The following is a 57,671-nucleotide window of genomic DNA, read 5'->3' on the forward strand; positions in this document are numbered from 1 at the left end:
CGACAGCTGACACCGGCGCCGGATTCCGACGGAATCACGGTGGCCGAGGTTCGGACGCCGAGGCGTTCCCCGGTTGCCAACAGCGGGCCGCACCCTCATCGGGTGCGGCCCGCTTCGTGCGTTTCAGGCCCGTTCGAGGAGATACGCCAGGCACATATACGGCAGATCCACTGTGCCGGACACAGGATGCTCGACACTGAAGTACTCGCGCAGGTTCGCTTCGACTCGGGCTCGTGTCCTCTCGTTCGAGCGCAGCCAATACGACCGTGTGCGAGCGAGGTCGACGATTCCGTCGACGGCGAGCTCCGTGGTGAATTCGACGAGCCTGTGGTCGGTGAGAGCCAGACCGTTGCCGGGCTGAGGTCGGTACTGCGGTCGATAGACGTCGCCCGCGTGCATGATCCGGCTCAGGCGCAGCACCCAGTCGACGCGGACATCGAGTTGGTTGATGAGGATGAGCAGCCGGCCTCCCGGGCGAAGGATGCGCGCCATTTCGGCGGCTGCTTGCGCTTCGTCGAACCAATGCCAGGCCTGCGCGACAGTGACGAGGTCGAGGCTCTCTGCTTTCAGGCCGGTGTCCTCAGCGGTGCCGATCTTCGTGGGGGCAGGATTGCGTTCGAGTGCGGCTGTGTCGGGATCGACGGCGATGAGATCAGCACCGTGTGCGAGCAGCCGGCGGCTGAGGATTCCTGTTCCCGCACCGAGGTCGCATACGCGCAGACCGGACCATTGCGGCTCCCAACCGGTCAGCGCGAGGTCGAGGGCGGAGTCGGGATATCCGGGCCGCACCTCGTCATAGACTCCGGCCTGGGTGCCGAAACTGCGTCCGTGGGCGGCCTGCGCACGTGGTCGCACCATCTGAGTCTGCCTTTCATCGAATTGCCTGCGGTCGTCCGGGTCACCGCTGCAGACCACTCTAGCGCCGTCGACATTCGCCGAGTCGATAGGATGGAGTCAACGGCCCGTTCCCAGCCCTAAGGAGCCAGCATGTCCGCACCGTCCGACCTCTCGTCCAAACTGGACGAAGCCTCCGCCGCATACGAGGAATTCGCCTCGCGCGGTCTCGCGCTCGATATCACACGGGGCAAGCCGGCCCCGGAGCAGCTCGACCTCGCTGCCGATCTGCTCACTGCGGTCAGCGGCGACGACTTCCGCACTCCCGGTGGTGTCGATACCCGCAACTACGGCGGACTCGACGGACTCATCGAACTGCGGGAGATCTTCGCTCCGCTGCTCAAGGTTCCGGCCGATCAGCTGCTGGCCGGCGGCAATGCCTCGCTGACTTTCATGACCCAGGCGCTGACCTTCGCCCTCATGCACGGCACGGTCGTCGATGATCGCCCGTGGGGGCAGGGTCCGCATAAGCTGCTGTGTCCCGTGCCCGGTTACGACCGCCATTTCACCCTGGCCGAATCCCTCGGGTTCGAGCTGTTGACCATCCCGATGGATGACGAGGGCCCGATCATCTCCGAGGCGCAGCGTCTGGCCGAAGATCCGGCGGTCAAGGGCATGTGGCTGGTGCCGATGTATTCCAACCCGACCGGAATCACGGTCACCGAAGCGCGGGCACGGGAGCTGGCTGCCATGCCGACGGCGGCGCCCGACTTCACTCTGCTGTGGGACAACGCCTACGGGGTGCACCATCTGCGAGAGGACCATCCGGACAATCTCGACATCCTCTCCCTCTGCGCAGAGGCGGGTCATCCCGAACGCGCATGGGTCTTCGCCTCGACGTCGAAGATCACTCATGCCGGGGCCGGTGTGTCGTTCTTCGCCGGAGGCCCGGCCACGGTCGATTGGATGCGAGCGAACCTCGGGAAGGTCGCGATCGGCCCTGACAAGATCAACCAGCTGCGCCATGTCCGGTTCTTCTCCGACCCGGCCGGGGTCGAAGCACATATGCGCAAGCATGCCGAGATCGTCGCACCGAAGTTCGACGCGGTGCTCAAGGCGCTCGAGGACGGACTCGGAGCGGAAGAGCTGGCGCAGTGGACCTCCCCGGACGGCGGGTACTTCATCACTCTGACGACGATGGAGGGCATCGCCGATCGCGTCGTCAAACTCGCAGGGGAAGCCGGAGTGAAGCTGACTCCTGCCGGTGCCACACACCCGTACGGTCTCGACCCTGACAACAACATCATCCGCATCGCGCCGACGATGCCGACCCTCGATGAGGTCGAACTCGCCGCTCAGGGTCTCGTGGCGTGTGTGCGCCTGGCCAGCTATGAGAAGCTGCTCGCCGGCTGACACCCGAACGCTGCCTGCAGACAAAGACAGGTCCGCCCCGAACCGAAGGGTTCGGGGCGGACCTGTCTGTACCGGAGCGTCAGATCAGTATTCGTAGAATCCGCGTCCGGACTTCACACCGAGCAGGCCGGCATCGACCATGCGCGACAGCAGGATCGGAGGCTTGTTCGCCGGGTCACCGGTCTCCTCATACATGCTCTCTGCTGCATAGAGACAGGTGTCGAGACCGACGAGGTCGGCCAGCTTGATCGGTCCCATCGGATGGGCGCAGCCGCCGACCATTCCCGCGTCGATGTCCTCCTTCGTCGCGTGTCCGGCCTCGAGCATCCGGACCGCACTGAGCAGGTACGGGATGAGCAGGGCGTTGACGATGAAACCGGGGCGGTCATCGGCCTGGATCGGATTCTTCCCGAGCACATCGGCGACGAAGGACGTCACGGTGCTGCGGACATCCTCGGTGGTGAGCACCGAGGACACGATCTCGACGAGCGGCTGGACCGGTGCGGGGTTGAAGAAATGCACACCCAGCACGCGTTCGGGGCGCGAGGTCGCCTGCGCGAATCGGATGATCGGCATCGACGAGGTGTTCGAGGCCAGGATCGCTTCCGGGTCGGTGACGACCTGGTCGAGCTCGGCGAAGATCGACTTCTTGATGTCCTCGTTCTCACTGGCCGCCTCGATGACGAGCTGACGATCGGCGAGATCGCTGATATCGGTGGTGAACCGCAGTCGGCCGAGCGCCTCGTCACGGGCAGCGGCATCGAGTTTGCCCTTGTCCACTGCGCGAGCCAGGGACTTCTCGATGCGGGCACGACCGGCGGCCGAGGCCTCCTCGTTGATCTCGCGGACGATGACGTCGAGACCGGACTTTGCCAGCACCTCGGCGATTCCGGCTCCCATGAGTCCGCTGCCGATGACGGCGGTGCGCTGGATGCTCATAAACTTCTCCTTCTTGGTCTATATGGTCGGTCGGGTGCGAATGACTCGGCTCAGGGCATTCGGGCGAGGAACCAACCGGCCGAGCGGATGGCTTTCATGGCCTCCCGCCGGCGTTCCCCGGGCAGAGTCTGGATGTAGACCTGCCCGTCGAGGTGCCCCACCTCGTGTTGGAGCATCTGGGCGAAGACTTCCGTGCCTTCGATCTCGATCGGCTGATTCTTCGCATCCACCCCGCGTACCCGAGCGAATTCGTAGCGTGGGGTGGGGAAGAACAGCCCGGGAACGGAGAGGCAGCCTTCTTCGATATCTCGCAGCTGCCCGCCGAGCTCGACGATCTCCGGGTTGATGACATATCCCGTGCGACCGTCGAGGTCGTAGCCGAAGGCTCGCAGTCCGACCCCGATCTGCGGAGCGGCGACGGCCGCACGGCCCTCGGGCCGTGCGGTGTCGACGAGGTCGGCTGCCAGAGCTTCGACGTGATCATCGAAGACCATCACCGGTTCGCACTTGCTGCGGAGCACGGGGTCTCCCCACAGTCGGATCTCACGTTCAGGCATCGATCACCACGACGAGGTCTCCGCCTTCGAGCTGCTGGACATCGGCGATGGCCACACGGGAGACGGTTCCGGCCGTCTGCGTGGTGATCGTCGCTTCCATCTTCATCGCCTCGATGGTGGCCACGGTGTCGCCGACGGAGACCTTGTCGCCCTCGTGGACCTGCATGGTCACAACACCGGCGAACGGGCTGCCGACGTGTCCGCTGTTATTCGGATCGGCCTTCTCCGCAGTCTTGACTTCGCTTTCGACGGACCGGTCACGCACCTGCAGCGGACGCAGCTGCCCGTTGAGGGTGAACATGACCGAACGCATCCCGCGCTCGTCAGTGCCGCCGATGGCCTGGACGCCGATGAGCAGGTTCTTGCCCTTCGCCAGCTCGACGGCATGCTCTTCCCCACTGGTGAGGCCGTAGAGGTACTCGGAGGTCTCTACGACGGAGAGGTCGCCGTAGTTCGAGCGCATCGACTGGAATTCCTTCGTCGGCCCGGGGAACAGCAGCTCGTTGAGCTTGTCCTTCCGGTCCCGGCCCGGCGTCTGCAGTGCTTCGGCATCCGCCGGTTCGAGATGCTCGGTGAGCGGCTTGGCGGAACGGCCGGCGAGGGCCTTCGTGCGGAACGGCTCGGGCCATCCGCCCGGAGGGTCACCGAGGTCACCGTTGAGGAAGCCGATCACCGAATCGGGAATGTCGAACTTGTCGGGGTTCTCCGCGAACTCCTCCGGCGCAACTCCGGCGCCGACGAGATGGAGCGCCAGATCGCCGACGACCTTCGAGGACGGGGTGACCTTGACGAGGTGGCCGAGAATCGAATCGGCGGCCGCATACATGTGCTCGATGTCCTCGAACCGCTCCCCCAGGCCCAGTGCGACGGCCTGCTGGCGCAGGTTCGACAGCTGTCCGCCGGGGATCTCGTGACGGTAGACGCGGCCGGTCGGTCCGGCGAGCCCGGACTCGAAGGGTGCGTAGAGTTTGCGCACCGATTCCCAGTAGGGTTCGAGGTCGCTGACGGCGTCGAGGCTGATGCCGGTGTCGCGCTCGGTGTTCTCGAATGCGGCGACGAGCGCGGAGAGACTCGGCTGGCTGGTGGTTCCGGCCATGGCCGCCGAGGCGGCATCGACGGCATCGGCACCGGCGGCGGCAGCTGCATAGAGGGTGGCCAGCTGTCCGCCCGCGGTGTCGTGGGTGTGGACGTGGACGGGCAGGTCGAAGTTCTCCCGCAGAGCAGTCACGAGCTTGACCGTGGCGGCAGGGCGCAGCAGGCCGGCCATGTCCTTGATGGCGAGCACATGAGCTCCGGCGCCAACGATCTGTTCGGCCAAGCGCAGGTAGTAGTCGAGCGTGTAGAGCTCTTCCTTCGGATCGAGGATGTCCGAGGTGTAGCACAGGGCCACCTCGGCCAGTGCCGTGTTCGTTCCGCGCACGGCCTCGATCGCCGGACGCATCTGCTCGACGTCGTTGAGAGCGTCGAAGATGCGGAAGATGTCGATGCCCGTGCGGGCCGCCTCATCGACGAATGCGTCGGTAACCTCGGTCGGGTACGGGGTGTAGCCGACGGTGTTGCGTCCGCGCAGAAGCATCTGCAGGTTGATGTTGGGCACCGCGGTGCGCAGGGCTTCGAGACGTTCCCATGGATCCTCGCCGAGGAAGCGCAGCGCCACATCATAGGTCGCACCGCCCCAGGCCTCGATGCTCAGCAGCTCGGGTGTCATGCGGGAGACGTGCCCGGCCACGGCCAGCAGGTCTCGTGTGCGCACACGGGTGGCCAGCAGGGACTGGTGGGCGTCGCGGAATGTCGTATCCGTGACGGCCAGGGAGCTCTGCTCACGCAGGGCGCGGGCGAAGCCCTCCGGTCCGAGCTCGGCGAGACGGTCGCGGCTGCCCGCAGCGGGTGCTGCGGAGAGGTCGATGCTCGGGAGCTTGTCGCCCGGACGGATGCGCAGGCCCGGTTCGCCGTGGGGGCGGTTGACCGTGACATCGGCGAGGTAGTCGAGCAGCTTCGAGCCGCGGTCGGCGCTCACTCGAGCGTCGAAGAGCTGCGGGCGTTCTTCGATGAAGGACGTGGACAAGTCTCCGGCGACGAATGCGGGATCATCGAGGACGGCCTGCAGGAAGCCGATGTTCGACGATACGCCGCGGATGCGGAACTCAGCCAGGGCGCGTTTGGCACGGCCGACGGCCTGAGCGAAGTCGCGGCCGCGGCACGAGAGCTTCACGAGCATCGAGTCGAAGTGGGGGCTGACGGCAGCACCGGCGTGGACGGTTCCGCCGTCGAGGCGCACACCTGCACCACCGGCAGAGCGGTAGGCGGTGATCGTGCCGGTGTCGGGGCGGAACGAGTTCGCGGGATCCTCGGTGGTGATGCGGCACTGGAGTGCGGCGCCCTTGATCCGCATCTCGTCCTGGCGCAGGCCGATCTCTTCGAGGGTGGCCCCGGCGGCGATGCGCATCTGCGAGGCCACGATGTCGACGTCGGTGATCTCTTCAGTCACTGTGTGTTCGACCTGGACACGCGGGTTCATTTCGATGAACACGTGCTTGCCGGCGCGCGGCCCGTCGGTTTCGAGGAGGAATTCCACGGTGCCGGCGTTCTGGTAGCCCAGCGCCTTTGCGAACTTCAGGGCATCTGCGTGCAGGGCGGCCGCGATCTCGGGATCGAGGTTCGGGGCCGGAGCGATCTCCACGACCTTCTGGTGGCGGCGCTGCACGGAGCAGTCGCGTTCGAAGAGGTGGATGGCGTTCGAGTCGTTGTCGGCCAGCACCTGGACTTCGATGTGACGGGGGCGCTGCACCGCCTGCTCGATGAAGACCGTGGGATCGCCGAAGGCGCCTTCGGCTTCGCGCATCGCGGCCTTGAGAGCGTCTTCGAGGTCGGAGGCCTGAGCCACGCGACGCATTCCGCGACCACCGCCGCCGGCGACGGCCTTGACGAAGAGGGGGTATTCCATCGATTCGGCATCGGCGAGCAGCTGCGCGATATCGGCCGACGGACGTGTCGAGTCGAGGACGGGGATGCCCGCATTGCGTGCTGCCGCCAGCGCCTGGACCTTGTTTCCTGCCAGTTCGAGCACATCGGCCTTGGGGCCGATGAAAGTGATGCCCGCTTCGGCACAGGCTCGTGCCAGATCGGGGTTCTCAGAGAGGAAGCCGTATCCGGGGTAGATGGCGTCGGCGCCGCTCTCCTTCGCCACCCGCAGCATCTCTTCGACGCTGAGGTAGGCGCGGACGGGATGACCCTCCTCACCGATCATGTAGGCTTCGTCGGCCTTCATGCGATGTTCGGAGTTGCGGTCCTCATACGGGAAGACTGCGACGGTGGAGGCTCCGAGCTCATAGGCGGCACGGAACGCACGAACGGCGATCTCTCCGCGGTTGGCCACGAGGACTTTAGAGAACATAGGTGTCTCTCACTTCTGTATCGGCCGCACTGGGCGACTGGTCGACAAGCTGTCGGGAACATACTCTACAAGTGACCTGGAACACCTCTGCGCCCGGGGGTCGACTTTGGACTGAGACGTGAGTCTCGGCGTGGTCGGCACGGCTCGGCAGCCGCCGATACGTTAACGTAGGAGGGTGCTTGTCCTAAGTATCAGCAGCCTCAAAGGCGGAGTCGGTAAGACATCCGTGACGCTCGGTCTGGCCTCGGCGGCCTACAACAGGGGGATTCCCACCCTGGTCGTCGACATGGACCCGCAGGCGGACTCGTCGACCGGCCTCGATGTGCCGACCTCGACGCGTGTCGACATCGCCGATGTGCTCGCTGCTCCGAAGTCCCAGAAGATCCTGTCCGAGGCGATCATCCCCTCCGGGTGGGTCGGTGACAGGCTCGGCCACCTCGATGTGATCTCAGGATCTCCGCGTGCCGCGGAATTCGATCGGCCTTCGCTGTCCGAGCGCTATCTGCGCCGGCTGGAAGATGCCCTGACTCGCATCGCGAAAGGCTACCGACTCGTCCTCATCGACTGTCCGCCCAGCCTCAACGGTCTCACCCGTACGGCGTGGACAGCGAGCAACCGAGTCGCGGTCGTCACCGAGCCCAGCCTGTTCTCTGTTGCGGCTGCCGACCGTGCCCTGCGGGCGACGGACGAGCTGCGGCAGCGTGGTGCCTCCGATCTGCAGCCACTCGGCCTGGTCGTCAATCGGGTACGTGCCGGTTCGACCGAACATGACTATCGCATCCAGGAGATGCGTGAGATGTTCGGTCCTCTCGTCCTCAATCCGCCCTTGGCCGAACGGGCCGTCATGCAGCAGGCTCAGGGATCGGCGCGTCCGATCCACTCCTGGCCGGGCAAACCCGCCGAAGAAGTCGCTGGCTCGTTCGACGCTCTTCTCGAACGAGCACTGCGCTCGGAGAACATCCGCGGACGACGCGGTGCCGCCCCGGCGAAGAACGGCGCTCAGCACCCCGAGCAGAAGTGAACGACTAGCTGCCCCCGCTCCCCCACCAACACGTCGACTGCCGTCGCGAACTCAGGTTCGCGACGGCAGTTCTCTGTTCCCGGGCGCCTCGGACACATTCGAGGCGCCCGGCGCCTCACCTTTCCGTTCCATACGACGACCGAGGCGGTCCGCTCGAACTGAGCGGACCGCCTCGGTGGTGGTGTGAGTACTCTGTCGGCTGTCAGCCGGACTTGCGTGCGCGACGGGCGGCGAGCTCATCCATGGCTTCGAGGGCCGCGTCGTCTTCTGGGACTCGTTCGCTCGGGAACTCGGACAGCGAACCTTCGACTTCGTTCCAGACGCGGCCGACGGCGATGCCGAAGACGCCCTGCCCTCCCTGGAGGAGGTCGACGACCTCATCAGGTGAGGTGCATTCGAAGACGCTGGCGCCATCGGACATGAGGGTGATCTGTGAGAGATCGTCGACGCCGCGGGAACGCAGGTGCTCAACCGCGGTGCGGATCGACTGCAGTCCGACGCCGGTGTCGAGAAGTCGCTTGACGATCTTGAGGACGAGGATGTCACGGAAGCTGTAGAGCCGCTGGCTGCCGGATCCGGTCGCATTGCGGATCGACGGGGTCACCAGATCGGTGCGCGCCCAGTAATCGAGGCGACGGTAGCTGATGCCGACGACCTTGCAGACGGTGGGACCGCGGTAGCCGGCCTCTTCATCGAGTACGGGCAGATCATCATCGAACAGCAGCCCTTGGGCTGCTGACGGCATCGGCGTCATGTCGACGCTTTCATGACTTGAGCGGTTCACACCGACTCCTCCTTAAAGTCCCTGGGGGAAGCGAAGGTCGCTTGGAAGGACCGAGAACATAGTCATTCTAGCTCTCTTCCCAGCGAACCTACAGTGGGATTCAACAACTCCAAGTTATTCTGCCGTCCCCGCCAGGACAAACATCTCGAGGTAACAATTTCCGCGTGTCGCCGTTACCGCAGTATTCGAACATGTCACATGGATGTCATTCAGGCGACCCGGAGCGGAAGGAGCCGGGGCCGAAGGGCCTAGTTCGACGGGCTTTCGCCGTCTGATTTCGATTCATCCCGGTTCGGAGGATCCGTCTTCTTCGGCTTGGCGCTCGTCAGCAGCTTGGTTTTGACCGTCGACGCATAGCTGTCAACGTATTCCTGTCCGGACAGGCGCATGATCTCGTACATGATCTCGTCGGTGACCGACCGCAGCATGAAACGGTCGACAGGAAGACCCGAATACTTCGAGAAGTCCATCGGTGCGCCGAAGACGACTCCGACACGCCGGAGCTTGGGAACGAGGCGACCGGCAGGCTGCAGCTTGTCCGTGCCGATGATCGCCACTGGAACCACAGGCGCGCCGGACTCGAGGACGAGACGCGCAATGCCAGTGCGTCCGCGATAGAGCTTCCCGTCGGGCGAGCGAGTGCCTTCGGGATAGATGCCCAGCGAGTTTCCCTCACGGAGAACCTTCAGACCCGATTCGAGCGACGCCTGAGATCCCGATCCGCCGCCGCGGTCCATGGGCAGCTGATTGTTGAGCTTGAAGAACCACCGTGTCACCGCACCCTTGATTCCGCGACCGGTGAAGTAGTCCTTCTTCGCCAGATAGACGACGGGACGCGGAGCGAGCAGCGGAACGAAGATCGAGTCCATGAAGTGGTTGTGATTTCCTGCGATGATCGCCGGGCCCTCGGACGGCAGATTGTCCAGGCCCCGCACCCACGGACGGAAGAGGATCCGCAGGATGGGTCCGGCGAGGACTCGCTTGAGAAACCAGTAGAACACGCGCACCCTTCCGACTACGACTCTTTGTCGTCCTCGGCAATCATATATCGACACGAACGGTGAACAGCGAAGTCCGTCTCGGACTCATCCGTGCCATGCTGGGAGCATGGAGATCGATTTCACACTCGGAGCGGACCCGACGGCCGCCTATCGCAGCCTCGACAACGGTTCAGCCTCCGCGGTTCTCTTCCTGCACGGACTCACCGGTTCGCCCGTCGCCTGGGTCCCGATCGCCCGCGCGATCGCAGCGGAGGGCGTCGACGTCAGCGTCCCCCAGCTGCCCGGACACGGCACCTCATGGCAGGACATGGACTCCACTGGATGGTCCGACTGGCTCGGCGAGGCGCGCACCGAGCTGGGTCGGCTGCAGGCCGACCACGAGCGTGTCGTCGTCGCCGGCCTGTCGATGGGTGGAGCCCTTGCACTCGCCCTGGCGGCGGCAGCGGGTGCGCCCGACGAGATCGTCGTGGTCAATCCTGCCCTCTACATCGACTCTCCCTTCGCTCCCCTGCTGCCAGTGCTCAGGCACGTCGTGCGCACGATTCCGTCGATCGGCGGCGACATCGCCCACCCGGACCGCGACGAGTACGCCTACGAACGGACGCCGGTGGCTCCCCTGGCCACGTTCCATCGTGCGCTGCGAACCCTGCGCGACGATCTGTGGAAAGTCACCCGCCCCGTCACTGCCATGGTCTCCGGTGAGGACAACGTCGTGAGTCCGCGGACGCTGCGTGCGCTGCGATCGAACCTTCCGCACCCGCCGAGGATCGTCGCCCTGCGCCGATCTCGCCATGTGGCGACCCTCGACTTCGACGCGAACACCATCGCAGAGGCGGTCCTGCAGGCGGTCTCCACCGAAACGACCGTGCCACGGCAGTCCGAGACCGGGGAATAGCTGGGGCCACGGAATTGCTGAGTCAGGTATGAACGACGACGGCACCGCTTCGACTCCCGACGACGAGGGCCGGGAGGACTGGCGAGGGGAGGTTCCCGATCCGGAGCGGATCGGGCACGACCGATCGCGCATCAGTGACGAGGAATGGGACGACCTCGTCCGGCAGATCGCCGAACCCTCGGCGACGACGGGTGATATGCCCGCCGAGGATGTTCGCGACGCCCTCGAGGACACCGAGCATTGGGAGCGCGAACCGGCGGAGCCGATCGGGTGGCGCACCGCTTCGCCCACTCTCGTGCTGTCCTGGGCCGCGGCTCTCGGCGCGGTCGTGCTGCTGCTCATCGGCGTGATCTTCTTCCGACCGCTGCCCGGGTGGTACCTGCTCATCGGCCTGGCCGTCGGCATCGGCGGCGCGGTCGGTCTGTTCTTCCACCTGCCGAGCCATCGTTCCGCCGACGACGGCGACGGATCCTCGGTGTGAGCGATGCTGGCCGCTTCGTGTCAGCGACACCTGAGAGACTGGACATCATGACCGTCCCGTTCGACCGCGCGCCCAGCGCACTGCACAACACTCAGCTGTCATTCGACAGCCTCGGAACTCCCCTGTCCGACGTCACCTTCGTCATCGTCGACCTCGAAACGACGGGCACCCGAGCCGGGCAATCGGAGATCACCGAAATCGGCGCGGTCAAGACTCTCGGCGGCGAGGTCATCGGCGAGTTCCAGACCCTGGTCAAACCGGAACACTCCGTGATCAGCCCATTCGTCGCCCGGCTCACCGGCATCACTCATGCGATGGTCGATGACGCACCTCCGATCAGCTCGGTTCTGCCGAGCTTCCTGGAATTCTCCGTCGGTGCGGTGCTGGTCGCACACAATGCGCCCTTCGACATCGGATTCCTCCGCTCGGCCTGCGAACGTCTCGACTACCATTGGCCGGCGCCCACAGTCCTCGATACCGTCACGCTGGCCCGACGCGTCGTCGGCCGCGACGAAGTGCGCAACCACAAACTCTCGACGCTCGCCGCTCATTTCGGCACCCAGGTCGAGCCCGATCACCGTGCGCTCTCCGATGCGCGAGCGACCGGCGAGCTCCTCCACCATCTGTTCGAACGCTTCGGAGGCTACGGAGTGACGACGCTGGAGGAGCTGTCGACCGTCAGGCAGTCAGGGTGGGCGAAGCGTCAGGCCAAATCCCACCTGGCCAAGGGCGTTCCCGCGGAGCCCGGCGTCTACATGTTCCTCGACGGCACTCGCCGTGTGCTCTACATCGGCAAGTCCGGAAATATGGCCAGGCGAGTGCGCGGGTACTTCAACGCCTCGGAGAACCGTGGCCGCATGGCCGAGATGATCACTGCGGCACAAGAGGTCAGCTGCCTGCCCTGCGCCCATGCGCTGGAAGCCGAAGTCCGCGAGATCCGCCTCATCGGAGAGTTGGCGCCGCCTTACAACCGACGGTCGAAGAACCCGGAACGCAATTCCTGGATCGTCCTCAGCGATGAGCTCTTCCCCCGACTGTCGGTGGTCCGGGCGAACTCGGCTCTCGAACGCTCCCCCGCTCCACCGCTGGGACCGTTCCGTTCACGGAAGTCGGCACAGGCCGTCAAGGAACTCCTCGACACCCTCTACCCCGTCAAGAGGTGCACGGCAGCGATCACGCAGCGCAGCCTCGGCGAACATCGTCCCTGTGTGAGTGCACAGGTCGGTCAATGCGGCGGTCCCTGCGCTGGGATCACCGATGTCGATGACTACCAGAGCTCGATCCGCGAGCTCTTCGCTCTGCTCGATGGGGACCTGTCCTCACTGCAGCGCTTGGCCGCTGAACGCATGCAGCGACTGTCAGGAGAGGCCCGATTCGAAACGGCCGCCGAGGTCCGTGACTCAATGCGCTCGGCAGTGTCCATCGCGGCGCGAGCCGAACAGGTCACGGCATTACGGAGAGTTCCCGAACTGATTGCGGCGGCCCCCGGTTTCGACTCCGGCTGGGACCTGGCGATCATCCGCCACGGGAAACTCGCCGGCGCCGGCCATGTGTCGACCAGGCAAGCCATGGGAGATTCTCTGTCGGCCCTGAGTTCGACGGCCGAATGGGTCCCTGCCCCCGGAGCGCTGCCGCAGGAGACCGACTCGCTCCCGGAGGAGTCGCGTCTGCTGGCCGGCTGGCTGGAGACCGCCGAGCTCGTCTCTGTGACGCCCGCAGGCGATCATGGCTGGTCGCTGCCCCGTCAGGGAGCGACCAGCCATGTACAGAGCTCAGGAGCGGTTCGACTCAGCGACTCTGTGTGAGACGTCGATGAGCTGTTGGAGCTTGTCCGCGCCGCCCCCGTTGTCGATCGTCGCCACCGCAGTTTCGAGTTTGAGGGCCAAGCGCTCCGTGAAGGTGCCCACAGCCGACTCGTCGGCGGCGACGAGCGCCGCTGCGGCGTTGATGGCCACGATGTCGCGCACGGCCGATCGTTCACCGTCGAGGACCGCGCGCGTGATGGCCGCGTTCTCATTCGGGCCGCCGCCGCGCAGATCGTCCTTCGTCGCCCGCTCGATGCCGAGGTCGAGGGCGTCGAACGTCGTGTGTTCGATCTCGCCGTGACGGACTTCCCACACATCGTTGACGTCGGTGTTGCTCAGCTCGTCGAGACCGTCGCGTGACCGGAAGACCACGGCCTGGTGCCCGCGTTTGGCCAGCGTGCCGACGACGAGCGGGGCCATCTGGGCATCGGCGACGCCGATGGCCGTATGCCTGGCTCGAGCCGGGTTCGTCAGGGGGCCGAGGATGTTGAACGCGGTGGGAACGTTGATCTGGCGCCGCACTGCAGAGACGAACTGCATCGACGGATGGAACACGTTGGCGAAGCAGAAGGCCAGTCCGACCTCTTGGGCGATCTGACCGGTCTGTTCGGGTGTGATGTCGAACCGCACGCCGAGGGCTTCGAGCACATCGGCCGATCCCGACGCCGAGGATGTCGCGCGGTTTCCGTGCTTGACGACCCGCTGTCCGGTGGCGGAGATGATCATGGCCGCGGTCGAGGAGATGTTCGCCGTCTTCGCGCGGTCGCCTCCGGTGCCGACGATGTCGACGGAATCTTCCAGTCCTGGCAGGGGAACGGCATGATCCATCATGGCCGCCACGAGGCCGGCGATCTCCTCGACCGTCTCGCCCTTCGTATGGTGTGCGGCGAGAAATGCGGCCATTGTCACATCCGGAGTCTTGCCCGACATGATCTGATCCATCGCCCAAGCCGCCTGGTCTCCATCGAGGTCCTGCTGGTGCATGAGAGCCATGAGCAAGTCGGGCCAGTTCTCAGCGGCCGCCGGAACCGTGGTGCGGGCCCCGGAAGCCTGAGCTGCCGGGGTGGTCTTGGGCGTCGAATCGGTCATCCGTCTGAACTCTCACTAGGGGCTGCCGCCGCCCCGAAGCTCAGGGCGGACCTTACCTGCGGCATACTATCGCGACTTCGACACGCGGGCGGAAGCGGCATCCGAAACGAGATTTCGGCACCAGATCGCGGTTTTTGCTACGTCGTGTAGAAATTTCTTTCTCGAAACCTGGGTAAAAGATGAAAACTCACCCCGAGACGGGTAATAATGGGGTTGTGTCAACTGCCACTGCATCTCAAACAGCGCCAGCACATCCGGTTGTCAATCGTCCGAATGTGACCACGGTGGGCTTCATCGTGTTCCTCGCGAGCGACCTGATGTTCTTTGCCGCGCTCTTCGCCATGTACTTCACCGTCCGGTCCGTTGTTCCGGAGCTGTGGGAGGCGAGGACCCAGATCCTCGACATCCCCTACGCTCTCGGCAACACGTTGATCCTGGTGTCGTCTTCGTTCACCTGCCAGATCGGTGTGTTCGCTGCCGAGCGGTTCCGTCCCCGGCGGACCGGGTCGCTGTTCAACATCGCCAAATGGGGAATGGTCGAGTGGTTCTACCTCACCTTCGCCTTGGGCGCGATCTTCGTCTCCGGTCAGGTCATGGAGTACGCGACCCTCGTCAGCGAGGGCATCTCGATCAGCTCCGACGGCTACGGTTCCGTCTTCTACCTGACCACGGGCTTCCACGGCATTCACGTGACCATCGGACTCATCTGCTTCCTGCTCGTCATCGGACGCGCCTACGGAGCGAAGAAGTTCGGTCACCATGAAGCCACATTCGCAATCTGCGTGTCCTACTACTGGCACTTCGTCGATGTCGTCTGGATCGGTCTGTTCGGCGTCATCTACCTGCTCCAGTAGCCGGCCCGAGATGCTCGGCCCCCAGGACTCACAACACTTCAAGCAAAGGACGATCAAGTGAAGCTTCTAGCAGATCGCCGCAGACATCCCATGGCGCTGGTCGCGCTTCTTCTCGTGGGACTGCTGCTGACCGGCGGAGCCTATGCACTCTTCACGCAGACTTCGAGCGCCAAGGCGGACACAGCCAGCGCCTCTGATATCGAAGAAGGCAAGAAACTCTTCGCGGCAAACTGTGCCACCTGTCACGGCATGAACGCCGAAGGCTCGAAGGCCGGTCCCGGCCTCATCGGCGTCGGCGCCGCTGCAGTGGACTTCCAGGTCGGCACCGGACGCATGCCGCTGCAGGCCAACGGCCCGCAGGCTCGCGTCAAGGAACCGCAGTTCGACGAAGAGCAGACCGCTCAGCTCGCTGCCTACGTCGCTTCGCTCGGCCCCGGGCCGGCAGTTCCCGAAGACGAGTACCTCGATGCTTCGAAGGGTGATCCCGCTGCCGGCGGCGGTCTGTTCCGCACCAACTGCGCCATGTGCCACAACGTGGTCGGCTCCGGTGGTGCGCTGACCCGCGGCAAGTACGCACCGAACCTGTCCGAAGTCTCCGAGAAGCACCTCTACGAAGCGATGCAGACCGGCCCCCAGAACATGCCGATCTTCAACGACGCGAACCTGACTCCCGAAGACAAGCGCGATGTCATCGCCTACGTCAAGGAAGTCTCGGACAACCCCTCCCCCGGCGGCTTCAAGCTCGGTTCGCTGGGCCCAGTGGCAGAGGGCCTGTTCATCTGGTTCTTCGGACTTGCTGCCGTCATCGGTCTGACAGTGTGGCTGTCATCCAGGGCCAAGTGAGTCTGACAGTGTCGTTCACCATCAATTACGAGAATAGACGGGGAATTCAATGACCTCGAAAGAGCACTCCGGCGGCGGCAGCCAGCTCGAGGAGTTGAACGGGTTCACGAACCCAGGTCTGCCCGAGCACAAACCGCGCCTGGCCGACTCGGACCCACGCGCCGAGAAGGTCGCCGAACGACAGGTAGCCGCCTGGTTCATCCTCTCGATGATCGGAACCATCTGGTTCATCGTGGCGTACTTCCTGTTCACCCCGGGCGAATCGATGCAGAGCATCCGCCTTCACAACATGTTCGTCGGCCTCGGTGCCGCTGTCGCGATGTTCTCCATCGGCTTCGGTGCAGTGCTCTGGGCCAAGAACCTCATGAGCGATCACGAGGGCATCGACGAACGCCATGACATCGGCGGCAGCGAAGAGGATCAGGCGATTGCGCTCGAGATCCTCCACCAGGCCAAGGAAGAGTCGGGCATCGCCCGTCGTCCTCTGCTGCGCAATACGCTCATCGCCGCTCTGGCGATCGCCCCGCTGCCGGCAGTTCTCGTCTTCCGCGACCTCGGTCCGCTGCCGGGCGACAAGATGTTCAACACGCTCTGGCAGAAGGGCACTCGCCTCATCCGCGACGTCGGCGGAATCCCCTCGGTGGATTCCGAACGTCCGATCAAGGCCGACGAAGTCACCATCGGCTCGGCCTACCATGTCCTGCCTTCGGGCATCGGCGACGAGGAGGCCAGCGAGCACCCGCTGAACGAGAAGGCCAAGGCGGCCGTGCTTCTCATGCGCATCGATCCCAAGGAACTCAAAGAGGATCCGGATCGCAAGGACTGGTCGCACGACGGAATCGTCGCCTACTCGAAGATCTGCACCCACGTCGGCTGCCCCGTCGCACTGTACGAGCACCAGACACACCACCTGCTGTGCCCCTGCCACCAGTCGACCTTCGACGTGACGGAACACTGCAAGGTCATCTTCGGCCCGGCCAAACGACCGCTTCCTCAGCTACCCATCACCGTGGACAGCGAAGGCTACCTGGTTGCCCAGTCGGACTTCCCTGAGCCTGTCGGACCTACGTTCTGGGAGATCAACCACCCATGAGTACTACACAGCCAACCACCACCATCGGGAAGGCGGCGAACTTCGCCGAAACCCGCGTCGGGGCATCTGTCCTCGTGCGCGAGTTCGGTCGCAAGATCTTCCCCTCCCACTGGTCGTTCATGCTCGGCGAGGTTGCTCTCTACAGCTTCATCATCGTCGTTCTGTCCGGAACGTTCCTCACGTTCTTCTTCCAGCCGGCCATGGGCGAACTGCACTACGACGGACCCTGGCTGCCGCTGCGCGGCGTCGAGATCTCCGAAGCCTATGATTCGACACTCGCGATCTCCCTGGAGATCCGCGGCGGTCTGTTCATCCGACAGATGCACCACTGGGGCGCGCTGCTCTTCGTCGCCGCATTGAGCGTCCACATGCTCCGCGTGTTCTTCACCGGTGCCTTCCGCCGTCCGCGTGAGCTCAACTGGGTCGTCGGTGTTCTGCTCGTCATCATGGGCATGGCGGCCGGCTTCACCGGCTACTCGCTCCCCGATGATCTGCTCTCGGGCAACGGACTGCGAATCATCGACGGCATCCTGAAGTCGCTGCCGCTCGTCGGAACCTATATCTCGTTCTTCCTCTTCGGTGGAGAGTTCCCGGGCATCGACATCGTGGCCCGCCTCTACACCCTGCACATCATGATCGTGCCGGCTCTGCTCATCGCACTCATCGGCATCCACCTCATGTTCGTCGTCGTGCACAAGCACACCCAGTACCCTGGTGCCGGAAACACCGAGAAGAACGTCGTCGGAGAACCTGTTCTGCCGACCTTCGCAGCCAAGGGCGGAGGATTCTTCTTCCTCATCTTCGGTCTGCTCTCGCTCATCTCGGCGCTGTTCACGATCAACCCGATCTGGAACTACGGTCCGTATGACCCCTCCCCGGTCTCGGCCGGTACCCAGCCTGACTGGTACATCGGTTGGGCCGATGGGTTCCTCCGCATCGTCCCGGGCTGGTTCGAGTTCTACATCTTCGGATGGCCGATCTCGTTCAACATCAACAGCGCCGTGATCGTCATGGGCGGCGTGTTCGCTGTCATGTTCATCTACCCGTTCTTCGAGGCGTGGCTGCAGAAGGACCATCGTGAGCACCACATCCTCGATCGTCCGCGCAACAACCCGACTCGTACCGCCATCGGCGTTGCAGGAATCATCTTCTACTGCAACATGTGGGCGGCTGCATCGGGTGACATCATCGCAGTGTTCTTCCAGATGTCGCTCAACGACATGATCTACATCTTCCGATTCCTGTTCTTCTTCGGACCGATCATCGGTTACATCATCACCAAGCGCATGTGCCTCGCGCTTCAGCGCAAGGACCGTGAAATCGCTCTGCACGGACGGGAGACGGCCCATATCATCCGTCTGCCCCACGGTGAGTTCCTCGAACGTCACGAGGCTCTTCCCCCGCACAAGCTGTGGAAGATCACCGCGTTCGAGTCGCCGGCCTACGTACCGGCCGAGCCGAATGCCGAGGGCAAGATCACGGGGATGGAGAAGCTGCGTGCACGTCTGTCTCGCTTCTTCTTCGAAGATCGTGTGGCCCCGGTGACGAAGCAGGAGCTCGAAGCTTCGCACCACGACCATGACGCTGTCGAGGGTTCGAACAACAAGGAACTCGGACACTGACAGGTCCGACACACCTGATACGAGGGGCTCAGCAGTTCAACTGCTGAGCCCCTCGCTCCATTCACAGAAGAGGCGGTCACTCGTCACTCTCCGTCGCGTACTCCGTTCTCCGCCTCCTGATGTGGATATCTGCACCTGACCCTGTCGGTCTCAGCAACTGCTGGCCAGGGGCAGTACCACCTGGATTGAGCCGCTTCCGCCTCGATCGGAATAGTCCCGTGTCGGTCCGATCTGGTTCTCCGCGAATCGGAACACCCGCCGTAGGCTATGAGAGCCACGTCCTGCGTCTCAAAATGCTCTGGCCGAGCACGAGTTCGTCTGAGACTGCCGACGGGCCGCTGACGGGCCTGCAGCAAGCTTCTGAACGTACTGCTCCGTTCGCCTCGGGGAGGCCCGAGCACGAAGACGGGCGTTCGTTCAGCGGTGCCCAGACGTGGAATCTGCCTCTCCCCTGGCCCGTTGCCTTGCGCCTCATAGCTGCTCTCAAAGTCTCGACTGCCGATCGAGGCTCATCGGCCCCGAGATTGGCAGAAAGAGAATGAGCCGAACGATACAGTGACACACTGCCGCATCTTGGCCAGCGAAAGAGTGTCACCAGGGCTCTCTTCAGCCTCCAGTCGCCTCCGGCTGCGTCTGCGTCCGCCCTAGTGGACGCTCGCCGCGATCCGTGGTGGACCCGATGTCGATCTTGGCGATTGCGTCGGCACAACGCCTCCTTCATCGCGGTGTGCTCTGTCGAATTGGTACTGAATGTTCTCAAATGCTCACCGAACAAAGTGATGAGTTCAGAACAGCCTGGACCAAACCGCAGTCCGCCTTTAGCTCCGGAAGAGCAGTCCGCCGCTTGCTCCGACTGCGAACGGCAGAAGTGCGACCCTGCGGGTGTACGTATGGGCCGCAGGGGACCACGCAAGCGTCCATCAGCCACTCCGGCGCCGACAAGGGACCGGAGGACGTGCCCACGATGATTTCTGTCCACCTGTGTCGGGTTTGTCCGCTGCCGGTGAATAGCACTGTGGCCCGGACTCGACTTGAGTCCGGGCCACAGTGGCTGGGCGATCAGATCACTGAATCAGTGGGCGAAATCGCCGCGATCGTGTTCGTAGGTGAGACCGACCAGAGCAACGATGCCGAGCACGACACCGAACGGGAAGATCCACCAACCCATGGCGATTCCGTAGAATGCGACGGCGGCGGCTCCCGCGCTGACGATCGGCCACCAGCTCCACGGGCTGAACATACCGTAGTCGGCATCGGCGTCGGAGATCTCGGCGTCGTCGTTGTCCTGAGGCTGACGACCGACGCGTCGATCCGTCAGCCAGAGGTAGACGCCGATCATCAGGGCCATCAGTCCGACGAGGAGCAACGCCGGGAATCCGACGAGCTCGGTGAAGTCGGTGAAGAAGCCGTAGAAGATCCCGACTGCGATGAAGAACAGGCCGCAGAGGTTGAAGACGTAGATCGATGACTTCATTTGGCGTTGTCTCCTGTGAGCTGGGGTTCTGCCTGACCGTGACCGCTGTATTCAAGCAGCTCGGGGTGGTTGAGGTCGAAGGCAGGACGTTCGGAGCGGATCCGCGGCAGCGAGGTGAAGTTGTGACGCGGGGGCGGGCAGGAGGTAGCCCATTCGAGCGATCCTCCGTAGCCCCATGGGTCATCGACCGTCACCTTGGGTGCATTGCGGTGGGTGATCCACACGTTCCAGAAGAACGGAACCATGGACAGACCCAGCAGCAGCGAACCGACCGTCGACACCTGGTTCATCCAGGTGAAACCGTCCTGCGGCAGGTAGTCGGCGTAACGACGCGGCATTCCGTCGACACCCAGCCAGTGCTGGACGAGGAAGGTTCCGTGGAAGCCGATGAACAGCATCCAGAAGTGGATGTGTCCGAGCTTTTCGTTGAGCATCTTGCCCGTCCACTTCGGCCACCAGAAGTAGAATCCGGCGAACATCGCGAACACGACGGTGCCGAAGACGACGTAGTGGAAGTGCGCCACGACGAAGTAGGTGTCGGACACATGCTGGTCGAGGGCCGGGCTGGCCAGGATGACTCCGGTCAGACCGCCGAAGAGGAACGTTGCGAGGAAGCCGATCGACCACACGATGGGAGTCTCGAATGTGATCGAGCCTCTCCACATCGTGCCGATCCAGTTGAAGAACTTGACACCTGTCGGAATCGCGATGAGCATCGTCATGAAGGCGAAGAACGGCAGTGCCACGACGCCCGTGACGTACATGTGGTGGGCCCACACGGTCACCGACAGCGCAGCGATGGCAACTGTCGCGAAGACGAGTTCCTTGTAGCCGAAGACCGGCTTGCGGCTGAACACCGGGAAGATCTCTGTGACGATGCCGAAGAACGGCAGCGCAATGACATAGACCTCCGGATGGCCGAAGAACCAGAACAGGTGCTGCCAGAGTATCGGTCCGCCGTTGCCCGGGCTGAACACATGGGAACCGAGGACGCGGTCGGAACCGAGCACCAGCAGCGCAGCAGCCAGAGGCTGGAAGGCCATGAGCACGAGGATGCCGGTGACCAGGACGTTCCAGGTGAAGATCGGCATGCGGAACATGGTCATGCCCGGGGCGCGCATGGTGATCACAGTCGTGATGAAGTTGACGGAGCCGAGGATGGTTCCGAAGCCCTGCAGGGCGAGTCCGAGGACCCACAAGTTACCACCGGCGCCCGGTGTGAACGTCGTATTGCTCAATGGCGCGTAGGCGGTCCAGCCGAAGGATGCCGCACCCTGAGGGGTGAGGAATCCGGAGATGGCCACAAGGCTGCCGAAGAGGTACATCCAGAAGGCGAAGGCATTCAGCCGCGGGAACGCCACGTCCGGAGCGCCGATCTGCAACGGCATGATGACGTTGGCGAAGCCGGCGAACAGCGGGGTGGCGAACATCAGCAGCATCAATGTGCCGTGCATGGTGAACAGCTGGTTGTACTGTTCCTTGGTCTCAACGATCTGCATTCCGGGCTCGAAGAGCTCGAGGCGGATGATGAGCGCCATCACACCGCCGACGCAGAAGAAGAAGAACGAGCCGATGAGGTACATGTACCCGATCGTCTTATGGTCCGTCGACGTGATCCAGTCGACGATGATCTTGCCCTTGCTCCGTGGAACTACCGGAGCATCAAGAGCCGCCTGATCCATCGTGGCGGTCATTTCTCAGCACCTTCTTTCGGGTACCAGTTGCGATCGTACTCCGGTCCCAGCTGGCCTGTGTTGCCCTGATCGGCAAGCGACTGCGTGTACTCCTGGAATTCTTCCTTCGACACGACCTTGACGTTGAAAAGCATCTCCGAGTGGTACTCACCGCAAAGCTCGGCACACTTGCCGACATACTCGCCTTCCTTCTCGGCACGCAGATGCAGGCTCTGATCGTGGCCGGGGATCATATCGCGCTTCTCGAGGAAGGCGGGGACCCAGAAGGAGTGGAGGACGTCGCGGGAGTGCAGGCGGATCTCCAGGTCGGTGTCGACGGGGAGGTAGAGGACGGGAGCGGTCTTCTCGGGGGCTTCGGTGCCGTCGAGGGCAACCTGAGTGCCGGCGTAGTAGACGTCTTCGGTCTCATAGTTGAAGTCCCAGGCCCACTGCTTGGCAGCGACCTCGATGACCTGCTCGCCAGGGGTGGAGTCATCCGTCGTCTTCTCCATGACCTGGACGTTCTGGAAGAAGAAGCCGAGGACGAGGACGACCGGAGTCACCGTGAAGAGGATTTCGATCGGCATGCTGTAGCGCATCTGCACCGGCAGTCCGCGATCGTTCTTGCGGCGGCGGTAGGCGACCATGGCCCACAGGATGAGTCCCCAGACGATGAGGCCCACGATGAGAAGGGCGATCCAGCCGCCGTTCCACAGCGCTGTATAGGCATCAGTGTGGTTCGTCGCGCCTTGCGATTCGACGGGAAAAAATCCTGTGGCGATCTGCTCTTTAGTGCAACCCGATAGCAACGCCGGTATCAACACGGCGCTCAGAATGCCGAGCCGCTTCGCCCAGGACCGCTGCGGTCCTGACTGATTCGGAGAATCCACGTGCAGCCTTTCACAACGTTCTGCGTCTCCAGGTCAGGCCGAGAGACGTGTACTTACTCTGTCACTCATAAGACTACCGCTACACGCGGTAGAAATTCACCTGCAGATGTTCATTTGTTGAGAATATGCTGACAGACACTGCCCCTGAGCGCGGAATCTAGGTGCGCGGAGTACTCCAGGCCGCTGATCTCCGACACGCCGAGGGTGGCGAGGTGTGATGTCTGCCACTGGGTGTCGATGAGCCAATTCCCCGGTCCCGTATCCGCATCCGCCGAGGTGGACCGGGTTTCTCCGCTGACGACGTCGGTTCCGTCGAAGAGTCCGACGAGGTGGGCCAGCGCGGCCTTCGAGGCGTCGCGCTGAGTGTGGAACATCGATTCGCCGGCGAAGAACGAACCGATGGCGACTCCGTAGAGACCGCCGACAAGCTCATCGCCGTTCCAGACCTCGACCGAATGCGCCCACCCGTCGTCGTGGAGGCCCTGGTAGAGCTCGATCATGTCCTCGGTGATCCAGCTGCCCGTCCGCCGCGGGTCGGCACATGCCCGGATGACGTGCATGAAGGCGCGGTTGGTGGTGAAGGTGAAGTGCTTCATCGATTTGCGCAGGCTCTTCGTCACACGCAGGTCACCGGGAAACAGAACTCCACGTCGTCGTGGAGCCCACCATCCCATCCGACCGGTGCCCCCGTGGCCGACTCCCATCGGGAAGAGTCCGGCCCGATACGACAAAAGGACCTGGGGCTGCGTTGCCGTGTACGACACGGCACGCAGATCCTCCAGGTCCATGAGAAGCGCTCCTCCTCAGCCGAGGCTGATCAGTGGAACGAGTCTCCGCAGGCGCAGGATCCCCCGGCGTTGGGGTTGTCGATGGTGAAGCCCTGCTTCTCGATGGTGTCGGAGAAGTCGATGGTCGAACCGCTGAGGTAGGGAACGCTCATCCGGTCGACGATGACCTCGACGCCGTCGAAGTCGCGGACCGCGTCTCCGTCAAGGAAGCGCTCATCGAAATAGAGCTGATAGATCAGTCCGGAACATCCGCCGGGCTGGACAGCCACGCGCAGGCGCAGGTCGTCACGACCTTCCTGTTCCAGCAGGCTGCGGACCTTGTCGGCAGCGGTCGACGACAGCTCCACCTCGTGGGTGGCTTCTGCTTTTTCGGTCACAGTCATGGTTACTCCTTTTCGCGTTCCTGTCCCCAGGCTACACCGGTGACAACGTCGGTGCCCGGCAAGCTATTCCCCATTCGTGTCATCCGTGGTCGCCGAGGCGCTGCAGCAGCAGGGCTTCGGCGACGATCGCGGCTTTGAAATCGGGCAGGTAGAGCGATTCGTTGGCGCTGTGGGCCCTCGCGTCGGGATCTTCGACGCCCGTGACGAGGATCGATGCGCGGGGGAACACATCGAGCAGATCGGCGATGAAGGGGATCGATCCGCCGATGCCCATCGTCACCGATTCGGTGCCCCAAGCGTCGGTGAGCGCCTGGCGGGCGGTCCGGACCACAGGGTCGTTCTCATCGGCCTGCCAGGGGCTTCCGCCCTCGGTCTCCCCGATGCTCAACTGCGCACCGAAGGGCAGATGCGCGCGCAGATGCTCCTCGACGGCCCGGACCGCCGAGGCGGGGGTGTCCCCGGGCGCGAGTCGGATCGAGAGCTTGGCCTTTAGGGAGGACTGCAAGGTATTCGAGGAGACCGCCACATCGGGAATGTCGAGACCGATGACGGTGATCGACGGCTGTGTCCACAGACGGGAGGCCAAGGTGCCTGCGCCGATGAGCTCGGTTTCCGCGAGCACCCCGGAGTCTGTTCGCAGCGTCGCCTCGTCGAAGTCGATGGAGGTCTCTGTGCTCGAGTGCAGGCCGGCGACAGCGACGGAGCCGTTGTCGTCATGGAGGGTTGCCAGCAGCTTCGTCATCGCGAGCATCGCATCCGGTGCCACTCCCCCGTACATTCCCGAATGCACGGCGTGGTCGAGGGTGGAGACCTCGAATTCGACGGCGCACATTCCGCGCAGGCTCGTCGTCAGGGCCGGAGTCCCCGCTGCCCAGTTGCCCGAATCGGCGACGACGATGACATCTGCGCGCAGGCGGTCCCGGTAGGTCTCGAGGAAATTGCGGAAGCTCGGGCTGCCGGCTTCTTCCTCACCTTCGAAGAAGAGCGTCACACCGACACCGAGGCGGTCGGCCAGCAGCCGCAGAGCCGTGAGGTGGACCATGATCCCGGCCTTGTCGTCGGCGGCTCCACGGCCGAAGAGGCGGTCGCCCTTCCGGGTGGCGACGAAGGGTTCGGTGTCCCAATCCTCGGCGCGGCCGGGCGGCTGCACATCGTGATGGGCGTAGAGGAGGACGGTCGGGGCGCCCTCCGGCGCCGGCACGGAGGCGACGACGGCCGGGTATCCGTCGGCGCCGTCCGACTGCTTCGCGGTGAGGATCTCCGTCTCGAGGCCGAGCTGACGCGCCAAGCCCGCGACAGCCTCGGCGCTGGCCGTGACATTCGCGGCGTCGAAGCTCGGCCAGGCGACGGAGGGGATGGCGACGAGATCCGTGAGATTGCCGAGAACCTCGTCGAAGATGGTGTCCAGTTCGGCATGCAATTGTGCACTGTCAAGTGCTGAAGTCGATTCGCTCATTCTCCAAAGGTAGTATTCATCTCGTGTTCGGAAACAAAAAATCTCGCGCCGAGGACGAAACCTCCGCCTCTCAGCCAGTCCATGACGACCTCTCCGCAGAAGCCGACGCCCGTCGCGAAGCGGAGGCGAAGAAGGGACGGCCCACGCCCAAGCGCAGCCAACAGGAGTCCGCGCGCCGTCAGCCCTTGGTGAACAAGGATCGCAAAGTCGCGAACAGACAAGCCAAGGAGCACCAGCGGCAGGAGCGCGACCGCGCACGCATCGGCATGATGAACGGCGAGGAGAAATACCTCACCCGCCGTGACAAGGGCCCGCAGCGCCGGTACATCCGCGACTACATCGATGCCCGCTTCTCGATCGGCGAGATCTTCATACCAGCCGCGATCCTCATCCTCGTCATCGCGTTCACGCAGCCGGTGCAGATCCAGCAGTACTTCACCTACGCCGTCTGGGGTCTCATCGCACTGATCGTCCTCGACGGGTTCGTGCTCAACTACATCCTCAAGAACCGGCTGCGCAACAAGTTCGGCGAGGTCGAACGGGGCATCACCTTCTACGCAGTCATGCGCAGCATCCAGCTGCGTCCGCTGCGCATGCCCAAGCCTCAGGTCAAGCGCCGCCAGTACCCCGAGTGAGCAGCCGGCTCGACTCGAGGCCGCGTGCGATGCGGCCGGGGAAGAACGGACCGGAGTAGATCATCTCCGAATAGAACTGAACCAGATCGGCGCCCGCGGCCACTCGAGCCCGGGCGTCTTTCGCATCCGCGACGCCGCCGACGGAGATGACGGTGAGCTCGTCGCCCACGTGCCTCTTGACCAGACGCAGCACCTCGAGAGAGCGTTCGGCCACGGGGCGTCCGGAGATGCCGCCTGCCTGACCTTCGGCGAACTCCGCCTCGGCGCCGGTCAGCACACCGCGATCGATCGTCGTGTTCGTCGTGATGAGTCCGTCGACGCCGGTGCGCAGAGCGAGGTCGCAGATCTCGGCCACATCCTCGTCGGCGAGATCCGGGGCGATCTTGACCAGCAGGGGCACATGACCCAGCGTCGACCGCGGGCGCTCGACCACCTCGGCGGCGGTGTCGCGGACGGCGGTGATGATCGGCTCCAGGCTGCCCACGGACTGCAGATCGCGCAGACCGGGAGTGTTCGGTGAGCTGACATTGATGACGAGGTAGTCGGCCAAGGGAGCCAGCGCACGGGTCGAGGCGGCATAGTCGGCCACCGCGTCGGCCGCCTCGACGACCTTCGTCTTGCCGATGTTGATGCCCACGATTGGACGCAGGCGCTGCGGGAGGGATTCGATCTTCCTCCGTTCGGCGGCGATGTTGAACGATGCCTGCCGGGCTCCGTCGTTGTTGAACCCCATCCGATTGAGCAGGGCGAGATTCTTCCGCAGACGGAACAGCCGCGGACGATCATTGCCCGGCTGCGCATGGGCGGTGATCGTGCCGACCTCGATATGTCCGAAGCCCAATGACGACAGAGCACGGACCCCCACGCCGTTCTTGTCGAACCCCGCGGCCAGGCCCACTCGGTTGGGGAAGGGCAGACCCATCACCTGAGCGGGCCGGACGGTGTCGCGGGCACAAACGACGCGGAGCAGGCGACCGAGCAGAGGAATGGAGTCAAGAAGGCGCAGCGCGGAGAACGAGAGGTGATGGGCCCGTTCGGCGTCCATGGGAACGAAGAGGAGTCTGAAGATCAATGAGTACACGCACCTAAGAATATGTCAGAGTCCCTCATCGCTTCAGCAGGCGCTCGACTCACTGCTTCAGCAAGTCGGCGTGTTTGGCATTAGGATCGAAGCAACGTTCAAAGACGACTGAAAGGGAACTCATGGCTGGTGCATCCACCCTCAGCAGCTACTCCACGACCTCACCGGTGAAGGCCACCGCCTCCGTTCTGGTGCTGGCGGCAGCCGACTCGACGGTCCTCGGACTCGAAGGGGCGAAGGCGGCGAAGACCGCCCTCGACGAAGCCGCTCGCGCCATCGGGTTCAGCGGAAAGGCCGGATCCACCGCTCGTGTTCCCGCTCCGAAGGGTGTCGCCGCCGACTCCGTCCTGCTCGTGGGGCTCGGGGACTGCGATCCCGATGACTCCGATGTCGCCGCAGCTGCTGAAACGCTGCGTCGCGGCGCGGGAGCGGCGCTGCGTGCACTCGACGGTGTCGAGTCGATCGCACTGGCCCTGCCCGCCGCCACTCCGACAGAGGTCGAAGCGATCACGGTGGGCGCGGGACTCGGAACCTACCGTTTCCTCGACTACCGCAGCGAAGGCGGGACTCCGGGCGAGATCACCATCATCGGCCCCAAGGGCAAGACCTTCGCCGCAGCCCATGACGCCGGCGCAGTGATCGCGGCCGCGACGAACAGAGCTCGCGATCTCGTCAACACTCCCCCACTGGATCTCTACCCGGAGTCCTACGCGGAGATCGTCAAGGACCAGGCCAAGGACCGCAAGCTCAAGGTCACAGTGCTCGGCGAGAAGGAGCTCAAGGCCGGAGGCTACGGCGGAATCATCGGCGTCGGCCAGGGTTCGACTCGTGGACCCCGCCTCGTCAAGGTCGAATACGCACCTCGCGGCGCCAAGCGCCATCTCAGCTTCGTCGGCAAGGGAATCACCTTCGACTCCGGCGGCATCTCACTCAAGCCGGCGAAGAGCATGGAGGACATGAAGTCCGATATGGCCGGTTCCGCGGCCGTCGTTCAGGCGCTCTTCGGCATCGCCGACCTCAAGCTCCCGGTGCGTGTCACTGCGTGGCTGCCGATGGCGGAGAACATGCCCGGGTCTTCGGCACAGCGCCCCAGCGACGTGCTGAAGATGCGCAGCGGCAAGACCGTCGAGGTCACGAACACCGATGCCGAGGGTCGCCTCGTCCTCGCGGATGCGCTCACCGATGCGGGGGCTGAGAACCCGGATCTGCTCATCGATGTGGCCACACTCACCGGTGCTCAGATCGTCGCCCTCGGCGAACGCACCTCCGGTGTCATGGGTTCCGAGGCCGCACGGGCAGAGGTCATCGCCTCGGCTTCCGTAGCCGGTGAGCAGATGTGGGCGATGCCGATCCCCGAGGAGATGCTCTCCGGGTTCGACTCCACCGCCGCCGATCTCACGAACTCAGGACCGCGCCCCGGCGGCATGCTCGCCGCTGCGGCGTTCCTGCGTGAATTCGTCGGAGAGGATGCGAACTGGGCGCATATCGACATCGCCGGACCGAGCTTCAACGGTTCAGCACCCTTCGGCTACACGCCGAAGGCCGCGACTGGAGCCGCGGTGCGCACCCTCATCGAAATCGCGAAGGCGAAGGCCTGAGCCCGGTGGTTCTACACGCTGTCGAGGTGAACGTGATGATGCCCACCTGTGTCCAATCAGACAGCGTTTTTCTTCGCCCCGCGCAAGAAAAGTGGAAAGATAAGACTGAAAGCTGCGTACTGCAGGCTTATTCACAGCTACGAGGAGAAATCCGTGAGTGACGAATTGACCTACGACCTTGTCGTTCTGGGTGGCGGAACCGGTGGCTATGCCGCTGCTCTGCGAGCCGCAGAGCTCGACATGAAGGTCGCTTTGATCGAACGCGACAAGGTGGGAGGCACCTGCCTGCACCGTGGCTGCGTGCCGACGAAGGCTCTTCTGCACGCCGCAGAAGTCGCCGACACCGCCAAGAACTCTGAGACCTTCGGCATCGAGGCCGAGTTCAAGGGGATCGACATCGCCAAGGTGCTCGAGTACAAGGACGGGGTCATCACCCGCAACTACAAGGGTCTGCAGGGTCTGGTCAAGGCTCGCGGAATCGACACCTACTTCGGCACCGGCAAGCTCGTCGGCAAAGACACTGTCGAGGTCACCGGCGAAGACGGCAACCACACCGTCAAGGGCACGAACGTTCTGCTCTCGACCGGTTCGACATCGAAGACCATCGGTCTCGAGGTCACCGACCGCGTGATCACGAGCACCGAGGCTCTCCAGCTCGACAAGGTCCCGAGCTCGGCCATCGTGCTCGGCGGCGGCGTCATCGGCGTCGAGTTCGCCAGCGTTTGGAACTCCTTCGGAGCTGACGTCACGATCGTCGAGGGCCTCAAGCACCTCGTTGCCAACGAGGACGAGACCATCTCGAAGAACCTCGAGCGCGCCTTCAAGAAGCGCAAGATCAAGTTCAAGCTCGGCGTCATGTTCAAGGGCGTCGAAGAGACTGCCGACGGGGTCAAGGTCACTCTCGAAGACGGTTCGACGCTCGAGGCGGAGTACCTCCTCGTCGCCGTCGGCCGCGGCCCAGTCACCGAGGGCTTCGGCTTCGAAGAGCAGGGTATCCCGATGGATCGCGGGTTCGTCCTCGCCAATGAACGTCTCCACACCGGCGTCGGCAACATCTACGCCTGCGGCGATATCGTCCCCGGACTCCAACTGGCCCATCGCGCCTTCGGCCAGGGCATCTTCATCGCGGAGGAGATCGCCGGCCTCAACCCGGCACCGGTCGTCGAATCGGGCATCCCGCGCGTGACGTACTGCGAACCGGAGATCTTCTCCGTCGGACTGTCCTCCGCTCAGGCGGAAGAGAAGTACGGAGCGGACCAGGTCGAATCGCTCGAGTACAACCTCGGCGGCAACGGCAAGTCCGTGATCCTGGGCACCACAGGCCTGATCAAGGTCATCCGCGAGAAGGACGGTCCGGTCGTGGGCGTGCACGGAATCGGTGCTCGCCTGTCCGAGCAGGCCGGTGAAGCGCAGCTCATCGTCAATTGGGAAGCATTCCCCGAGGAAGTCGCGCAGCTCATCCACGCGCACCCCACGCAGAACGAAGCACTCGGCGAGGCGCACTTGGCCCTGGCCGGCAAACCCCTGCACTTCCACTCATAAGATCCGAGGAGACGAATACTCATGTCGAATTCCGTTCAGATGCCGGCTCTCGGAGAGTCGGTCACCGAGGGCACTGTCACTCGCTGGCTCAAGGAAGTGGGCGAAGAAGTCGAGGTAGACGAGCCGTTGCTCGAGGTGTCGACCGACAAGGTCGACACTGAGATCCCGAGCCCCTACGCAGGCACCCTCGAGAAGATCCTGGCCGAAGAAGATGACGTGGTCGAGGTCGGCGGCGACCTCGCCTACATCGGCGACGGCAGCGGCGCTTCAACCCACGACGAGGAACCTGCGGAGGAACCCGCCGAGGAGCCTGCAGAGGCCCCGGCTGAAGAAGCACCCGCCGAAGAAGCACCGGCGGCCGAAGAGGCCCCGGCCGAGGATCCGAAACCTGCCGCTTCGGATTCAGGATCCTCCGAAGGCACCGAGATCACAATGCCCGCGCTCGGCGAATCCGTCACCGAGGGCACCGTGACCCGCTGGCTCAAGGAAGTCGGTGAAGAGGTCGAGGTCGACGAACCGCTCCTCGAGGTCTCCACCGACAAGGTCGACACCGAGGTCCCCTCCCCCGTTGCCGGAGTCGTTCAGGCTCACTTGGCGGAAGAGGACGATACCGTCGAGGTCGGCGCGCCTCTGGCTCGCATCGGTTCCGGTGCCCCGGCCGAATCCGCACCGGCTGAGGATGCGCCCAAGGAAGAGGCCCCCGCCGAGGAAGCTCCGGAGCAGGAAGCCCCCGCCGAAGAGGCTCCGAAACAGGAAGCCCCCAAGGAGGAGGCAGCGAAGCAGGAATCGGCTCCCAAGCCGGCCGCGACCGCATCCGCACAGTCCGCCTCGGCCGCTCAGGCCGAAGAGCCGGTGGAAGCAGCTGCACAGGCACCTGCCGCCGCCGACACCGTCGGTGAGAACGCTGCCTACGTCACTCCCCTCGTGCGCCGTCTGGCCCGCGAGAAGGGTGTCGACCTCTCGCAGGTCTCCGGCACCGGAGTGGGCGGTCGCATCCGCAAGCAGGATGTCGAATCGGCCGCGAAGAACGGCCCTGCTGCCGCTCCCGCGGCACAGTCCGGCGCATCGGCCGGAGCTCCGAAGGCTCCGTTCAAGGTCGAGATCCCCGAGGAGGCTGCGAAGCTGCGCGGCACCACGGAGAAGGCTTCGCGTATCCGCCAGACCATCGCCAAGCGCATGAGCGAGTCACTCGATGTCTCCGCTCAGCTCACGCAGGTCATCGAAGTGGATATGTCTCGCGTCGTCAAGCTGCGCAAGGCCAATAAGGAGGCATTCCAGGCCAAGCACGGTTCGAAGCTGACCTACCTGCCGTTCTTCGCCAAGGCCATCGTCGAAGCGCTTCAGGTGCACCCGAAGGTCAACGCTCAGTACGATCTCGAGTCGCAGCAGATCACCTACTTCGATCACGAGCACCTGGCCGTTGCGGTCGATACCCCGCGCGGACTGCTCGTGCCCGTGATCAAGGATGCCGGTGACCTCAGCGTCGCAGGTCTGTCGAAGGCCATCGACGATGTCGCCGACCGGACCCGCAACAACAAGATCATGCCGGACGAGCTTTCGGGTGGAACCTTCACGGTGACCAACATCGGTTCCGTCGGGGCACTGTTCGACACGCCGATCATCAACCAGCCGCAGATGGGCATCATCGGCACGGGCGCGATCGTCCGCCGTCCCATCGCCGTGAAGACGGCCGACGGCGATGAGGCGATCGCCATCCGCGACATGGTGTACCTGCCGTTGACCTACAACCACCAGCTGGTCGACGGTGCGGATGCAGGACGATTCCTGCAGACCATCAAGGCACGTCTGGAAGAAGGCAACTTCGAGGCCGATCTCGACCTCTGAGCCTGACTCTCCGACACACCTGATCGAGGGGCCGACCATTCGTGGTCGGCCCCTCGGGCCATTCACCGCGTCGTCGCCTCCCGGACCTCCGCTACGAGCCATGTACCCTCGACTCTGTGCAGTTCGAACTCGACGGTCTGCTCGGCGAACTCCACCAGGGCGGCCCCGGTGCCTCCGCTCGACCGCATAAGCGCCGAGGCGACCACCCGGTCATCGTCGGCGGCGACGATCTCCACGTCCTCGACATCGATCGAATAGTCGGAGTCGGCATACGCCGAGGGATCGATGAGCTCATCGGCTGCTGCGGCAGCCGAGTCGGGCACCGTCAGTGCCTTCAGAGCCGCCTCGTCGCCATTGCTGAGAGCTGCTGCGCGTGACTCGCACAGTTCCTCGAGGACGGCGGACACGTCGTCTGCGCTCGGCGTCGACGTCGCTTCGGGCGGCCGGGTCGCCCCCTCGGCGGACGGCGCCTCTTCTCCGCTCACGGCCGCGGTGGACGACCATGAGGACCAGACGACGACTCCGCCCAGAACCGTCAGGCACACGGCGAGGCCGATGAGCAGGGTGCCGTGACCGAACACACGATGCAGGTCCACCGCCCGCAGGCGGGTCCACAGGGAGCCCACGGAGCCCAGCAGCGGTACCATCCACTCCTTTCGGCCGCCTGCGCGTCGGCGATCACGTCTCGAGCGTCGCGAGCTCTTCGCCTCGGCGCGCAGCGGAGTCACTCCGCCTCCGCGCAGAGGCGGGGCCGGTGCGCTGTGCGTCGAACCGCTGTCCTCCTCGGATCGCCGGTGCGGTCTGAGTCCGGTTGCCACGCGCAGACGAGCCGTGAGGGCCGATTCCGGCGACGTTCCGCTCTCGGCAGGCACCATTGGAAGCGCAGCGGGACGGTCGAGTGTACGAAGGGAATCCGCCGCCTCGGCGAGGGCGGTGCCCAACACGATTTCGGACGCCGCATCGTCCAGGAGGCCTGCGACGAGCGACCGCAGAGCCGACGATGACTCGGACAGAGCGAGGTCGACGGGAAGCAGCACCTCGGCCCACGGCCGCCCGTGGACGGCGTGATAGATCATCTCTCCCACGGCGCGGCGCGGTGTCGTCGCAATGGGCGCCGAGACTCCGGGAATGAGGACCGGTCGACCGTGGGCGTCGAGGGAGAACGCGGACAGAGTGAGCCGATCCTCTGGTCGCGTGCACGTCGTGAGCTCCTCGATGATGCCCAGGAACAGGGTGCACAGCTCGGCCTCGGTCAGTCCCTGATAGGTGCGGATCACGTCGAGGACGAGACCACCGGGCGAAGCGGGGACGATGAGAAGGGAACGGGCGCCGGTCGGAAGAGCCACCTCGGTGAGGGCGAGAACACGGGGGTCGTCGGCATCGAAATCATTGTGCACGACGCCCCATGCACTGCGACCGTCGGAATCGACGACGCGATGGATATCATCCGCGATCGTTGCTTGGAACTCCCATGTCATGGTTCGTCATCTCCGTTGATGATGATCAGTCGCATTTAGTGTTGTTTAATGATGCTCGCCGATGTCGTTATGTGTCAAGGGCCACAGCCTCGGTGGAGGTCGCCAGATGTGATTGGAAACAAATTGAACACTGGGGTCAAGAGTCATAGTGTGGAGCCATGCCCCTGGCCACAGAAACGCTCGGGTTCGCCCCTGTCCTCTCGGACTATCGGCAGACTTGGGAATTGCAGAAGAGATACCACGACGAAGTGCTCGCCGGCGACCGTCGATCGACGATCCTACTCCTCGAGCATTCCCCGGTCTATACGGCCGGCAAGCGCACCGAGGACTTCGAACGACCGACCGACGGCACAGATGTCATCGACGTCGACCGCGGCGGGAAGATCACCTGGCACGGTCCCGGACAGCTGGTCGCCTACTGCATCTACAAGCTCAACGACCCCAAAGAGGTCCGACTCTTCGTGTCCCAACTCGAGGACGCGATGATCCGACTGCTCTCCGAATACGAGATCGAGGCGACCACGATCGAGGGCCGGGCCGGTGTCTGGCTGCGCGGCGACGAACTCCGTCGCGACCGCAAGATCGGTGCCATCGGCATCCGCATCCACGAAGGCGTGACGATGCACGGCCTGGCCCTGAACTGCAGCAACGACCTCGGCGCCTATGAGTCCATCATCCCGTGTGGGATCACAGACGCCGACACCACGTCCATCAGTGCTGAGCTCGGTCGGACCGTCACTCCCGAAGATGTGGCGCAGCGACTCGACGAAATCCTGCACGAGACCATCACCGCTTAGGAGAACTCAGATGACGATCGCACCAGAGGGCCGCCGCATGCTCCGCGTCGAAGCCCGCAACTCCGAGACTCCCATCGAGGACAAGCCGGCCTGGATCAAAGCGAAGGCCCATATCGGCCCCGAATACACCGCACTGAAGTCGCTCGTGCGCAAGCAGGAGCTGCACACGGTCTGCGAAGAGGCAGGCTGCCCGAACATCTTCGAATGCTGGGAAGATCGCGAAGCGACCTTCCTCATCGGCGGCGAACAGTGCACCCGGCGCTGTGACTTCTGCCAGATCGACACCGGCCGACCGGCTGAATTCGACGCTGACGAACCTCGCCGCGTGGCCGCCTCGGTGGCGGAGATGGGTCTGCGCTACTCGACGATCACCGGTGTGGCACGAGACGACCTCGAAGACGGCGGCGCCTGGCTCTATGCAGAGACCGTGCGCCAGATCCACGACCTCTCGTATGTCGACGGACGCGGCACCGGCGTGGAGCTGCTCATCCCCGATTTCAATGCCAAGCCGGATCAGCTCGCCGAGGTGTTCTCCTCCCGACCTGAAGTGCTCGCGCACAATGTCGAAACGGTTCCGCGCATCTTCAAGCGCATCCGTCCCGCATTCCGCTACGAACGATCGCTGTCGGTGATCACTCAGGCCCGCGAGGCCGGCCTGGTCACGAAATCGAACCTCATCCTCGGGATGGGTGAGACGAACGACGAGATCATCTCCGCACTGCAGGACCTCCACGATGCCGGCTGCGACCTCATCACCATCACGCAGTACCTGCGTCCCTCTCCTCGGCACCATCCCGTCACCCGGTGGGTCAAGCCCGCCGACTTCGTGATGCTGCGCGATGCTGCAGAGGAGATCGGCTTCCTCGGCGTCATGTCGGGTCCGCTCGTGCGTTCGTCGTACCGTGCAGGCCGCCTGTGGGCCACCGCCATGCGCCGCCGCGGAGAGGAGATCCCCTCGCATCTGGCGCACCTGGACAAGCACACCCCCGCCAAGCAGGAGGCGCAGGCCGTTGTGGATACCTTCGGCCCCGGCGAAGAGGTAGACTTGACTGCTGAGCAATGAGCGTCGGCCTCCCCCTGATTACCGGAGGCGACGCCGCAACGCCCCTCAAGAGCAAGTGAGAGAATGAGCGAAGAACCGCGTAAGGGACTCTTCCGGCGCAAGCCAAAGGATCCGAACAAGAAGCCCGGCCGACTGGCGCAGATGCGTCAGGTCTACGAGCTGTCCGCCAAACATAACAAAGCGACCCCGTGGCTGCTGGCTGCGGCGATCCTCGGATGCACGCTCATCGGTCTGCTGATCGGTCTGCTCATCGGCGGCACCACCGCGATCTTCACGACGATCCTCGGCTTCATGGTCGGTCTGCTGTTGGGCATGTTCATGCTCGGCCGCTTCGCCGAGACCGCCGCTTTCGCTCAGATGGACGGACAGCCCGGAGCCTTCGGCGCCGTTCTCAACACGGCCCGCCGCGGATACCTGATGGATGAGAAGCCCATCGCCGTCGATCCGAAGAGCCGCGACCTCGTGTTCCGATCGACCGGTCGCGCCGGCGTCGTGCTGCTGAGCGAAGGTCCGAAGGGACGCAGCGCGAAGCTGCTGGCCAAGGAGAAGAAGCGCCACGAGCGCATCCTCCCCAATGTTCCGGTCCACACCTTCCAGGGTGGCAAGGAAGAGGGCCAGCTCGCGATGAAGCAGGTCGTCCCGGCCGTGCAGAAGCTGCCGCGCAAGCTCAACCGCGCCGAGGTCCTGGCCGTGCGCAATCGTCTGGCTGCTCTCGGGACGCAGGGCACGCGCCCGCCGATCCCGAAGGGCATCGACCCGAACAAGGCCCGCCCGAACCACAAGGCGATGCGCGGACGCTGATCCGCATCCCCTCCGCCGAAATCCCACGGCCGAGGCGAAAGAAAGCGGCGCCGACTCAACGAGAGTCGGCGCCGCTTCCCATTCCCGTCCATTCCCCTCTTACTACCTGACGGCGGCCCAGCAACCTCGCGCGAGGTTGCTGGGCCGATCCTTCTATGTCTGTCAAGCCGGCGTGGGAATTGTTTCTAGCCCGTTGAGAATCTTGAAAACTCGACGCGCGAGATACCATTTGAGCTTGCGCTTGAGCTCCCTCTTCGACTTCTTCGTCGGGTCCTCACCAAAGCGCTGGGCAACATAATCCCTGGTTCTCTCATCGTGGATCATCCGGTTCGTGATCACCGTGTGCAGGGCCCGGTTCAACTGCCGATCCCCACCCCTGTTCAACCGGTGTCGTTGCGTGTTGCCCGACGAAGCAGGGATCGGATTCGCCCCTGCCAGGGCTGCGAACGCAGCCGCGTTACGGACTCGTCCCGGATGCGACCAGGCGGTGAAGAACACCGCGGCAGTGAACGTACCGATCCCGGGTTCGGCCAGCAAGACTGCCGCCGGACTGGCCTCAACAAGTTCAGCGAGCTTGTCATGGTTGTCCTGCAGATCGTCATCAAGATCGAGGACGCGTTGAGCTAAACGGACCGCTTCGTCCCGGGACGTGGCCAGGCCGATGTCTTCCTTCCTCGACCGCCACTTCGAGATCTCGACGAACTGGGCATCGGTCAACGAGTTACGGGCATCAATTCCCAGAGCGACAGTGCGCACCAACGCGGTCAGGGAGTTGATCATCCGGGTCCGTTCGGTGGTCATCGCGTCCCGGGCTGCCAACAGCACGCGCAGGCCCTGGCGGACTCCTTCGCCTTGGCGTGGCCACCGCAGCTGGTCGGTGTGTAGCGCCAGCACGGACTTCGCGATCCGGTAGGAGTCGAGCTCATCGCTCTTACCCACGCCGTACCGGGCTTTGGCATCCATGCGTCCAGCTTCGACCACGGGGTATTCGGTCGTGGCGATATGACCGGTCAGCACCGCCCCGTAGGATGCGGTTCCTTCCACGACCCACAGGGTGTCGAGGTCACCTTTCGTCCACCGGCCTGCCCAGGTCAGGGCCCGTTTGATGCCGGCCCGAGATGTCGGGAAGCTGCCGGTAGCCACGAGGATGCCGGTGTTGGTGATGATCGTGTAGACGTGTTTTCTGGCGTGTGTATCGACGCCGATGAAGAAGTTGTATAAGTGCGCGACAATGGACATAGCGGTTCGAAGCTCCCTGTTTGACCGATAGGTTGTGCGGCCGCTTGCGGCCGGTACCGGTCCGGGATGAGGTCACTTCGGAACAACACTGTGATGAGTCACGCCCCGGCAAGGGGCGGACAGCCTTCTGATCAAGTTACCGAGGTGGGCCGAGTCGGTGCCGGCCGCACCACCCATGTGATCGGACAAATCGGCCCGAAGACACCACCAAAAGGGGGGTGGGTCACCGCCAGGTTGAGTCACGATCACGGGATGGAGAGGCCAACACCTACTCTGCCAGCCGGTCCCAGACCAGCCACTACCAAGACTCACAGCCGTCAGGTAGCAATTGGGAGGTCAGCGGCGGAGGATGACGGTTCCTGCCGCAAGGTCGTGGACTCCGCGGTTGTCGCGGTTGAAGATGAGCGCCGGAATGACGAGCACGACGAGGACTGAGCGGATGAGCGACTTGAGCAGTCCCGGCACGTGGCCGTCGAGGCGCCGGACTTCGATGCCGAAGAGACGATGGCCAACCGAATACCCGAGAGTTCCCACAAGCACGAAATTCTCGAGGGCGAAGAACGCGGGCGCGAGGATCGGATTCGCCGGATCGATGAGATTGGCGATCGCCAGACACATCAGCCAGTCGACGAGCAGGGCGAGGATTCGCTTCCACGCCGGGGCCAGAGAATGCGAGCCGTTGACAGGCAGACCCAGCCGCTTTCCGGGCCAGTCGTCTTCTTCCCTGTCGAACCGGGGTCCTTCGAGCCAGGAACCAAGGTCGTCACGATTGATCACTCCCCCAGCCTACGAAATCCGGCCTGAGTGGATCCTCAGGAAACATGCCCGAAACATGGTCGACATCACCACTTCATTCTTCGGCGACTAAGATTGACCGTGGTCAGGACAAACGGCCACCGTACACGAACTAGGAGACCTAAGTGTTCTCGTCTGCTGAAGAACTCGTCAACTACATATCGGACAATGACGTCAAATTCGTCGATGTCCGGTTCTGCGACCTGCCCGGTGTGGTCCAGCACTTCAATCTCCCCGCCGCCTCATACGGCACCGAGGAGATCACCGAAGGTCTGCTCTTCGACGGGTCCTCCATCACAGGCTTCCAGGGCATCCACGAATCCGATATGAAACTGCTGGCCGATGTCACCTCCGCGTACATCGACCCCTTCCGTGAGGCCAAGACGCTGGTCGTCACGCACTCGATCGTCGATCCGTTCACCGATGAGCCCTACTCCCGCGATCCCCGGCAGGTCGCGGCCAAGGCCGAGGCCTACCTCGAATCCACTGGGATCGCCGACACTGTCTTCTTCGGCGCCGAGGCCGAGTTCTACCTCTTCGACTCCATCCGCTACGAGAACACTCCCGGCGGCAGCTTCTACAAGATCGGCTCACAGGAAGCTGCGTGGAACACCGGCTCTGATGAGGTCGGCGGAAACCAGGGCTACAAGACCCCGTTCAAGGGCGGCTACTTCCCGGTCTCGCCGCAGGATCAGTACGCAGATGTCCGCGACAAGATGTCGCTGACGCTCGAGGAGATCGGCTTCGAGATGGAGCGGGCGCACCATGAGGTCGGCACCGCCGGTCAGCAGGAGATCAACTACAAGTTCAAGACGCTCCAGCACGCAGGCGATCAGCTGCTCGACTTCAAGTACGTGATCAAGAACACCGCTTTCGAGCTCGGCAAGTCCGCGACCTTCATGCCCAAGCCGCTCTTCGACGACAACGGCTCCGGCATGCACTGCCACCAGTCGCTGTGGAAGAACGGCGAGCCGCTGTTCTACGACGAGAACGGCTACGGCGGGCTCTCCGACCTGGCTCGCTGGTACATCGGCGGACTCATCGAGCACGCCGGCGCGGTGCTGGCGTTCACGAACCCGACTATCAACTCCTACCGCCGCCTGGTGCCCGGCTATGAGGCTCCGGTCAATCTCGTCTACTCCGCGCGCAACCGTTCTGCCGCGATCCGCATTCCGGTGACCGGTTCCTCGCCGAAGGCCAAACGGCTCGAGTTCCGCGTTCCGGACCCCTCGTCGAACCCCTACCTCGCCTTCTCGGCCCAGCTCATGGCCGGGCTCGACGGTATCCGCAACCGCATCGAACCGCCGGAGCCCATCGACAAGGACCTCTACGAGCTCCCGCCCGAGGAGGCCAAGGACATCAAGCTCGTCCCCGGCACCCTCGACGAGGCGCTCAACGAGCTCGAGAAGGACCACGACTTCCTCACCGCCGGCGATGTGTTCACTCCCGACCTCATCGAGACGTGGATCCGCATCAAGCGTGAGAACGAACTCGATGTTGCTCGTCTGCGTCCGACACCGACCGAGTTCGAGCTCTACTACGCACTCTGACCTCGGTCGGCGGTCGATTCCAGGTGAACTGAGATCCCGCCGCCGGGTGGAATAGAGTGAGGGCGTCACGGGTTATCACCCGTGGCGCCCTTTCGGCTCTGCGGCCGTCGACGCGGCCGGTCGGATCACGCACCATCGGAGGGATGGACTTTGACGCATTATGACCTGCTGCTCATCGGCACCGGATCGGGAAACATGTTCCTCGACAAGCGGTTCGCCGGACTGAAGACCGCCATCGCCGAGGAATGGCACTTCGGCGGTACCTGCCTCAACGTCGGGTGCATCCCGACGAAGATGTTCGTCTACCCCGCCACCCTCGCCGAGCAGGCCGCCCAAGCCGATCGATACAACCTCACCTCGACCCACCCGAAAGTGGATTGGGCCGGACTCCAGGACCGCATCTTCTCCCGCATCGACGCGATCGAATCCGGAGGACGCGAGTACCGCAGCAGCGACCGCCAGCCCAATATCACCGTTGTCGCTGAACATGTTCACTTCACCGGGCAGAAGACCGTGCGCACCGCCTCCGGTGAGGAGATCACCGCCGAACGCATCGTCATCGCCGCCGGCGCCCACCCGATCATCCCCGACATCGCCGGGCTCGACTCAGCCCGCATCGACACCGATGACTATCCGGTGTTCACATCGAACACGGTGATGCGCCGCGCCGCACAGCCGAAGCGACTGGTCATCATCGGCTCCGGGATCATCGCCATGGAATTCGCCCACGTCTTCGCCGCCCTCGGCACCGAGGTGACCGTCCTCGCCCGCGGCCCCCGCCTCCTGGGCAATATCGACGAGGAGGCCGCCGACGAGTTCACTCGCATCTTCGACTCCTCCCACACCGTCCTCCACGGTGCTCAGTCCAAGCAGATCGACATCGCCGACGGTGAAGTCACATTGACCCTCGAACCCAGCGGTCGCCTCGCCGAGGCGGACCTGCCGGAGACGATCACCGCCGACGGATTGCTCGTGGCCACGGGAAGGGTTCCCAACACCGCCGAGCTCGACGTCGAGGCCGCCGGTTTCGACATCACCGACGGCAACCGCCTGTCCGTGGACGAGCACCAAAGAGTCCTCTCGGGCGGTCAGCCCGTTCCCGGAGTATTCGCTCTCGGAGACATCTCCTCACCCCACCAGCTCAAACACGTCGCCAACCACGAAGCGAAGATCGTCGGCCGCAATCTGACCGCAGACGTTGCCGCAGGGTTGCCCGGCAGTGCTCGGGGGAACGACCTCGCCGCAGTCAATCACCATGCCGTTCCCGGTGCCGTCTTCTCCTCCCCACAGGTCGCCTATGTGGGCATGACCGAAGCAGAGGCCATTGATGCCGGACACGACGTCACGATCAAGGTGCAGAAGTTCTCCGATGTCGCCTACGGTTGGGCGATGGCCGATGATCCGGGAATCGTGAAGATCATCGCCGATCGCAGCACCAGGCGCATCCTCGGCGCTCATATCGTCGGTCACGAAGCCTCGATGCTCATTCAACCGCTCATCCAGGCCATGGCCTTCGGCCAGAAAGCCGACGAGGTGGCAACCGGCCAGTACTGGATCCACCCCGCCCTGCCCGAGGTGGTCGAAAACGCCCTGCTCGGACTCGAATTCGACGACTGAGCACATCAACTGTCAGCTGATTCGGCCGATGACCGGGAGCGGCAGATCGCACGTAGGCGGACTGCCGCACCTGGAGAATCAGAAGTCGTAGAAGCGGTGTTCCATCACTGAACGTGCGTGCCTGGTGGTGCGCAGATAGTCGTCTTCGAGGTCATGGCCCGCCCCAGCCGGATAACCGAGCAGGCGGGCTGTGGCCTCGAGCTCGGTATGATCGGCCGGCAGCGACTCGGCGGTGCGCCCACGGAAGAGCATCACGGCCGAACGCACATCGGTGGCCAGCTGCCAGGCAGCGGCCAGCTGTTCGGCATCCTCGGTCGGCAGCAGACCCCCGTCAGCGGCCACGTCGAGGGCCGTCAGCGTCGAGGTCGTGCGCAGCCCTTCCACCTGATGCCCGTGCTGGAGCTGCAGAAGCTGAACGGTCCATTCGACATCGGAGAGGCTTCCCCGGCCGAGCTTGAGATGTCGTCGCTTATCGGCATTGCGCGGCAGTCGCTCGTCTTCCATCCGCGCCTTGAGAGTGCGCACCTGCGTCAGTGCCTTCTGCGGCATCTCCGAGGGATAGCGCAGCGGATCGATGAGCGCCAGGTAGTCGGCGATGAGGCCGTCATCGCCTGCCACCGGCCTGGCCCGCAGCAGCGCCTGCGCCTCCCACGGTTGGGACCACTTTGCGTAATAGGCCTGGTAAGACGAGAAGCTGCGCACCAAGGGGCCGTTCTTGCCCTCCGGACGCAGATCAGCATCGAGATCGACCCCTTGAGCGCCTTCGCTGGCCTTGAGGCGAGTCGACAGCTGGAGGGCCACCTTCGTCACGTGCTTGCTCAGCCTTCCGCGCGCCTCGGCGTCGAGGTCGTCTGACACGGGACGGTAGACGAACATCGCATCGGCGTCCGAGAAGTAGCCGATCTCCCGTCCGCCCCACCGGCCCATGGCGATGATTGCGAATTCGTAGTCCGGGGTCTCGGACCCGTCGAGGTCTGCTCGCACCGCCTGCAGGGCACCTCTGACCGCCAGGTCCATGAGGTCGGAGAGATCACCGGGTATGGCGACTCGGTCCCCGACCCCGAGGACGTCGCGCAACGCGATCCGCAGAAGTTCACGACTGTAGGTCTCACGGATCGGAGTGACCGCCTCGGCGCCATGGCGCTTGAGCAGTCCATCGACCTCAGCATTGAGAATTTCCAGGTCACGGGCCTTAAGGTTCTCATGGCGGTCCAACCAGGCGACAGCGGCGGGCTGGCGCAGCAGAAGTTCCGTCGCATATCCGGACAGGGAGAGCACTTCGGCCACAGATTTGGCCGCCAGACCGGAGTCGCGGAGCATCTTGAGGAACCAGCCGGAGGAGGACAGCGATTCGCTCAGCCGGCGGAAGGCCAGCAGTGCTCGGTCGGGCTCGACTCCATCGGAGAACCAATCGAGCAGGGCCGGAAGCACCTGCTTGATGACCATGGCAGTGCGTGACATACCAGTCGTCAGCGCCTTGATATGGCCCAAAGCTCCTTGTGGGTCCACGTATCCGAACGCCTGAAGACGGTCGGCGGCAGCCTGCAGGCTCGACCCGCGCTTCTGTGCATCGACGACGGCGCCGTGGACGCCGACAGCCGCCTCGAGGATGGGCCGATAGAAGATCTGTTCGTGGAGGCGGGTGACCTGTTTGGCATAGTCGCGGCGGGCCTCTTCGAGGCGATCCCCGGTCCGAGATCCGGACCGGAAGACGGAACGGGCCAACGACCGAAGTTTGGCCTCATCATCGGGGATGAGCGCATTGCGCATCATCCTCGGGATCTGCACTCGGTGTTCGACGACACGCATGAACCGGTATGCAGTGGAGAAGACAGAGGCGTCCTGCTGCCCGATATAGCCATGTTCTCCGAGTTCACCGAGGGCGACGAGCGTATTCGGGGTGCGGATGTCCTCATCATTGCGTCCATGGACGAGCTGGAGCATCTGTGCGGAGAACTCGACATCACGCAAACCGCCGCGACCCAGTTTGATCTGACGCGGGGCTTCGACCGCCGGGATGAGGTCTACGACGCGCCGACGCATCGCACGGATCCCGTCGATGAAGCCGGGACGGCTGGCCGCCTGCCAGACCAAGGGCAGGAGTGACTGGGAGAACGCCTCCCCCACTTCGACATCGCCGGCCACCGGTCGGGCCTTGAGGAGGGCCTGGAATTCCCAGTTCTCCGCGATATCGGCGTAATAGTGCTCGAACTCCGACAGCGTACGCACGAGCGCTCCGGCTTTGCCTTCGGGGCGCAGCGCCGTATCGACTTCCCACAGTGCAGGCTCACCACCGGCATCGGAGAGGATGCCGCGCATGCGTTGGGCGAGGTCGGTGGCCAGGCTCCTGGCCCCTTCGGTCTCGGCGGAATCGAGAACGAAGACGACATCGACATCGGAGACGTAGTTGAGTTCTCGTGCTCCGGTCTTACCCAAGGCGATGACCGCCAGACGGATGTCGGCCGCCTCGTCGAGTTCGGCTCGTGCGATGGCCAGCGCCGCGTCGAGGGCAGCGGCGGCCAGGTCGGAGAGGACTGCCATGACTTGGTCGACGATTTCGTCCGGAGACTCCGCCGACAGATCATCGGCGACGAGGCGAAGCACCGCATCCCGGTAGTTCCTTCGCAGCGCCTTGACCCCGTCATCTCCGGTCACAGTCGCGCGCGGAGCCGGGTCCTCGGGGTCCGCACCGAGGACCGTGAGCATCTCTGCTCGCAGGGACACCGCCGAGGCGGCAGGCGTGGAGATCAGCAGGAACGGGTCGGGAACGAGCAGCAGCGGCAGGGAGTCGGGATGCCGGACCAGATGGTCGACCATCGCCTCCGAGGTGCCGACGACCGCGAGGAGCCGGGCCAGGAGGGGGCGGTTGAGTTCGTCCTCGGCCAGCTCGCTCTTCGATCCGGTCCGCACTGCGTCCAGCAGGGCCGCGGAACCCTCCCCCGCGGCCTCGATCACGCGCAGCAGACCCAGCGCCGCTCCATGCGGATCCGGGGTTGCCATGAGGAGATCAACGAACCGCGAATCAGTGGCCAGAGGGACGCCGAGGAGCTCATCGAGCTCATGGAGGAACCGAGAGGTGGCCTCCGGGACGCTGGTCGTGCGTGAGGTGATAGCGGCCATCACATCGAGGTGAAGTGCTTCGCGAGCTCATATGGAGTCACCTGCGCGCGGTAATCGGTCCATTCCTGCCGTTTGTTGCGCAGAAAGAAGTCGAACACCTCTTCGCCCAGGGTCTCGGCGACGAGATCCGATCCCTCCATCAGCTCCAGGGCATGGGACAGACTGCGCGGCAGCGCTTCGATCCCCATCGCCCGACGTTCGGTGGAAGAGAGCAGCCAGACGTTGTCCTCGGCCTCTTCGGGCAGTTCGTAGCCCTCTTCGATCCCCTTGAGTCCCGCTGCGAGCATAAGCGCATACGACAGGTACGGGTTGGCCGAGGAGTCCAGAGCACGGTACTCGACGCGGGCGGATGAGGACTTTCCGGAGTTGTACTGCGGGACCCGCACGAGAGCAGAACGGTTGCGGTGGCCCCAGGAGATGTACGACGGAGCTTCATGGCCGGTCCAGAGGCGTTTATAGGAGTTCACGTGCTGGTTGGTCACTGCCGAGATCTCGGCGGCGTGGGTGAGCAGTCCGGCGATGAACTGTCGGCCGGTCTTCGACAGCTGATATTCGGCCCCCGGTTCGAAGAAGGCATTGTTCTCGCCCTCGAACAGGGAGACGTGCGTGTGCATCCCATTGCCTGGGTGATCGGCCATCGGCTTGGGCATGAACGAAGCGTAGACGCCTTGGGAGATCGCGACCTCTTTGATGACCGACCGGAACGTCATGACGTTGTCGGCCATGGTCAGCGCGTCGGCGTAGCGCAGGTCGATCTCGTTCTGACCGGGCCCGGCCTCATGATGGGAGAACTCCACGGACAGCCCCATCGCCTCGAGCATGGTGACAGCTTCGCGCCGGAAATCATTGGCCGTTCCCCCGTTGACATGGTCGAAGTAGCCGGCTGTGTCGACGGGCATCGGGGCTGTGCCGTCGCTGATCCCGGAGACAGGATCGAGGTTGTCGGTCTTGAAGAGGTAGAACTCGATCTCAGGATGCACATAGAAGGTGAAGCCGCGTTCGGCGGCTTTGGCCAGAGTGCGTTTGAGGACGTTGCGCGGATCGGCCGGCGCCGGCTCTCCCCCGGGCACGTGGATATCGCAGAACATCCTCCCGGTGGGCTCGGTCTCCCCGCGCCAGGGCAGCAGAGAGAACGTCGAGGGGTCGGGCTTGAGCACCATATCGGCCTCGAACACGCGGGACAGTCCTTCGACTGCCGAGCCGTCGAATCCGATGCCTTCGGAGAAGGCGCCTTCGAGTTCGGCGGGGACGATGGCCACGGACTTCAGCTGTCCCAGGACATCAGTGAACCAGAGTCGGATGAATCGCACTTCACGATCCTCGACGGTCCTGAGAACGAATTCCTCCTGACGCGACATCTATTCAGCCGTTCCACTTCTCGTCGTCTTCGTCCCACTGCTGATTGCGTTCACGCGCCTTCTCCAGGGCGGCGCGGGCGACTTCCTCGGTCTCGTAGGGCCCCATGCGGTGGGTCCAGTCGCTGACCAGGCCCTTTTCCACGGTGTTCGTCTCGAGGTTGAAGTAGTACTTCGAGTTCGGGTCGTCGATATCTTCGTAGAGTCCCATGGCGAGCCTTCTCTCCTCTGCGGGGTTCTGCATTGACGCTTTCAGCTTACCGTTTCAAGTCGCGAACTGACGGCATGTGTCGCTTATGCGTTGGAAGCGCCCTATCAGCATCTTTGGTGCAGTCTGAGTCCGACTGGAATCATGTTTTCCGCGTTATCTGGCACCCAGACGCACTGATTTCGCATCATTGGTGACGAAAACAGATTTAAAGGTTTGCTCTCCAAACCTTCTAAGGAATAGAGTTGACACCATCGACGACCGACGGAGAAGTCGGTCGCCTCCGCCCCTGCGGCACACGATCAGGAGAGAAGGACACACCATGCGCATTTCAGTGCCCACCGAGGTCAAGAACAATGAGTTCCGAGTCGCCATCACCGCTGCCGGCGTCCATGAACTCGTCGCCCACGGCCACGAGGTCACCGTGCAGGCAGGAGCCGGCGAGGGCTCCTTCATCGCCGATGCCGAATACGAGGCTGCCGGAGCGAAGATCGCCCCCGACGCCGCCACCACATGGGCAGCCGGCGACCTCGTGCTCAAGGTCAAGGAGCCGATCGCCCAGGAGTACGGCTTCCTGCGCAAGGATCTCGTCCTGTTCACCTACCTCCACCTCGCCGCGGATGAGGCGCTCACCACTGCTCTCATGGAGGCCGGCACCACCGCGATCGCCTATGAGACCGTCCAGCCCGACGGCGGCGGACTTCCGCTGCTCGCTCCGATGAGCGAGATCGCCGGACGCCTGTCGACTCAGGTCGGCGCTCACAGCCTGCTCAAGGCCAACGGCGGCCGCGGGATCCTGCTGTCCGGAGTCCCCGGTGTCGAGCGCGCGAATGTCGTCGTCATCGGTGCCGGTGTGGCCGGAACGAATGCCGCCCGGATGGCTCTGGGCCTGGGAGCGACCGTCGAGGTCATCGACATCAACATTCCGCGTCTGCGTCAGATCGATGAGACCTTCGCAGGTGCCATCGGCACGAAGGTGTCGAATAAGTACGAGATCACGAAGTCTCTGGCCACAGCCGACCTCGTCATCGGTTCGGTGCTCATCCCGGGCAAGAAGGCGCCGAAGCTCGTCACCGACGAGATGGTCTCTGGGATGAAGCCGGGCTCGGTGCTCGTCGATATCGCCATCGACCAGGGCGGCTGCTTCGAGAATTCGCGTCCGACGACTCACGACGATCCGACGTTCACCGTCCATAACTCGGTCTACTACTGCGTGGCGAACATGCCGGGTGCGGTGCCGAACACAGCCACGGCGGCGCTGACGAATGCGACTCTGCCCTTTGCCGTGAAGATCGCCGACCAGGGGTGGCACAAGGCGCTGTCGAACGATTCGGCTCTGGCCCGTGGTCTCAACATCCACAACGGGCACGTCACGAACGACAACGTCGCCGAGGCATTCGGCTTCGAAGCAGTCTCCGTGGCCCACGCCCTAGCCAACTGAAGAACCCCTATTACTACCTGACGGCGGCCCAGCAACCTCGCGCGAGGTTGCTGGGCCGCCGTCAGGTAGTAATAGGGGTTAGGGGCGGGGGACGATGGTCGTGTACCTGAAGTGCTCCTCGCAGAGTCTTCCCGCAGCTTCTGCGTCTCCGGCAGCGATCGCCTCGACGATCGCGGCGTGGTCGTCCACGGCGTGATCGAAGAGCTCGGCCGAGAACGGGTCGTGACGGAAACCGGCGTTGATCTTCGTATCGAGGTCGATGGCCATGCGCACGAGTTCCGGGTTGTGACCGGCACGGGCGATGGCGAAGTGGAACTGCGCGTCCGCGGTGCGCGCGGCGGCCGCTTCGGCGCGTTGGGAATAGACTTCGGCCAGTTCCCGGAGCTCGCTCAGCTCGTCCTCGGTACGTCGCAGGGCCGCGGTCGCCGCCAGCGAATTCTGGAAGACGGCGCGGGCGTCAAGCAGGTTCCGCCTCTCGGCATGGAACTCGTCGATTCTACCGGCCATGGGAGCCAGCGCCTCGGGGCGGGCGGTCTTGACGAACGTCCCTCCCCCGCGGCCGCGGCGGCGTTCGACGACCCCGAGACGCTCTAAGCGCAGCAGGGCTGCGCGCACGCTCGAGCGGGACACCTGCAGATCTGCGGCCAACGTCCGTTCGCCCGGCAGCAGGGTGCCTTCCGGCAGCGCTCCGACGGCGATTCCGGAGAGGATGTGGTCGGCGATCTGCTGCGGCGCGCTCGTCAGGCTCACCACTTCGCCCAGTCCAGCGAACTCGTGGCCCGCCGATGTCGTGTCGTCGCTCAATCTGCCTCCCGCTTCCTTGGCACGGCTGCTTCCGATTCTAGACTCCACAGGTCCCGCACCGCGGCATCGACAGGCGACCGGGCAGCGGGACAAAGCCGCGTTTCCAGCATAGGATCGACACCATCATGACTGTTCACACTCGCCTGCTCACGCCCGGCACCATTTCGCCCGAACGCGGTGTGCCGAAGGACATCCCCCGCCCGGAGTACGTCGGTCGCGCCGACGCCGATGAAGGCCGGGGAAACAATTTCTACAGCCCCGAAGAAGTCGAGGTGGTGCGGGCGGCCGGTCGGATCGCGGCCAATGCCCTGGCCGCCGTCGGCGAGATGATCGTCCCCGGCATCACCACCGATGACATCGACAGGGTGGCGCACGAGTTCATGTGCGATCACGGAGCGTACCCGTCGACGTTGGGCTATCGGGGCTTCCCGAAATCCGTGTGCACCTCCGTCAACGAGGTGATCTGCCACGGCATCCCCGATTCGACCGTCATCGAGGACGGCGACATCGTCAATGTCGACATCACCGCCTACTACCAGGGCATGCACGGAGACACGAACTACACATTCACCGCCGGAGACGTCGATGAGGAGTCCCGTCTCCTCATCGAACGCACCTATGAGTCGATGATGCGTGGGATCAAAGCGGTCAAACCGGGACGTCAGATCAACGTCGTCGGACGGGTGATCGAGAAGTACGCGAAGCGCTTCGACTACGGAGTCGTGCGCGACTACAGCGGGCACGGAGTCGGCCGCGAATTCCATTCCGGGCTCATCATCCCGCACTATGACGCGGCTCCCGCCCATGCGGAGACGATGGAACCGGGAATGATCTTCACGATCGAGCCGATGCTCAACCTCGGCACGATCGACTGGGACGTCTGGGACGATTCCTGGACCGTGGTGACGAAGGACCGCAAGCGCTCCGCTCAGTTCGAGCACACACTAGTGGTGACCGAGTCCGGTGCCGATATCCTGACTCTGCCCGATGCCGACACCGCGATTGCCGCCGGACCCGCACACGAGGAGAGCTGATATGAGCGCGGAGACCTCCCCACGCTTTGCGATCGGCATCGACATCGGCGGCACCGGGATCAAAGCGGCACTCGTCGACACGGTGACGGGCAAGCTGCCGTTCAAGCGGCTGCGCGAGCTTACACCGAAGCCGAGCACCCCGGTTGCCGTGGCTGCGACGATTGCCACGCTGTTGGATGCACTGAGCGAACATGCCGTCGAACTCGAACTCGTCGCCGACCGTGCCGCGATCGACTCCCTGCCTGTCGGCTGCGGATTCCCCGGCGTGATCCGCGAAGGACTCGTCGAGTACACGGCGAACCTCGACCAGAGTTGGATCGGTTCGCCCATCTCCGACATCATCGGCGAGAGCACGGGCCGCACCGTGTACTTCCTCAACGATGCCGATGCCGCCGGACTGGCCGAGATGACCTTCGGTGCCGGGCGCAAACACCGGAAGAAGACGGTGCTGCTGACGACGCTGGGCACGGGAATCGGAACCGCCCTGTTCACTCACGGCCGGATGGTTCCCTACACAGAACTCGGCCATATCGAGATGAACGGCGCCGATGCCGAGACGCAGGCCGCGGAATCGGTCAGGACCCGGCTGGGACTGACCTATCCGGAGTGGGCGGCTCGGCTGCAACAGTATTATTCGCAGATCGAACTGCTGGTCGCTCCGGATGTCATCATCGTCGGCGGCGGAGTCTCGAAGTCCCATGACCAGTTCCTGCCGCTCATCGAGACGCGGGCGAAACTCAAGCCGGCGAAGCTGTACAACAACGCCGGAATCGTGGGAGCAGCGATGATCGCGGTCAACGGCGGTAAGGCGAAGGTGCGTCGCAGTCCGTCCTGAAAGACGCGCCGCAGCTGAGGATGTGGGAGAGGACAGGCCACCGATAAGCCGGGTTCTGTCGACGAGTCGGTTGCCCTTCTCGCCTGACGGTCATCTATCTGGGACCGATGTTGCCACCGGCCTCAAGCAATCCACCCGACGACTCGGCGAGCAGCCTCGAACGTCGTCTGTCTGATCTTGCTCCGGATGGGGTTTACCCAGCAGCGACGGTCACCCGCCGCCCTGGTGGTCTCTTACACCACCGTTTCACCCTTACCCAGTCGGAACTGGGCGGTCTGCTTTCTGTTGCACTGGCCCGCGGGTCGCCCCGGGTGGGTGTTACCCACCATCCCTGCTCTGTGGAGCCCGGACGTTCCTCAGCCCTCGTGAAGAGAGCCGCGACCGTCTGGTGACCTGTCCTCAAGCAACCCAGTGTAGTCGCTCAGCAATGCCCCCACGCACACAGCACCCGCACGCGGCGGAGACCGGACATCGAACGTGATCAACCTCATCCGCACCCGGTCCCAGCCGCGTCACTGCGTGATCATACGATGGGGTGGTGAAGATCCTGCTGCCGCCCTCCGAGGGCAAGACTCCGTCGCCGACCGGTCCCACGCTCGATCTCGACGGTCTCTCGGCTCCGGAACTCACCACCAAGCGCAAGCGTGTGCTCGCTGCGTTGAAGAAGGTCTCAAAGCGTCGAGATGCCCTCGAGAAGCTCGGCGTCGGCGCGTCACTCTCAGCGGACGTCGAACGGAACACCGTCCTCGATGAGATCCCCTGTGCCCCCGCGCTGCTCACCTATTCCGGTGTGCTCTATGAGGCGATGGGCGCCAGTGAGCTGGTGGCGCAGTCGACCGATGACGAGAAGCTGCGGGACCGTCTCCACGACGTCCACGTATTCTCCGCCCTGTTCGGCCGGGTGCACGGACTCGACGATATCCCCGCTTACCGACTGGCGATGAAGACCGATCTGGGGACCCTGGGAAAGCTGACATCCTATTGGAAGCCGGTTCTGGCGAAGTCCTGCTCCCTCGACCCCGCCGAGGTGGCCCTCGACTGCCGCTCGAGCGATTACCGGTCCGTGTGGCCGGGTCCCACCGATCAGGTCGTCACCATGGGTGCCGTGTCCGTCAGCGGCGGGAAACGTCGCGTCGTCTCCCACTGGGCGAAGTTCTACCGAGGTGAGTTCGCCGGTCGGCTGCTGTCCGATGAGCGGGCCCTGCCGGAGACCGCTGAAGACCTTGTGTCTCGGGCGGAGGAGCTGTATGAGGTCGAGTTCACAGGCTCGACGAACTCGAAGCCGGCCAACCTCATGATCGTCCTCCGCGACTGAGACGCGCCTCAACAACGACCCTGTCGACCAAGGTCGACGAGATCAGTCGAGGCAGGATCAGCTGCGACGCAGCAGCACCGCCTCGCATTCTTCGCATTCATAGGTTTCGTTGACATCGGCGCCGAGCATTCCGTGCCAGACTGCTCCGCCGATCTCCTGTCCGCACGCCTGACAGTTCGGTCCGTTGAGCAGGGCGGCCCCGGGACCGCCCTGGCGGACATTGGCATCGAATGTCGTGAGCAGCTGCTCCGGCAGCTCGCTCCTCGCGCCCGACGCCGCGGACTCGTTCTCGGCGATGAGCTCCCGCAGTTCGGCCTTCCTGTCCTTCACCGCGGTCTGCACCTCTTTACCGGAGGCCGTGACCTCGGCGATTCGGTCATCGACTGCCGCGAGTTCGTCTTCAGCGGCTTCGAGCTTCTCCATCTCCTCCAGCTGCGTTTCTTCGAGTTCGGCGACCCGAGCTTCGTGACCGGCGATCTCCTCTTGCAGATTCACCATGTCTCTGCTGGTCAGACCGGTTCCGTCGTTGAGCTCGGCGGTCTTCTTCTCGATCTTCGATCGCTGTGCTTCGATGAGTCCGGTGGCTTCGGTGATGGCGTCCTGATGGCCGTCGACGACAGCGGCGGCCTCGGTCCGCTTCTCGCCGAGTTCCTTGTGGCGGGAGATGAGCTCCTGCAGCTCCTCTGCCCTCTTCGGGTTGTCATGCTCGAACTGCAGGGCGCGCCCGTGGGCGATGAGTTCGATGAGGGTCTGCAGCGCGGTTCTCTGGCTGTCGGTGATGAGCATCGTCGGTCTCCTTGTCAGTACCGTTCGACCCAGGGGTCGGTGTTGACTGCCGAATGCTGCAGCGAGACAGTGAACCCGCGCCGCGCGAATTCGGTCTCGAGAGCCTCGGCCGCCGCACTCAGCCAGACTGTCTCGGACGCCCAGTGGGAGACGTCGATGAGCGAGAGTCCGCTCTCTCGACGATTCGCCGCATCAAGCGCCTCGGTGGCCGGGTGATGGCGGAGGTCAGCCGTCACGTAGACGTCGGCGCCGCTGGCCCTGACCTCGTCGAACAGCGAGTCGCCGGCGCCGCCGCAGACCGCGACACGGGTCGCTGTCGCAGCGGGGTCGCCGGCGATGCGCACACCGGTCGTGGTGCGCGGCAGCTGCGCAGCCAGTCGCCTGGCAAGGTCCCGGACCGGTGTGGGCCGGTCGAGGTCGCCGACGCGGCCGATTCCGGTCGGCAGCGAGCCGCGTCCCGAATCATCAGCCTCGTCATGGGGGGACAGTGGCTGCGCGCCCTCGATGCCCAGGAGTGAGATGAGCACATCGGAGACTCCGCCGCGGGCCGAATCAGCGTTCGTATGCGCATTGAACAGCGCAATATCGTTGCTGATGAGAGTGTGGACGGCTCCGCCCTTCAAAGTTGCGGCATTCACCGACTTCACGGGTTTGAGCATGAGCGGATGATGGTTGAACACCAGGTCTGCGCCGAGAACGACGGCCTCGGCGATCACGGCGTCCATCGGATCGAGAGCCAAGAGGATCGACTGGACCTCGGCGTCGGGGTCGCCGACGGCCAGGCCCACGGAGTCCCAGGACTCGGCCAAGGCCGGTGGCCACAGTGAGTCGAACACCTCTGCGCAGTCACTCACCTTCGGATGTCTCATGCCCCCACACTATTACATCCGAACCGGGGCACATCGTCGGCACCGTGGGATCGAAGACCAGCCGGCCGATGAAGCAGAGATGGGCGGACGATTTTCAGAGAGAGTGATGTGGCTCATATATTTGGGTCATGACATCTACACGCATCTCCTCCGAATCACCCGTCATCAGAAACTCGTCCACGGTCTCGGATCTCATCCGCCGCAGCGCCGGCCGATTCCCCACCGACACGGCCCTCGAATTCGGGGACCGAACCTGGACCTATGCAGAACTTGACTCTGCCGTGACCGCGGTGGCCCGCGAACTCGTCCGTCTCGGTGTGACGAAAGGCGACCGTGTCGCCGCCTATGGGAAGAACTCCGACCTCTTCGTCCTCCTCTATCTCGGCTGCGCACGTGCCGGATTCATCCACGTGCCGGTCAACTATCAGCTGAAGAACGACGAACTCGACTACATCCTCAGCAACTCCGGTGCCGAGATCGTCTTCTCCGACTCCGACCTCATGTCCGCAGTCGCCTCAACCCCGACCGGAGCCGAGGCGCAGGTGATCGACTTCGCCGATCTCGTTCCGGTCGCCACCGCGGAGGAGATCGCCCCAGCCGTCAGCACAGAGTTCTCCGTCGACGACACGGACGTGGCTCAGCTGCTCTACACCTCCGGCACCACCTCGGCGCCGAAAGGTGCGGTGATGACCCATCGCGCCCTTCTGCACGAGTACCTGTCGTCCCTCATGTCCCTCGACTTCGCTGCGACAGATCGCGCCGTCCACGCCCTGCCGCTCTATCACTCAGCGCAGATGCACGTCTTCCTGCTGCCGCTTCTGTCGATCGGCGCGCACAACATCATCGTCCCCGCTCCCGTGCCCGAGCAGCTGCTCGGCATCTTCGAGGAACGGAAGATCAGTTCGTTCTTCGCCGCCCCCACCGTCTGGGTGGCGCTGGCCAACAGCCCTGACCTCGAAACCCGCAACCTCGACAGCCTCCACAAGGCCTACTACGGTGCTTCGATCATGCCCGGACCGATCCTCGAGCGCCTGCGCCAGCGGCTTCCGCAGCTGGGCTTCTACAACTGCTTCGGCCAGTCGGAGCTCGGCCCGTTGTGCACTGTGCTGCGTCCCGAGGAGCACGACGATCACCCCGGTTCGGCGGGTCGCCCGGTGATGTTCGTCGAGACCCGCGTCGTCAACGCCGGCGGTGACGACGTCGGCCCCGGCGAGGAGGGCGAGATCCTCTACCGGTCGCCGCAGCTGTGCGAAGGCTACTGGAACCGGCCGGAGGCCACCGCCGAGGCGTTCGACAACGGCTGGTTCCATTCCGGGGACCTGGTCAAGGTCGACGAGGAGGGTTTCGTCGAGGTCGTCGACCGGGTCAAGGACGTCATCAACACGGGTGGCGTGCTGGTCGCCAGCCGCCAGGTCGAGGATGCCGTCTTCGAGCTGCCGCAGGTCGCCGAGGTGGCTGTGGTCGGGATCGCCGATGAGAAGTGGATCGAGGCGGTGGCCGCCTTCGTCGTCCTCAAGGACGGCCAGCCGCCGTTGTCGGCCGACGATGTCATCGGTCACGTCAAGTCCCGTTTGGCCGGATTCAAGGTGCCCAAGCGGGTGGAGTTCGTTGCCGAACTGCCGAAGAACTCGGCCGGGAAGATCCTCAAGCGGAGCCTGCGCCAAGCCTGAGGGCTAGCGGCCGCTCAGGCGTTGGCGACTTCAGCGGTGCCTGCACCGCGCCTGCGGATGACGGGATCGGTGTGGGTGGCCGCCTCGGCGGTGGTCTTCGAATCGGAACAGCAGCCGGCTTCCGCACCGCAGCACCCAACGGATTCTTCCGTCCGGGCCTCCTCGTCCTCCTGGCCGAGGATAGTGAATCCGTTGTCTCGGATCATGGCGAGGTCGTCGGCTGCGGCTTGGCCCTCGGCGGTGAGGTAGTCGCCGAGGAAGATCGAGTTGGCCAGCTGCAGCGCCATCGGCTGGAGGGATTTGAGGTGAATCTCGCGACCGCCGGCCAGCCGGATCTCCCGGTCGGGGCAGACGAAGCGGGCTGTCGCGACGATCTTCATGCACTGCATGGGTGTGAGGTTCCACTGTCCTTCGAGCGGTGTTCCGTCGAACGGGACGAGGAAGTTGATCGGGATCGACTCGGAGCCGAGGGCCTTGAGCGCGAACAGCGCTTCGATGATCTGTTCGTCGCTTTCGCCGAGCCCGACGATGAGGCCGCTGCAGGGTGAGAGTCCCGCCGCTTTGGCGTGTTCGACGGTATTCGTCCGGTCCTCGTAGGTGTGGGTCTTGACGATATTGTCGTGGAAGGATTCCGCGGTGTTGATGTTGTGGTTGTAGGCATCGGCGCCGGCTTCCTTGAGCGCCTCGGCCTGACCTTCCTTGAGGATGCCCAGACACGCACACACCTCGACTTCGGGATTCTCGTCTTTGAGGCGTTCGACGATCTCACCGACGCGGCCCACGTCGCGACGGCTCGGCCCACGACCGCTGGCGACGAGGCAGACGCGGGACGCCCCTCCGCCGATGCCCATGCTCGCCTGTTCCATGGCCTCGTCAGTGCTCAGCCACGAGTATTTGAGGATCTCGGCCTTCGACCCCAGTGACTGTGAGCAGTAGGTGCAGCTTTCCGGGCACATTCCCGATTTGAGGTTGACGAGATAGTTCAGCTTGATCGTCATGCCGAAGTGCTCTCGGCGGAGTCGCGATCCGGCATGGACGAGACCGAACAGCTCCTCATCCGGCGTAGCCAGGAGCGTGAGCGCGTCGGCTTCGGTGGCCGCTCCCCCGTTGAGGATGGACTCGGCGAGTTGGCCGGGGTTCACGTTCTGGTCAGGGTTCACAGTCGTCATCGATTGGTCCTTTGTCTCCGTGCGATTGAACAAGGTCAGAATCGGTCGAGTTCAGATCTCCTGAACACCGTTCAATAGGCTATCAGAATGCTGACCCCGCCTTCCGGAGCAGGGTCCTCAGACACACCGGCCATACCGCTTCGTCAGCCGTCGAGTCGGCGTGCCGGTGAGCTGGAGCATAGAATTCTTTCGCCGGCCCGGAGCACTGCCCGACCGCCGGCCAACGACCCAGTACAGGGAAGAACGGAACGAGGAACACAATGGCGGAGTCGGCACCCACGGACACCCACAAAGGAACAGGCAATCGCCGCGGCTGGCGTCTGCACGGAAACGGGCGGACGATCGCTCCCGGTGAGAGGGTTCTGCCGGAAGAGCGTCTGAGCTGGCCGCGGACCATCAGCATCGGCGCACAGCACGTCGTGGCGATGTTCGGCGCGACGTTCCTCGTGCCCCTTCTCACCGGGTTCCCACCGTCGACGACGCTGTTCTTCACCGCCATCGGCACGTTGCTGTTCCTGCTCATCACGAAGGGGATGATGCCCTCCTACCTCGGTTCGTCGTTCGGGCTGCTCGCCCCGATCGGGGCGGTCACGGGGTTCTCGGCCACGGCCGGAGAGGACCTCGAACCTCATGCCATGGCTTTGGCTCAAGGTGGAATCATCTCGGTGGGAGTCACCTTGGCGCTCGTCGGGCTCGTGGTCCATTTCGTCGGCGTCCGATGGATCGAAGTGACCATGCCCCCAGTGGTGACCGGGGCCATCGTGGCCCTCATCGGCCTCAACCTGGCCCCGGCCGCCTGGGATTGGGTCAAGGCCGCTCCCCTGACCGCCGTGATCACGATCGTCGCGATCCTGCTGACCACGGTGCTCTTCCGCGGGATGCTCGGTCGACTCTCGATCCTCATCGGCGTCCTGGTCGGCTATGGTGCGGCATGGCTGCAGGGTGAGCTCGACTTCTCCACCGTCTCGAATGCCGACTGGGTGGGACTGCCCGCGTTCCATGCACCGGCGTTCGATCTCGGCTACCTCGGCCTGTTCCTGCCCGTCGTCCTCGTCCTCATCGCCGAGAACATCGGCCATGTGAAATCGGTCGCCGCAATGACCGGCCGCGACCTCGATCACCTGACGGGCCGGACGCTCTTCGCCGACGGGTTCTCCACCATCCTCGCCGGATCCGGCGGCGGTTCCGGAACGACGACCTATGCCGAGAACATCGGCGTCATGGCAGCCACGCGCATCTTCTCCACTGCCGCCTACCTGTGCGCGGCGGTCATCGCCCTCGTCCTCAGCATGCTGCCGAAGTTCGGCGAGATCATCGCGACGATCCCTCCCGGAGTCCTCGGCGGAGCGGCGACCGTGCTCTACGGAATGATCGGCATGCTCGGCGTGCGCATCTGGGTGGAGAACAAGGTCGACTTCTCCAACCCGATCAATCTCAACACTGCCGCGGTCTCGCTCATCGTCGCCATCGCGAACTTCACCTGGACCCCGGGCGGACTGCAGTTCGAAGGCATCGCCCTGGGCACCGCCTCGGCGATCATCATCTATCAGGCGATGAAGGCCATCGCCCGGTGGCGGGGCACCGACTCTGACCTCGTGACAGAGAACTTCGCCGAGGCGGCCCACCGAACCGATGCGCCGCAGGCTCCACGACGGGGCCGGGCGACCCACCCGTTCGCTTCCGACGCGACGGACGGCTCCTCCCAAGAGCCGGGCTCACCCGTCTGAGCACGAGT

At 64.0% G+C, this 57,671-nt stretch carries 49 protein-coding genes and 1 other RNA gene (1 of these 50 cut by a window edge); 25 read left to right on the top strand and 25 right to left on the bottom strand.

The window, feature by feature from the left end:
- Positions 1-10: the end of an Hsp20/alpha crystallin family protein gene (locus tag ACU4IU_RS18450; protein ID WP_139467204.1), read on the top strand. The gene continues 461 nt to the left of window position 1, outside the view; only the last 10 of its 471 coding nucleotides appear in the window; the start codon falls outside the window, past its left edge; it ends in the stop codon at positions 8-10.
- A gap of 113 nt (positions 11-123) precedes the next feature.
- On the opposite strand, the gene ACU4IU_RS18455 is transcribed toward ACU4IU_RS18450, so the two are convergent.
- Positions 124-858 (bottom strand): class I SAM-dependent methyltransferase, encoded by a 735-nt coding sequence (locus tag ACU4IU_RS18455; protein ID WP_139467203.1) that lies wholly within the window; start codon positions 856-858, stop codon positions 124-126.
- Between the two features lie 129 nt (positions 859-987).
- On the opposite strand from ACU4IU_RS18455, the gene ACU4IU_RS18460 reads away from it, so the two are divergent.
- Positions 988-2,247 carry an aminotransferase class I/II-fold pyridoxal phosphate-dependent enzyme gene (locus ACU4IU_RS18460; RefSeq protein WP_139467202.1) on the top strand — a complete coding sequence of 420 codons (1,260 nt, stop codon included), beginning with the start codon at positions 988-990 and terminating at the stop codon, positions 2,245-2,247.
- Between the two features lie 84 nt (positions 2,248-2,331).
- Here the strand turns inward: ACU4IU_RS18460 and ACU4IU_RS18465 are convergent, their stop codons facing one another.
- From ACU4IU_RS18465 to ACU4IU_RS18475, 3 genes are read right to left on the bottom strand one after another with little or no spacing between them, the layout of a single operon-like run.
- A complete protein-coding gene (locus ACU4IU_RS18465) occupies positions 2,332-3,186 on the bottom strand; it encodes a 3-hydroxybutyryl-CoA dehydrogenase (protein WP_139467201.1) in 855 nt (284 codons plus the stop codon).
- Positions 3,187-3,236: 50 nt separating this feature from the next.
- Positions 3,237-3,743: a peptide deformylase gene (locus ACU4IU_RS18470; RefSeq protein ID WP_139467200.1), complete on the bottom strand. Its 507-nt coding sequence runs from the start codon at positions 3,741-3,743 to the stop codon at positions 3,237-3,239.
- Positions 3,736-7,137: a pyruvate carboxylase gene (locus tag ACU4IU_RS18475; RefSeq protein ID WP_139467199.1), complete on the bottom strand. Its 3,402-nt coding sequence runs from the start codon at positions 7,135-7,137 to the stop codon at positions 3,736-3,738. The genes ACU4IU_RS18470 and ACU4IU_RS18475 overlap by 8 nt, the downstream gene beginning before the upstream one ends.
- Before the next feature lie 175 nt (positions 7,138-7,312).
- Between ACU4IU_RS18475 and ACU4IU_RS18480 the strand changes: the two genes are divergently transcribed.
- Positions 7,313-8,158 carry a ParA family protein gene (locus tag ACU4IU_RS18480; RefSeq protein WP_446657545.1) on the top strand — a complete coding sequence of 282 codons (846 nt, stop codon included), beginning with the start codon at positions 7,313-7,315 and terminating at the stop codon, positions 8,156-8,158.
- Positions 8,159-8,360: 202 nt separating this feature from the next.
- Here ACU4IU_RS18480 and ACU4IU_RS18485 read toward each other — a convergent pair whose 3' ends face one another.
- Together ACU4IU_RS18485 and ACU4IU_RS18490 are read right to left on the bottom strand one after the other, a co-directional pair.
- Positions 8,361-8,942, bottom strand: a complete 582-nt coding sequence (locus tag ACU4IU_RS18485; RefSeq protein WP_101544153.1) for a MerR family transcriptional regulator — start codon at positions 8,940-8,942, stop codon at positions 8,361-8,363.
- 248 nt (positions 8,943-9,190) lie between these two features.
- Entirely contained in the window at positions 9,191-9,943 is a 753-nt protein-coding gene (locus ACU4IU_RS18490) for a lysophospholipid acyltransferase family protein (RefSeq protein ID WP_139467197.1), read from the bottom strand.
- Positions 9,944-10,049: 106 nt separating this feature from the next.
- Between ACU4IU_RS18490 and ACU4IU_RS18495 the strand changes: the two genes are divergently transcribed.
- Genes ACU4IU_RS18495 through ACU4IU_RS18505 form a run of 3 tightly spaced genes read left to right on the top strand, consistent with a single transcriptional unit; the run spans position 10,050 to position 13,124 of the window.
- Positions 10,050-10,838, top strand: a complete 789-nt coding sequence (locus tag ACU4IU_RS18495; RefSeq protein WP_139467196.1) for an alpha/beta hydrolase — start codon at positions 10,050-10,052, stop codon at positions 10,836-10,838.
- A 28-nt stretch (positions 10,839-10,866) separates the two neighbouring features.
- Complete coding sequence (locus ACU4IU_RS18500; protein ID WP_139467195.1) at positions 10,867-11,319, top strand: hypothetical protein; 453 nt, start codon at positions 10,867-10,869, stop codon at positions 11,317-11,319.
- Between the two features lie 47 nt (positions 11,320-11,366).
- Positions 11,367-13,124 carry a DEDD exonuclease domain-containing protein gene (locus tag ACU4IU_RS18505; protein WP_139467194.1) on the top strand — a complete coding sequence of 586 codons (1,758 nt, stop codon included), beginning with the start codon at positions 11,367-11,369 and terminating at the stop codon, positions 13,122-13,124.
- Here ACU4IU_RS18505 and trpD read toward each other — a convergent pair.
- Positions 13,092-14,213 carry an anthranilate phosphoribosyltransferase gene (gene trpD / locus ACU4IU_RS18510; protein WP_139467193.1) on the bottom strand — a complete coding sequence of 374 codons (1,122 nt, stop codon included), beginning with the start codon at positions 14,211-14,213 and terminating at the stop codon, positions 13,092-13,094. The two genes, ACU4IU_RS18505 and trpD, sit on opposite strands and share 33 nt — an antisense overlap.
- Positions 14,214-14,392: 179 nt before the next feature.
- Between trpD and ctaE the strand changes: the two genes are divergently transcribed.
- Genes ctaE through qcrB form a run of 4 tightly spaced genes read left to right on the top strand, consistent with a single transcriptional unit; the run spans position 14,393 to position 18,625 of the window.
- Positions 14,393-15,067, top strand: a complete 675-nt coding sequence (ctaE, locus tag ACU4IU_RS18515) for an aa3-type cytochrome oxidase subunit III (protein ID WP_172169436.1) — start codon at positions 14,393-14,395, stop codon at positions 15,065-15,067.
- Between the two features lie 57 nt (positions 15,068-15,124).
- Entirely contained in the window at positions 15,125-15,910 is a 786-nt protein-coding gene (gene qcrC, locus ACU4IU_RS18520; RefSeq protein ID WP_139467192.1) for a cytochrome bc1 complex diheme cytochrome c subunit, read from the top strand.
- Positions 15,911-15,959: 49 nt separating this feature from the next.
- Positions 15,960-17,003, top strand: coding sequence for a cytochrome bc1 complex Rieske iron-sulfur subunit (gene qcrA / locus ACU4IU_RS18525; protein WP_139467191.1), 1,044 nt, complete (start codon positions 15,960-15,962; stop codon positions 17,001-17,003).
- Complete coding sequence (gene qcrB / locus ACU4IU_RS18530; RefSeq protein WP_139467190.1) at positions 17,000-18,625, top strand: cytochrome bc1 complex cytochrome b subunit; 1,626 nt, start codon at positions 17,000-17,002, stop codon at positions 18,623-18,625. Before qcrA ends, qcrB begins: the two co-directional genes overlap by 4 nt.
- A 1,072-nt stretch (positions 18,626-19,697) precedes the next feature.
- On the opposite strand, the gene ACU4IU_RS18535 is transcribed toward qcrB, so the two are convergent.
- The 6 genes from ACU4IU_RS18535 to ACU4IU_RS18560 form a co-directional block, all read right to left on the bottom strand.
- The gene (locus tag ACU4IU_RS18535) at positions 19,698-20,099 is read right to left on the bottom strand and encodes a cytochrome c oxidase subunit 4 (RefSeq protein WP_139467189.1); all 402 of its coding nucleotides are present in this window, start codon (positions 20,097-20,099) and stop codon (positions 19,698-19,700) included.
- On the bottom strand, positions 20,096-21,793 hold the full coding sequence (gene ctaD / locus ACU4IU_RS18540; protein ID WP_139467188.1) for an aa3-type cytochrome oxidase subunit I: 1,698 nt from the start codon (positions 21,791-21,793) through the stop codon (positions 20,096-20,098). Before ctaD ends, ACU4IU_RS18535 begins: the two co-directional genes overlap by 4 nt.
- Entirely contained in the window at positions 21,790-22,662 is an 873-nt protein-coding gene (gene ctaC, locus ACU4IU_RS18545) for an aa3-type cytochrome oxidase subunit II (RefSeq protein ID WP_139467187.1), read from the bottom strand. Before ctaC ends, ctaD begins: the two co-directional genes overlap by 4 nt.
- Positions 22,663-22,772: 110 nt before the next feature.
- Positions 22,773-23,450, bottom strand: a complete 678-nt coding sequence (aat, locus tag ACU4IU_RS18550) for a leucyl/phenylalanyl-tRNA--protein transferase (protein ID WP_181270490.1) — start codon at positions 23,448-23,450, stop codon at positions 22,773-22,775.
- 29 nt (positions 23,451-23,479) lie between these two features.
- Positions 23,480-23,833, bottom strand: coding sequence for a HesB/IscA family protein (locus ACU4IU_RS18555; RefSeq protein ID WP_025778316.1), 354 nt, complete (start codon positions 23,831-23,833; stop codon positions 23,480-23,482).
- Positions 23,834-23,912: 79 nt separating this feature from the next.
- Positions 23,913-25,289, bottom strand: a complete 1,377-nt coding sequence (locus ACU4IU_RS18560; protein ID WP_259356756.1) for a dipeptidase — start codon at positions 25,287-25,289, stop codon at positions 23,913-23,915.
- A gap of 23 nt (positions 25,290-25,312) precedes the next feature.
- Between ACU4IU_RS18560 and ACU4IU_RS18565 the strand changes: the two genes are divergently transcribed.
- Positions 25,313-25,924, top strand: a complete 612-nt coding sequence (locus ACU4IU_RS18565; protein ID WP_139467184.1) for a DUF3043 domain-containing protein — start codon at positions 25,313-25,315, stop codon at positions 25,922-25,924.
- On the opposite strand, the gene ACU4IU_RS18570 is transcribed toward ACU4IU_RS18565, so the two are convergent.
- Positions 25,899-27,005: a quinone-dependent dihydroorotate dehydrogenase gene (locus ACU4IU_RS18570; protein ID WP_139467183.1), complete on the bottom strand. Its 1,107-nt coding sequence runs from the start codon at positions 27,003-27,005 to the stop codon at positions 25,899-25,901. The genes ACU4IU_RS18565 and ACU4IU_RS18570 overlap by 26 nt on opposite strands.
- 122 nt (positions 27,006-27,127) lie before the next feature.
- Here ACU4IU_RS18570 and ACU4IU_RS18575 point away from each other — a divergent pair, with 122 nt between their 5' ends.
- From ACU4IU_RS18575 to sucB, 3 genes are all read left to right on the top strand, one after another.
- On the top strand, positions 27,128-28,603 hold the full coding sequence (locus ACU4IU_RS18575; RefSeq protein WP_139467182.1) for a leucyl aminopeptidase: 1,476 nt from the start codon (positions 27,128-27,130) through the stop codon (positions 28,601-28,603).
- Positions 28,604-28,756: 153 nt separating this feature from the next.
- Positions 28,757-30,145, top strand: a complete 1,389-nt coding sequence (gene lpdA, locus ACU4IU_RS18580; protein WP_139467181.1) for a dihydrolipoyl dehydrogenase — start codon at positions 28,757-28,759, stop codon at positions 30,143-30,145.
- Between the two features lie 21 nt (positions 30,146-30,166).
- Positions 30,167-31,990: a 2-oxoglutarate dehydrogenase, E2 component, dihydrolipoamide succinyltransferase gene (sucB, locus tag ACU4IU_RS18585; protein WP_139467180.1), complete on the top strand. Its 1,824-nt coding sequence runs from the start codon at positions 30,167-30,169 to the stop codon at positions 31,988-31,990.
- A 62-nt stretch (positions 31,991-32,052) separates the two neighbouring features.
- Here the strand turns inward: sucB and ACU4IU_RS18590 are convergent, their stop codons facing one another.
- On the bottom strand, positions 32,053-33,468 hold the full coding sequence (locus ACU4IU_RS18590; RefSeq protein WP_446657546.1) for a hypothetical protein: 1,416 nt from the start codon (positions 33,466-33,468) through the stop codon (positions 32,053-32,055).
- Positions 33,469-33,626: 158 nt separating this feature from the next.
- Here ACU4IU_RS18590 and lipB point away from each other — a divergent pair, with 158 nt between their 5' ends.
- The 3 genes from lipB to ACU4IU_RS18605 all read left to right on the top strand — a co-directional run bounded on the left by lipB (position 33,627) and on the right by ACU4IU_RS18605 (position 36,129).
- Positions 33,627-34,265 carry a lipoyl(octanoyl) transferase LipB gene (lipB, locus tag ACU4IU_RS18595; protein ID WP_139467178.1) on the top strand — a complete coding sequence of 213 codons (639 nt, stop codon included), beginning with the start codon at positions 33,627-33,629 and terminating at the stop codon, positions 34,263-34,265.
- A gap of 10 nt (positions 34,266-34,275) precedes the next feature.
- Complete coding sequence (gene lipA, locus ACU4IU_RS18600) at positions 34,276-35,328, top strand: lipoyl synthase (protein WP_092013963.1); 1,053 nt, start codon at positions 34,276-34,278, stop codon at positions 35,326-35,328.
- A gap of 63 nt (positions 35,329-35,391) precedes the next feature.
- Entirely contained in the window at positions 35,392-36,129 is a 738-nt protein-coding gene (locus tag ACU4IU_RS18605; RefSeq protein ID WP_139467176.1) for a DUF4191 domain-containing protein, read from the top strand.
- 162 nt (positions 36,130-36,291) lie between these two features.
- Here ACU4IU_RS18605 and ACU4IU_RS18610 read toward each other — a convergent pair whose 3' ends face one another.
- Both ACU4IU_RS18610 and ACU4IU_RS18615 read right to left on the bottom strand, forming a co-directional pair.
- The gene (locus tag ACU4IU_RS18610; RefSeq protein ID WP_139470449.1) at positions 36,292-37,368 is read right to left on the bottom strand and encodes an IS110 family transposase; all 1,077 of its coding nucleotides are present in this window, start codon (positions 37,366-37,368) and stop codon (positions 36,292-36,294) included.
- 336 nt (positions 37,369-37,704) lie between these two features.
- On the bottom strand, positions 37,705-38,145 hold the full coding sequence (locus tag ACU4IU_RS18615; RefSeq protein ID WP_139908007.1) for an RDD family protein: 441 nt from the start codon (positions 38,143-38,145) through the stop codon (positions 37,705-37,707).
- 143 nt (positions 38,146-38,288) lie between these two features.
- Here ACU4IU_RS18615 and glnA (ACU4IU_RS18620) point away from each other — a divergent pair, with 143 nt between their 5' ends.
- Both glnA (ACU4IU_RS18620) and ACU4IU_RS18625 read left to right on the top strand, forming a co-directional pair.
- Positions 38,289-39,713, top strand: coding sequence for a type I glutamate--ammonia ligase (gene glnA, locus ACU4IU_RS18620; RefSeq protein WP_101547431.1), 1,425 nt, complete (start codon positions 38,289-38,291; stop codon positions 39,711-39,713).
- Positions 39,714-39,863: 150 nt separating this feature from the next.
- Complete coding sequence (locus ACU4IU_RS18625) at positions 39,864-41,330, top strand: mycothione reductase (RefSeq protein ID WP_139467174.1); 1,467 nt, start codon at positions 39,864-39,866, stop codon at positions 41,328-41,330.
- 78 nt (positions 41,331-41,408) lie between these two features.
- On the opposite strand, the gene ACU4IU_RS18630 is transcribed toward ACU4IU_RS18625, so the two are convergent.
- From ACU4IU_RS18630 to ACU4IU_RS18640, 3 genes are read right to left on the bottom strand one after another with little or no spacing between them, the layout of a single operon-like run.
- Entirely contained in the window at positions 41,409-44,450 is a 3,042-nt protein-coding gene (locus ACU4IU_RS18630) for a bifunctional [glutamine synthetase] adenylyltransferase/[glutamine synthetase]-adenylyl-L-tyrosine phosphorylase (RefSeq protein WP_139467173.1), read from the bottom strand.
- Entirely contained in the window at positions 44,450-45,808 is a 1,359-nt protein-coding gene (gene glnA / locus ACU4IU_RS18635; protein WP_062242448.1) for a type I glutamate--ammonia ligase, read from the bottom strand. Before glnA (ACU4IU_RS18635) ends, ACU4IU_RS18630 begins: the two co-directional genes overlap by 1 nt.
- Positions 45,809-45,812: 4 nt before the next feature.
- Entirely contained in the window at positions 45,813-46,016 is a 204-nt protein-coding gene (locus ACU4IU_RS18640) for a hypothetical protein (RefSeq protein WP_062242447.1), read from the bottom strand.
- Positions 46,017-46,335: 319 nt separating this feature from the next.
- Between ACU4IU_RS18640 and ald the strand changes: the two genes are divergently transcribed.
- Positions 46,336-47,454, top strand: a complete 1,119-nt coding sequence (gene ald / locus ACU4IU_RS18645; RefSeq protein WP_139467172.1) for an alanine dehydrogenase — start codon at positions 46,336-46,338, stop codon at positions 47,452-47,454.
- A 78-nt stretch (positions 47,455-47,532) separates the two neighbouring features.
- Here the strand turns inward: ald and ACU4IU_RS18650 are convergent, their stop codons facing one another.
- On the bottom strand, positions 47,533-48,258 hold the full coding sequence (locus ACU4IU_RS18650; protein ID WP_139467171.1) for a FadR/GntR family transcriptional regulator: 726 nt from the start codon (positions 48,256-48,258) through the stop codon (positions 47,533-47,535).
- 125 nt (positions 48,259-48,383) lie between these two features.
- Here ACU4IU_RS18650 and map point away from each other — a divergent pair, with 125 nt between their 5' ends.
- Both map and ppgK read left to right on the top strand, forming a co-directional pair.
- Positions 48,384-49,292, top strand: a complete 909-nt coding sequence (gene map, locus ACU4IU_RS18655) for a type I methionyl aminopeptidase (protein WP_139908003.1) — start codon at positions 48,384-48,386, stop codon at positions 49,290-49,292.
- A gap of 1 nt (position 49,293) precedes the next feature.
- Entirely contained in the window at positions 49,294-50,127 is an 834-nt protein-coding gene (gene ppgK / locus ACU4IU_RS18660; RefSeq protein ID WP_139467169.1) for a polyphosphate--glucose phosphotransferase, read from the top strand.
- Between the two features lie 28 nt (positions 50,128-50,155).
- Here the strand turns inward: ppgK and rnpB are convergent.
- Positions 50,156-50,524, bottom strand: an RNA gene (rnpB, locus tag ACU4IU_RS18665) — RNase P RNA component class A.
- A 141-nt stretch (positions 50,525-50,665) separates the two neighbouring features.
- Here rnpB and ACU4IU_RS18670 point away from each other — a divergent pair.
- Positions 50,666-51,442 carry a YaaA family protein gene (locus tag ACU4IU_RS18670; RefSeq protein WP_139467168.1) on the top strand — a complete coding sequence of 259 codons (777 nt, stop codon included), beginning with the start codon at positions 50,666-50,668 and terminating at the stop codon, positions 51,440-51,442.
- A 57-nt stretch (positions 51,443-51,499) separates the two neighbouring features.
- On the opposite strand, the gene ACU4IU_RS18675 is transcribed toward ACU4IU_RS18670, so the two are convergent.
- Together ACU4IU_RS18675 and ACU4IU_RS18680 are read right to left on the bottom strand one after the other, a co-directional pair.
- The gene (locus tag ACU4IU_RS18675) at positions 51,500-52,228 is read right to left on the bottom strand and encodes a zinc ribbon domain-containing protein (protein ID WP_139467167.1); all 729 of its coding nucleotides are present in this window, start codon (positions 52,226-52,228) and stop codon (positions 51,500-51,502) included.
- A gap of 14 nt (positions 52,229-52,242) precedes the next feature.
- Positions 52,243-53,097, bottom strand: a complete 855-nt coding sequence (locus tag ACU4IU_RS18680) for a Nif3-like dinuclear metal center hexameric protein (RefSeq protein WP_139467166.1) — start codon at positions 53,095-53,097, stop codon at positions 52,243-52,245.
- Positions 53,098-53,225: 128 nt separating this feature from the next.
- On the opposite strand from ACU4IU_RS18680, the gene ACU4IU_RS18685 reads away from it, so the two are divergent.
- Positions 53,226-54,767, top strand: coding sequence for a fatty acyl-CoA synthetase (locus ACU4IU_RS18685; RefSeq protein WP_446657547.1), 1,542 nt, complete (start codon positions 53,226-53,228; stop codon positions 54,765-54,767).
- Positions 54,768-54,781: 14 nt separating this feature from the next.
- Here the strand turns inward: ACU4IU_RS18685 and bioB are convergent, their stop codons facing one another.
- Positions 54,782-55,936, bottom strand: a complete 1,155-nt coding sequence (gene bioB, locus ACU4IU_RS18690; RefSeq protein WP_446657548.1) for a biotin synthase BioB — start codon at positions 55,934-55,936, stop codon at positions 54,782-54,784.
- A 260-nt stretch (positions 55,937-56,196) separates the two neighbouring features.
- Here bioB and ACU4IU_RS18695 point away from each other — a divergent pair, with 260 nt between their 5' ends.
- On the top strand, positions 56,197-57,663 hold the full coding sequence (locus ACU4IU_RS18695) for a uracil-xanthine permease family protein (RefSeq protein ID WP_446657549.1): 1,467 nt from the start codon (positions 56,197-56,199) through the stop codon (positions 57,661-57,663).
- Positions 57,664-57,671 lie beyond the last annotated feature (8 nt).

This window comes from Brevibacterium sp. CSND-B09 (assembly GCF_052906525.1).

What these genes read in the sequence shown, in the direction of transcription:
- ACU4IU_RS18575 (WP_139467182.1), top strand. Translation starts at nt 27,128, where the DNA reads ATGGCTGGTGCATCCACCCTCAGCAGCTACTCCACGACCTCACCGGTG.
- ACU4IU_RS18560 (WP_259356756.1), bottom strand. Translation starts at nt 25,289, where the DNA reads ATGAGCGAATCGACTTCAGCACTTGACAGTGCACAATTGCATGCCGAA.
- ctaE (WP_172169436.1), top strand. Translation starts at nt 14,393, where the DNA reads ATGAAAACTCACCCCGAGACGGGTAATAATGGGGTTGTGTCAACTGCC.
- trpD (WP_139467193.1), bottom strand. Translation starts at nt 14,213, where the DNA reads ATGACCGATTCGACGCCCAAGACCACCCCGGCAGCTCAGGCTTCCGGG.
- ACU4IU_RS18610 (WP_139470449.1), bottom strand. Translation starts at nt 37,368, where the DNA reads ATGTCCATTGTCGCGCACTTATACAACTTCTTCATCGGCGTCGATACA.
- glnA (WP_062242448.1), bottom strand. Translation starts at nt 45,808, where the DNA reads ATGTCGCGTCAGGAGGAATTCGTTCTCAGGACCGTCGAGGATCGTGAA.
- ACU4IU_RS18695 (WP_446657549.1), top strand. Translation starts at nt 56,197, where the DNA reads ATGGCGGAGTCGGCACCCACGGACACCCACAAAGGAACAGGCAATCGC.
- ACU4IU_RS18495 (WP_139467196.1), top strand. Translation starts at nt 10,050, where the DNA reads ATGGAGATCGATTTCACACTCGGAGCGGACCCGACGGCCGCCTATCGC.
- ACU4IU_RS18470 (WP_139467200.1), bottom strand. Translation starts at nt 3,743, where the DNA reads ATGCCTGAACGTGAGATCCGACTGTGGGGAGACCCCGTGCTCCGCAGC.
- ctaD (WP_139467188.1), bottom strand. Translation starts at nt 21,793, where the DNA reads ATGACCGCCACGATGGATCAGGCGGCTCTTGATGCTCCGGTAGTTCCA.
- map (WP_139908003.1), top strand. Translation starts at nt 48,384, where the DNA reads ATGACTGTTCACACTCGCCTGCTCACGCCCGGCACCATTTCGCCCGAA.
- ACU4IU_RS18535 (WP_139467189.1), bottom strand. Translation starts at nt 20,099, where the DNA reads ATGAAGTCATCGATCTACGTCTTCAACCTCTGCGGCCTGTTCTTCATC.
- ACU4IU_RS18500 (WP_139467195.1), top strand. Translation starts at nt 10,867, where the DNA reads ATGAACGACGACGGCACCGCTTCGACTCCCGACGACGAGGGCCGGGAG.
- qcrA (WP_139467191.1), top strand. Translation starts at nt 15,960, where the DNA reads ATGACCTCGAAAGAGCACTCCGGCGGCGGCAGCCAGCTCGAGGAGTTG.
- ACU4IU_RS18505 (WP_139467194.1), top strand. Translation starts at nt 11,367, where the DNA reads ATGACCGTCCCGTTCGACCGCGCGCCCAGCGCACTGCACAACACTCAG.
- ACU4IU_RS18675 (WP_139467167.1), bottom strand. Translation starts at nt 52,228, where the DNA reads ATGCTCATCACCGACAGCCAGAGAACCGCGCTGCAGACCCTCATCGAA.
- ACU4IU_RS18590 (WP_446657546.1), bottom strand. Translation starts at nt 33,468, where the DNA reads ATGACATGGGAGTTCCAAGCAACGATCGCGGATGATATCCATCGCGTC.
- ACU4IU_RS18685 (WP_446657547.1), top strand. Translation starts at nt 53,226, where the DNA reads ATGACATCTACACGCATCTCCTCCGAATCACCCGTCATCAGAAACTCG.
- qcrB (WP_139467190.1), top strand. Translation starts at nt 17,000, where the DNA reads ATGAGTACTACACAGCCAACCACCACCATCGGGAAGGCGGCGAACTTC.
- ACU4IU_RS18465 (WP_139467201.1), bottom strand. Translation starts at nt 3,186, where the DNA reads ATGAGCATCCAGCGCACCGCCGTCATCGGCAGCGGACTCATGGGAGCC.
- ACU4IU_RS18605 (WP_139467176.1), top strand. Translation starts at nt 35,392, where the DNA reads ATGAGCGAAGAACCGCGTAAGGGACTCTTCCGGCGCAAGCCAAAGGAT.
- lipA (WP_092013963.1), top strand. Translation starts at nt 34,276, where the DNA reads ATGACGATCGCACCAGAGGGCCGCCGCATGCTCCGCGTCGAAGCCCGC.
- ACU4IU_RS18475 (WP_139467199.1), bottom strand. Translation starts at nt 7,137, where the DNA reads ATGTTCTCTAAAGTCCTCGTGGCCAACCGCGGAGAGATCGCCGTTCGT.
- ACU4IU_RS18680 (WP_139467166.1), bottom strand. Translation starts at nt 53,097, where the DNA reads ATGAGACATCCGAAGGTGAGTGACTGCGCAGAGGTGTTCGACTCACTG.
- sucB (WP_139467180.1), top strand. Translation starts at nt 30,167, where the DNA reads ATGTCGAATTCCGTTCAGATGCCGGCTCTCGGAGAGTCGGTCACCGAG.
- bioB (WP_446657548.1), bottom strand. Translation starts at nt 55,936, where the DNA reads ATGACGACTGTGAACCCTGACCAGAACGTGAACCCCGGCCAACTCGCC.
- ACU4IU_RS18640 (WP_062242447.1), bottom strand. Translation starts at nt 46,016, where the DNA reads ATGGGACTCTACGAAGATATCGACGACCCGAACTCGAAGTACTACTTC.
- ald (WP_139467172.1), top strand. Translation starts at nt 46,336, where the DNA reads ATGCGCATTTCAGTGCCCACCGAGGTCAAGAACAATGAGTTCCGAGTC.
- ACU4IU_RS18555 (WP_025778316.1), bottom strand. Translation starts at nt 23,833, where the DNA reads ATGACTGTGACCGAAAAAGCAGAAGCCACCCACGAGGTGGAGCTGTCG.
- ppgK (WP_139467169.1), top strand. Translation starts at nt 49,294, where the DNA reads ATGAGCGCGGAGACCTCCCCACGCTTTGCGATCGGCATCGACATCGGC.
- lipB (WP_139467178.1), top strand. Translation starts at nt 33,627, where the DNA reads ATGCCCCTGGCCACAGAAACGCTCGGGTTCGCCCCTGTCCTCTCGGAC.
- ACU4IU_RS18460 (WP_139467202.1), top strand. Translation starts at nt 988, where the DNA reads ATGTCCGCACCGTCCGACCTCTCGTCCAAACTGGACGAAGCCTCCGCC.
- ACU4IU_RS18630 (WP_139467173.1), bottom strand. Translation starts at nt 44,450, where the DNA reads ATGGCCGCTATCACCTCACGCACGACCAGCGTCCCGGAGGCCACCTCT.
- ACU4IU_RS18455 (WP_139467203.1), bottom strand. Translation starts at nt 858, where the DNA reads ATGGTGCGACCACGTGCGCAGGCCGCCCACGGACGCAGTTTCGGCACC.
- aat (WP_181270490.1), bottom strand. Translation starts at nt 23,450, where the DNA reads ATGGACCTGGAGGATCTGCGTGCCGTGTCGTACACGGCAACGCAGCCC.